We start from the raw sequence: 57,671 nt of genomic DNA, 5'->3' as shown, positions 1-57,671 counted from the left end.
AGAGCGCCGCTGACGGCCTGGTGATGGTTCGCGGCCTCAAAAGGCTGGTCGCGGACTACCGGACCCGCTCCGCGAGCAGGTACACCGGCGCCTCCTGGGCACCCTTCGCCAAGGCGTTGACCACCGCGACCGGTGTCGTCGCCGACGCCTCGGCGACCGCCTCGGAGGTCGCCGCCGCGAAGACGGCGCTGGTGACCGCCGCCGGTGATCTGGAGGCCGCCGACGAGGGGACGTTCCAGACCATCACCAACGACACCTTCTGGAACGACACCAGCGGCAACCCCATCTACTCCCAAGGCGGGGGCGTCTTCAAGTTCGGCGACACCTACTACTGGTACGGCGTGCACTACACGGGCGCCGAGCTCTACCGGGCCAATCCCACGAGGAAGTACGACGGCGACGTCTCGTTCGTGTCAATCCCGGTGTACTCGTCGAAGGACCTGGTGAACTGGAAGTTCGAGAACCGCGTCGCCACCCGCTCCACGGGTCTCGGCGGCGGGGCCAACCTCGGCCAGGCGGGCTGGGTGGGACGTCTTGGCGTCTCCTACAACGAGAACACCGGCAAGTACGTGCTCGTCGTGCAGGCGTACCTCCCGTCGATGGGCGGTAACGGGGTTCTGATCCTCCGGGGTGACTCGCCCACCGACACCTTCGACTACGCCCACTTCCAGACCCAGATCGTCAACTCTCCCACGACGGGCACCGGAGACCAGACCGTCTTCACCGACGACGACGGCAAGGACTACCTGATCTTCTCCAACCGGGAGGGACGCTCCCGCGCCTTCGTCTCCAAGCTGAGGGAGTCCGACTCGCTGCGGATCGAGCCCGGGGTGCAGATCGGCCAGAACTCCGCCGGGCGCGAGGGCAACGCCATGTTCAAGCTCGATGGCAAGTACTACCACGCCGCGTCGGACCTGCACGGCTGGAACACCTCGGTCACCCACGTCCTGGAGTCGACCACCGGCAACATCCAGGGCGCCTACACCGGCGAGTACACGCTCGCGGGCACCGAGATGGACTACAGCCACGTGACCCAGACCGGGTTCTTCGTCACCGTCAAGGGAACCAAGCAGAACACGGTGATCTTCGCCGGTGACCGCTGGGCCGACTTCGCCTGGAACGGCATCGGCTACAACCAGTGGATGCCGGTGACCAGGACCGGCGCCCGGCCGCAGTTCCACTCCGTGAGCCAGTGGCAGTTCAACGCCACGACCGGAGAGTGGCGTGTCGGGCCCGCGAACAACTACATTCTCAACCCCGCCTTCCAGGCCGACCGCATCATCGTCCCCCAGGTGCAGGGATGGACGAACTTCCGCGAGTCCGGGCCGAGCTCGATCGTGACCAACGCCAACGGCGGTGCCAACGGATCTCGCTTCGCGCTGCAGATCGGGGCCTCGCAGGCCTACGCCGGTGGCGTGCGGCAGCAGATCACCGTACCGGCGGGCACCTACGGGCTGTCGCTGTTCGCCAGGACCACCGGTTCGCTCAGCGCCGCGCAGGTGACGGTCACCGACGCCGGCGGTAACTCGCGCACGCTCAACGTCCCGGCCTCAAGCGGCTGGACCCGTCGTGAACTCGCCGGCATCCAGCTGGCGGCCGGTACCGCCACCGTCACCGTCCGAGCGGCGAGCGGCAACGGATACCTTTTCGTCGACGACCTCGCACTCGTCAGGACCTCCGGTGGCACGCCGCCGGGACAGCGGTACGAGGTGGAGACCGCGCCGGCGGTGTGCCAGGGCACGATCGACTCCAACCAGGCGGGCTTCTCCGGCAGCGGGTTCTGCAACGGCAACGCCGCCGTGGGCGCTTACGCCCAGTTCACGGTGAACGCCTCGGCGGCCGGTACGGCGACACTCGGGATCCGGTTCGCCAACGGCGCCAGTAGCGGCAGCGCACGGCCGGCGAACCTGATCGTCAACGGATCCACGGTGGGGACGGTCTCGTTCGGATCCACCGGGACGTGGACGGCCTGGTCCACCGAGGCTCTGACCGTCTCCCTGAACGCCGGCGGCAACACCGTCCGGCTGGACCCGACCACGGCGGCCGGACTACCCAACATCGACTACCTCGACGTCAACGCCGCGGCCGGTTAGCCACAGCCGGCCGCCGCGGGTCACGACGCTGGTGAGAGCCGGTGGGGTCTGGAGGAGGGGGCGGGTCTTTCCGCGGCAGGATGAGAAGTGCGACCACTTCTCCGCCGACCGGAAAAACCCGTCCGCGCTCCACCGTGACGTCCCGCCGGCCGTCGAAGGCCGTCACCGTCTCGCCGAGCGTCGGCGTGATGCCGGTGAGGTGCGGCAGGCGTGCGGAACCCGGCCGCGATCCCGGTAGGTCGCCCGGCGCCAGACGGGATCCGGCCTGGCCGTGGCGGTGGTAGGTCACGGTGGTTCGCCCGGCGACGCGCCGGTGGCGCATCAGCAGGCCGGTGGGCACATCCGCCGTGTCCGTTCCTCCGGTGGGTATGAGCGGGATATCCGGCAGTGGTGCCCGTACCGTCCGCAGGAAGGCCCGCCCGCCTCACGCGCGGGCGAGAATGCTCATCATGCCTGCGCCGCGGTGAGGACGGTGCGTGTCACCGGGACCAGCGTGGCCGAGCGTAGTTCCACCAGCCCGCCGGGGCCGACATTCCGGCGGACCTCGGGGGAGAGGTAGACGGGTGCGTCCGGCCCCAGCGGCAACAGCCGCAGTTCCAGTCCGTGCTGGACGACCTCGTCGCGGAAGCGGCGCAGGCCGATCTCCCACACGGGGCCGTACCAGAACTGGTCGGCCACGAGCCGTCCGTCGACATAGGCGCGGCCGACGTCGCCGGTCCAGTCCAGGCGCAGGAGCAGTTCCTCGTCGCCGTCGAACGCCTCCTCGGGGACGGTGAGGTGATGCACGGCGGCGTTGTCGAAGTCCGCGTCCACCGGCGCGGACGCGCGCCCGGTCGCCTCGTCGATCACCGGTGCCCGCGGCGGGCCGGCCTTGGCGAGGTGGGTGACCTCGGCCGGGGCCGGCGGGCGGGTCCTGCCCGTTCCCAGGGGAACGGGCAGGGGCGGGAAGACCCGGAGGGGGGCGTCACCGTACACGACCAGATGGTCTCCGTCGGGCACCACGGGACTGTCGCACACCACCAGCCGGTCCTGGCCCGCGACGTGCGCGCGGACCGCCGCCAGCGCCGTTTCCTCGTCGAGGATCAGGACGCGTGTGGTCGTCCCGTCCGGCGCGGCGACCCGCAGCAGGCAGTCGAGGCCGGGGACGAGAGCCGACAGGACGACGTCGTCACCGAGGCGGGCCGCCGTCGCGGGGCCGTCGACGGAGGTGACCGTCGCCGCGTCCAGTGCCAGCTCGACCGGCAGGCCCGCCGTCTGCGTCAGCACGAGCACCGGCTCCGGACCGTCCAGGACGCAGACCACCTGTGCGCTGGCCCAGCGCAGCAGCGTGCCGCCGAGGGGCCGGTTCAGCGGCCACGCGAAGTAGCCGCCGGAGGGAATCGACACCGGCCGCGACGGCACGAGCAGTTCCCGTCCGCCGATCGTGATCGCGAACCGGACGTCATCGTGTGCGGGCAACGTCTCGACCGGCTGGTGGTTGTTGACGAACAGGAAACCGGATTCCCCGTCGGAGCGCACCGCCCAGCGCAGTGACGCGCGGTCAGCGGTGTCGGACGGCGCGTCATCCGGCATGACCAGGCTCATCGTCGCCAGAGCGGCCCCGTCGGTAGCCAGCCACAGGTGCTGCAGGCGCAGGTGCCGGTAGGAGTCGCGAAACTGGCCGTACTCGCCGAGGGGAGCCTGGAAGTCGTAGTTCACCACCGGGCAGTCGTTGGGATAGCCCGTGGCGTGCGACTCCTGCAGCGTCGACAGCTCACCGATCTTCTGCGAGGCGCCGTGGTAGAGGTAGTAGCCCTGCCACGAGGAACCGCTGCCCAGCTTCACCATGGCGAGCGCCGCCAGATCACGGGCCGCGACGATCGCGCGCCGGTGGTAGGAGGTGTACATGCCGCCGCCCAGCTCACAGGTGGCGAACGGGTAGTCGGCCAGGTGTTCCTCCCCGCCGGACGCCGAAGCGGGCCGGCCCGTGGCTTCTCCGGGAGCGGTGCCCGTCTCACGCAGGTCGGCCCCGATGGAGTCGTCGTCCCGGCCGGGCCCGAAGAAGTAGTGCGCCCGGCTCTGGGCGGGCCATCCGTCGTGCGCGGTGTCCCACGCCGCCTCCGAGTAGCCGCCGAAGACGGGCAGCACCTCACCGGGCGGCAGCTGGGCGTGCCCCCATCCGGTCGCCGTCCACAAGGGAGCGTCGATGCCGCACTCCCGGGCGAGCCGCTTGATCGTCAGGAGATGACCGGGCTGGTCGTACAGCTCGTTCTCCACCTGGACCGCGACGATCGGCCCGCCGCCGGCGCGGGTGAGCCCCCGAAGCTGAGCACCGATCTGCTCGAACCAAGGACGGACCAAGGCGAGATAACGGGGGTCGTCGGTACGCGGCTCGCAGTCGGCCGCCATCAACCAGTCGGGAAAGCCGCCGTAACGGGACTCACCGTGCCCCCAAGGCCCGATGCGCACCACCACGTCGAGCCCCACCTCCGAGCACAGCTGGAGGAACCGGCGCAGATCGTGGTCGCCGCTCCAGAGATAACGGCCACGCACCTCCTCGTGGATGTTCCAGAAGACGTACGCGGCGACGACGCCCACCCCGCCGGCCCGCATCTTCAGCAACTCCTCCCGCCACTCGGCGGCGGGGTAGCGGCTGAAGTGGTACTCGCCCATGATGGGGAACCAGGGCGCCCCGCCCCTGCTCAGGTGACGAGAGTTCACCGTGATGGCATCCGGCCGGCCAGGCTCGTCGCCCATCGCCAGATGTCCCGTACGAGGTGGCCCGAAGTGTTCCGGAACGCTGAGTCGCAGCACCGCCTCTATCCTCTTCCTGTCCGAGAGCGTGGAAACAGTACTACCCCTTCGTTCACACGACCATGACCAGCGAGTCGGCCGGCAAGCACGCCGAGGTTCTGCCGGCTGTACGGCGAAAAAGGCAAAGCCGCAGAACTGGCAAGGCGCGACCTCGACCGGTGATCACACGGGTGGGCCGCCGGCCGCTCGGCGTGTCGAGCGGCCGGCGGCTCCACCACAGGGCGGCTCAGCCCCAGTGCTGCAGCAGCCGGTCGTACTCGGCCTGGGTGATCGGCAGGACGGTACCGTGGCGCGGCCGGCCGGGCATGGTGTAGCCGGAGACGGGCGACCACTGCCGGGTGTTCAGGTCGGTGGTCGTGAACGGTACGTAACCCCTGCCTCCGTACTCGTCGATGAACATGTACCAGCGCTCTTCGGTGTTCGACTTGAAGACCAGCGGACCCTCGCCCTGGTTGATCGCGTTGTTCCCGATGCAGTCCGCGACGAACGAGTAGTCGCGGTTGAGCACGGTCGTCGACTTCTCCGCGAGGATGAACTTGCCGCACGCGGTCTGCGACGCGCTCCGCTCGTCCTTCGTGAAGCGGTGGTAGGTGCCGTTGTGCTTGACGAGCGTCGAGTCGATCGTCGAGTAGCCCTTGTCGACCCAGACCTGCGGGGCGCTGAAGGTCCGGAAGTCGGATGTCGTGGCGTACATCATCCGGTTGTAGGTGGTGCCGGTGTGGTTCGGGTCGCCGGCGGAGTACAGCTTCGACGCCCAGAACACGACGTACTGGCCGAGTGTCTCGTCGTAGTACGCCTCCGGGGCCCACGTGTTGCCGGCCGTGTCCGGCGAGACGCGGACCAGGCGCGGCGCGCTCCAGTTCACCAGGTCGGTCGACTCCCAGACCACGATGGACTTGCTGCCCGTCCGCTGGGCCTGGTCCCAGTTGCCGTTACCGTAGATCCGCAGGTCGGTGGCGATCTGGTAGAACCTGTCGCCCTGCGGTGAACGGATGATGAACGGGTCGCGCACGCCGCGGGTCCCCACGGCCGAGGTCAGCACGGGCTGTCCGCCGTTGAGCTGGCGCCACCGGGTCGGATCGTTGCCCTGGCTGAGCGCGAAGTAGACCTGCTCGCCGGCGGAGGTGCCCTCGCCGGTGAAGTGGCTGAACAGGTAGCCGGCGTACTTCGGGGCCGGTGCCGTGCCGACCCGGACCAGTTGCCACTGCTGGTTGGCGGCGCCCGTGTCGGTGTACTGGGAGATCCGCGCACCGTCGGCGGTGGACTGCTCCCAGACGTCGAGGGCCTTGCTGCTGTTGCGGTTGACGAGCTTGACGTATCCGCTGTCGGTGTCCACGACCCGGAACTGCTGGTTGGTGCCGCCGTTGTCGGCCCACTGGACGACGTTCGCGCCGTTCGCCGTGGACGCCGAGGAGATGTCCACCACCTTGCCGCTGTGCCGGGCACGGAGCTTGTAGTAGCCGCCGCCGGCGTCGGCGAACTGGAACTGCTGGCCCGCCTGGTCGGCGCGAGTCCGTTGCTGGACGGCGGCGCCGTCGGCGGTCGACTGGCCGGCGATCTCGACCGCCTTGCCGCTGTGCCGCGAGACGATCTGGTAGTACGCCAACGGGTCGATCACGGCCGCGTTCGCCGACGGTCCCGTGACCAGTGCGGCGGCGCTCGCGATCAGCGCGCCGACGAGGACGAATATGGTGCGACGTCTGTGCGGGCGTCGCGGTGAGGTCCGATTGTGGAAGGGCTGTGTCATCGAAGCCGTCCAGGGTGGTTGTGAAGGGGTGTTCGCGTCATGCCGGGGCACCGCCCGCCCTGTTGCCCGAGCGGTGCCCCGGCAGGTCTCGTGTCAGGCGCGGCGCCGGGTGAAGCGCTGGTTGGGGCTGCCGTTGTAGGTCCACTGGGAGATGCGGGCGCCGTCGGAGGTGGATTGTTCCCAGACGTCCATGGCCAGGCCGGACTCCCGGTTGACGAGGCTGATCACCTCACCGCCGTGGTCGACCACGCGCCACTGCTGGCCGATGGCGCCGGTGTCGGCCCGTTGGACGACGTCCGCGCCGGTCGCGGTGCCCGTGGGTTGGAGGAACAGGCCGCTGTGCCGGGCCTTGAGGCGGACGTGACCGTCGCCGGAGTCCACGAACTCGAACTGCTGGTTGGGACGATTGCCGGTGGCCCACTGGATGAGCCGTGCGCCGGCGACGGTGGAGGCCCCGTCGACGTCGGCGGCCTTGCCGCTGTGCTGGGCCACCAGGGTGTAGGCGGCCGGGCCGCCGGGCGAGTCGCCCAGTTGGGCCTCCCACCTGGTGTTGGACCCGGCCGCGTCGGCCGGGAGGCGGTCGCGTGCGGCGGTGTCGCCGTACATGGTCCAGCGGGCCCAGTCGACGACGGTGTTCGGGAAACGGTTGTCGCTCCAGAAGCTGGTGTGGCTGCCGCCGACGAAGGTGAGGAACGCCTTGGGCCAGGTCATCTCCGTGTACGCCTGCCGGGCCGAGGCGTACTGCGTGGTCGAGTCCCGGTCGCCGTGGACGAACAGGACCTTGGCGGAGACCGAGGCGGCGGGGTTGCCCATGTCCTCGCAGGACTGCGGGTTGGCGGAGACGATCCGGCTGTCGGGCCAGGAGGTCAGCAGGCCATGGGTGATCATGCCGCCCAGGGAGTGGCCCGAGACTCCGACGCCGATGCCGATGTCGATGTGCCCGGCCAGCGGTCCGCTCGCGTTGAGGGCGAGGGTCTGGGTGAGGACCTGCGAGACGTCCTTGGAGGTCTCGCCGTTCCTGACGTCGGTGAAGTTGTGGTTGAAGTGCGGGGCGGGGACGATGAAGCCCGCCGCGGCCAGGGCCCGGATGATGAACAGGGAGTTCTGCGGGCTGCTCTGGAAGCCGTGGGTGAAGTTGTAGACGGGGAAGACACCGTTGGCGACCGAGGCGTTCGTCACCGGGTTGCCGCCGGGGGTGCCGGTGGCGGGGTAGTAGACGTAGGTGGTGCACGGGCGGCTGCCACGGGTCCAGTCATACCGGCGCACGCCGACCGCGAACGGCGTGGTCGGTGCCGGGTCCAGCGACCCGACGCCGGCGAGCGCCTGCCCCGCGCCGAGCAGGGACAGGCCGAGGCCCGCCGCTCCGGCCGCGCTCGCGCTGAGAAATGTCCGTCGTTGCATGGTCATGGATGACTCCTTGGATGCGGGGATGGCTGTGGTGATCGTGGTCCGCGTCGGCGCTCTTGGAGATGTCCAGTGGATCGCCTTGGGCGACCGTGACAACTGAGATCTCCGACGAATTTCATCGGGACTCCCGGGGCGGGCCGAGTGTCACCTCAGGTACGCCGAGAGGGCGAGTTGCTGGTCGCGTACCGCCGTGGTGACCAGGCCCGCGATCTGGCGGGCGCCCGCCGCCTCGAAGTGGGTGTGGTCGTCGGCGAAGAACGCGCCGACGGGGCCGGAGGAGTAGTCGCCGTTGAACGGGCAGAAGCGCAGGCTGTTGTAGAGGGTGTAGCTCAGTTTGTGGAGGTCGATGACCGGGGCGCCGGTGGCCCGGCCCACGTCGAAGGTCTCGGTCAGGAACCCGCGGGTGGGGTCGAACGCGCTGCCGGTGTGCGCGACCGTGCCGTTGACCAGCACGTCGGCGGGACGGTTGGAGGTCCCGCCGTTGGCGTAGCGGATGTTGATGGTGGCCGTGCCGGCGGCGGGCGCGGTCACGGTGAACTGTGCCGCCGCGCCCGCCGCGTTGCCGGCGTTGCAGAATCCGCTGCCGGAGAACCCGGCGTGGTTGGACTCGATGACACCGTCGCACGTGGCCGGCGCGCTCTCCGCCTCGTAGCGGGTCGCCGCGGAGGCTTCCGCGGCGATGGCGACACCCGCGGCGGTCACCGTCAGCGCGACGGCGACGGACAGCCTTCTTCGTAAGGACATCGGGAACTCCAGCAGGTGGGTGGGGCCGGGTCATCGCGGGTACGGCAGCGGCGGCAGGCGGGTCAGCCGGGTGCGCATCCGGCGCCGTTTTCCGCGCCGGAGAAGTCCACGGGCGCAGAGGCATCCGGGGCAGGAGCCGGGTTGCAGGTGTAGGACGCGCCGCCCGACGTGGACGTGGACGCGCCGCTCGGTGCGAGGTGGGCGGCCACGATCGGTGCCAGCCTCGCCGCGATCGCGCGGTGCCCGATGTCGTTGGGGTGGACGGCGTCGGTCAGGCCGTTCGCGGGCACCCAGCCGCCGGTGTCGACGAAGAAGACGTTGTGGTCCCCGGCGTCGTTGACGGTCTGCACCGCGGCCTGGGTCTGCGGCACGAACCGTCCGCGGAAGGTCTCCAGGGCCAGGATCGCGGCCTCCGGGTACCTGGCGCGGATCGTGCGCAGCAGCTCGGTGTAGGAGGTCTGGAACTGGGTGGTGGACACTCCGTGACCGGTGTCGTTGGTGCCCAGGTTGATCACGACCACGTCCGCCTGGTAACGCGTGAAGTCATGGTCGACCGCCCCGTCGGCGGCGCTCACCTTCACGAACCGCCGGTCCAGGCCGACACAGCCGTCGGTGGCGCTCACCAGGCAGGCGCCGCCCTGGGCGACCTGCATGTGATCCAGGCCGAGCTGCTCGCCGACCAGCCATCCGTAGGCGGTGAGCGCGTTCTTCGAGGTGGTGGTGCCGACCGTGATGGAGTCCCCGACGAACTCCACCATGCCGCGGGACGGCTCGGCGGGCAGTGTCCGCGCGCCCGGGTCGAGCACCAGCCCCTGGAACACCGCGTCGCCGTGGTAGGAGCCGGCCACCACCCGGTAGGACACGCGCAGGCTGTGGGTGCCCGCCGCCAGCGGTGCCGGGGTGAGGTTGACGGTGCCTCGCACGTTCTGCAGGTAGACGTCGGGGCCGCCGTCGATGCTGTAGTAGAGGTCGATGGCGTTGCGCTGCCTCAGTTTGACGGTGGTGCCGGTGAACTTCGTGGTGAGATAGGCGCCGGCCCAGCCGGGGACGTAGGCGCCGCTGTCGCGGGTGTCCCAGCGGTCGACGAAACGGATGTTCGAGTCGGTGGGCGAGCCGTCCCCGCCGCCCGTCGTGACCTCGACGTAGTCGATGTTCCCGAGTCCGCCGGCGGTGGTCGCGGCGAGCCGTACGGTGGTGGTTCCCGCGTTCAGTTGCACGGGCAGGCTCCTGGTCGCCCAGGTGGTCCACGCGCCGGTGCCCTCGAAGGCGAGCCCGGACCGCACCGTCGTCCCGTTGACGCCGATGTCCGCCGGACGGTTCGCCGTGGTGCCGTTGGCGTAGCGGATGACCAGGGTGGCGGTGCCCGCGGCCGGTGCGCTCACGGTGAGCTGCGCGGAGCTGCCGACCGCGTTGGTGGTGTCGCAGAAACCGCCACCGGAGTAGCCGGAGTGGTCGGAGGCTATGACACCGTCGCACACGGCGGGTGCCGACTCTGCCTCATACCGGGTCGTCGCGGCGTGCGCGCCTGTCGCGAACGCCATGGGAGCACCGGCCAGTGCCATCGTCATCGCCGCGAGTAACGAGATCTTCGGTAGCCATTTCATCGAGGCTCCTGGGGAGCGAGGGGAGGCTGGAGGGCGACTCGCCATCGGCTCGGGTCACGGCCCGGCGGCCCGGCGGCCCGGCGGCCCGGCGGCCCGGTGGGTGCCGGGCCGCCGGAGCGCCGGATGTTTCAGCGGAGGTAGATGTTGGGCTGCGGCGGGGTGCTCATGCCGTCACCGAGGAAGAAGCTGGGGTGCGGCGGCTGGTTGTAGGCGGTGTTCTGCCAGGCGACGGCGACGCGGTACTGGGCGTCGTGCATCAGCGTGTAGATCCGCCGGTCGGTCTGGACGGGTGTGGCGTAGATGCGCAGCGCGGCGTTGTCGTCACGGGGCAGGATGATCTCTTCACGCCAGTCGCCGAACAGGTCGCCGGACAGGGACGGGGTGGATTTGGTGCCGTTGACCGAGTGCGCTCCGGAGGCGGTGAGCAGGCGGGTGTCGCCGCCGGTGCCGTACTTGTCGACATGGTTGCCGTCCAGCAGCTCCCGCACCGGGTCGCCGTCCCACCAGGCCAGGAAGTTGTAGCTGCTGGGGTTACGCCCGACATTGCCACCGGAGGCGTTGAAGAGATTGCCCAGGCCGGTGCCGGTTCCCCAGAACTCTCCGCCGGCGTTACCGGCGTGAATGTCGGCGGCCACACCGCGGGCCGGGCCCTCGCAGTTGCAGGTGTTGTTCTTCTGCATGATGACCGAGCCGTTGCCGGCGTCGCGCAGCGTGGCGGCGGCGCCGGAGCTCTGCTCGTGGATCATCCAGATCTCCTTGCCGGCACGGCCGGGCACGAAGTCTCCGACGTGCAGGGCGTCGCCGTGGGCGTAGAAGCCGGTGGTGTAGCGGCCGGTGCCGTTGGCGTTGATGGTCATGCCGCCGTAGATGATCTCGTCGGTGCCGTTGCCGTCGACGTCGGCGATGGACAGCGAGTGCGCGCCGCGGCCCGTCCACTGGCTGCCGGCGCTGCCGGAGTCGAACTTCCAGCGCCGGGTCAGCTGGCCGTCGCGGAAGTCCCAGGCCGCGATCGTGCTCTTGGCGTAGTAGCCGCGGCCCATGATGATGCTCGGCCGCTGGCCGTCCAGGTAGGCCGTGCCGGCCAGGAACCGGTCGCCGCGGTTGCCGTAGTTGTCCCCCCAGTCGTTGATGTTGCCGCGGGCCGGATCGAAGTTCACCGTGGACATGGTCGCGCCGGTCAGCCCGTTGAACACGGTCAGGTACTCGGGGCCGGTGATGATGTAGCCGTCGGAGTTGCGGTGCAGGGCGCCGGCGTTGCCGATCACCTGCCCGGTGCCGGACACGGTGCCGTCGCCGGTCTTGACCGCCAGCTCGGCCCGGCCGTCTCCGTCGTAGTCGTAGACCTGGAACTGCGTGTAGTGCGCGCCCGCCCGGATGTTACGGCCCAGGTCGACGCGCCACAGCCGCTGGCCGTTGAGCCGGTAGGCGTCGATGTAGACGTTGCTGGTGACCCCGGACTGGGAGTTGTCCTTCTGGTCGCTCGGATCCCACTTGAGGAAGATCTCGTACTGTCCGTCGCCGTCCACGTCACCGACGCTCGCGTCCCCGGCGGTGTAGTTGCTTCCCGGCCTGGAGATCGGCACGTCCAGGTAGTTGCCGCCGGCGAAGCGCAGCGAGGGCTCGGACGCCGCCTGCTCCACCCCGTTCACCACCGCGCGGATGGTGTAGGAGGCGTCGGCCGGGGCGCCGCTGTCCAAATGGTTGGTGGCGCCGGTGAGAGGTGAGGAGTTCAGCTTGGTCGAGCCGCGGTAGAGGTTGAACCCGGTGCTCATGCTCTCGGTGCCGAGCAGCCGCCACGAGACCAGGTTGCCGCTTCCCGAGCGCACGCTGATCAGGCCGCGGTTGAGGTCCTCCATCTGGCGGCCGGTCGGGTTCGGGTTCGGACCGCCCTGGTCGGTCTCCAGGTAGTCGATGTTGGCCAGGCCGCCGGCGGTGGTGGGGTTCAGCCGGATGGTGTTGTCGCCGGCGTTCAGCGACACGGTCAGTGTCTTGGTGATCCAGGTGGTCCAGGCGCCGGTGGGGTCGAACGCGCTGCCGGTGTGCGCGACCGTGCCGTTGACCAGCACGTCGGCGGGACGGTTGGAGGTCCCGCCGTTGGCGTAGCGGATGTTGATGGTGGCCGTGCCGGCGGCGGGCGCGGTCACGGTGAACTGTGCCGCCGCGCCCGCCGCGTTGCCGGCGTTGCAGAATCCGCTGCCGGAGAACCCGGCGTGGTTGGACTCGATGACACCGTCGCACGTGGCCGGCGCGCTCTCCGCCTCGTAGCGGGTCGCCGCGGAGGCTTCCGCGGCGATGGCGACACCGGTGGTGGCCACCGTCAGCGCGACGCCGGCGGACAGCAGTGCGGTGCGTGGTCTGCGTAAGGACATGAAAACTCCAACGGGTGGGTGGGGGGTGGGTTATCGCAGGTAAGGAAACGACGACAGGTTCAGCTCGCGCATGCGCTGCACGACGAGCTTGGCCATCTCGTTCGCTCCGTTCGAGGAGAAGTGCGTGTTGTCGTTCAGCTCCGGCAGGTAGAGCGCGGCCGAGCCGTTTGGGCCGAGCCCTTCCACCAGCGCCTCGCTCGCGGCGGTCAGGTCGATCAGCGGCGCGTTCTGCGTCGCCGCCACCTGCCGCATCGTGGCCGGGAGGTTCACGCCCACGCCGTTGACGTGCAGCGCCGTCGAGTTAAGCGTGCCGTCGGCCGAGAACAGCCGCCGCACCGGTGGCGTGACCAGCACCGGCGTTCCGCCTCGCGACCGCACCTGGGTTATCAGGCTGGTGAGGTTCGAGGCGAACGCCGAGGCGGTCGTCGACTTGTCGTTGTGCCCGAACTGGATCAGCACCGTGTCGCCGCTCCGGATCAGCGGCCTCATCGCGGGGAACAGCGCCGAGTTGGACAGGAAGCTGCCCGAGCTCTCGCCCGAGTCGCCGTAGTTGGCCACCGACAGGCCCAGCTTGAAGTACTGCGGGAGCTGCTGCCCCCACCCGGTGTACGGCGCGACCGGTTGGTCGCAGACGGTCGAGTCGCCCGCCAGATACAGCACGGGCCCGCTCGAAGGGGCCAGCCCGATCCCGTTCAACTTCGGGGCCGTCCCGGAGAAGACCAGGTCAAGACCAGACCTCCCGGTGCCGCCCTGTCCTGTCGGCTGGCCCTCGGGCTGGCGCACGTTCAGCGTGAACGAATACCGCGCGTACGAACCCGCCGCCGTCGGCACGGAGGGCAACACCGTACGCCGAGCCTCCGCCTGCACGCTTGTCACGCCCGGGGTGGCCGCATCGCCCAGGATCACGGTCACGTCGTAGTTGCCCGGCTGGACGTCGAAGTGGCAGATGATCGGCGAGGCGCCGGTGCACCTGGAGCGCAGTGCCGGATCCGGCTCCGGCCCCGGCGGGGGACCGGTGTCGGTGCCGAAGACCTTGAAGTCGGCGATGCTCGCCCACGTTGACGCGGCGAGGCCGGTCACCGTGATCCGCACATACCGGGCGGTCGCGGAGAAGGTGTCGCCCTGCACCTGGGCGGTGGACGTGCTCGCCGTCCGATCGGCCACCCGCGTCCAGGTCGAGCCGTCGGTGGAGACCGAGACGTGGTATCTGTAGGCGCGGGCGAACTCCCAGCGCACCTGCGTGCCGGTCAGTGTCGCCGCGCTTCCGAGGTCGACCTGCCACCAATGGCCGGTCCCGCCGTCGGCGGCGCACCAGCGGGTCGTGGTGTCACCGTCGTTGGCCAGAGACGCGCCACGCCCGGACTGGCTGGAGTCGGTGCTGGCGGCCTTGCCCAGCGCCAGATCCGTCACCGCCCCGGCCGGAGCCGCGAGTGGTACGGACAGCATGGTCGCCAGGAAGGCGAGGACGGTGAGAACGACGACTCTCGAAGAGCCCGGCGGGCCGAGCACGCGGCCATCCGACCGAGGAGAACCCATGTGATTCCGCGCTTTCTCGTGAGGCTTGCACTGGTACGGCGTCGTCTGCACGACGGACCATCGGCTTCTTACGGGCCGGCGTCCCGGGTGGCACGGGCCCTGGCCCTGCCGGGAGCAGGGTGCTCGGCGGGTACGGTGGCTCAGGCTTACGGTGTCCACTGAACATGAGGATCGATGTGGCCGGTCCTGTCGAAGGCGGCCATGTTGTCCGCTCGTCACCGCTGCTCGCGATAGACGTCGATCTGCGGTTGCCTGGGCCAGGCGGTCGGCTTGTACTACTTGCTGGGGTCGGCTCAGGCGCCGCAGTAGTGGAAGTCCACCATCTGCTTCAGCCCTTTGGCCTTGACCGTTCCGGCATGCTGCAGCACCTTGTCCTTATCCGCAGGCGGGCGTGGTCGATGCCGACCTCCTTGAGGATGTCCGGCGAATCTCACTGCACGTCACCGGCGTCGGAGTACTTCGCGCCCAGATCCAGCGCGCGCCGCAAGGAGCAGATGTCTGCGCCGAGAGTACGCTGAGCGATGCGGCGGCGTGGGCCGGTTGCCCGGCGGAGACGGTCACGGCGGCGCATGCCACCAAGATCCTTTTCATGGAGTCCTCCGATGGTCAGGGCGGAGATCAGAAACGGGGATCACAGCAGTTGCCGAAGCAGGCGGCGCGGCCGGTCGTGCATGGGGCCGGTGCCGCCGGCCAAGGCCGTCTGTGGACAGGCGTGACAGAAAGACCCGCTGGCGCTCGCGTCTTGGGGCTCGAGTGGGCGGTCAGTCCGCTTGAGCCGTCCTGGTGTCGTTGCGCCGGACGGCGGTGCCGACGGTCGCGATCAGGCGGAGGGTGTGTCGCCGCAGGTTCTGCGGCAGGGGTGACGGGGGATCGGGTGCGAAGCCGCAGGTCAGGGTAGGGGGTAAGGCCACGCGTTCTTCTCACAGGCTTGATGGGGCTCTGTGAACGTGCACAGTAACGCACAACTTGACGCCCGGAAAGTGCCCATTTGAAGTCCGAGCTGAAAGCCCAGCCGACGAGGATGTGATCGCCCCTGGTGGCGACAAGGCCTTTTTTTGCCCTGTGAGCGCTCCCAGAGCCCTTGGCACTCCCCGGCGGCGGCGTGAAGGTTTCATGCTTTCCCTTCATCACTGCCTGTGAAGGGTCGGGATCAACGGCGGCGCGGACGTCGAATGCTGCGGATGGTCTCGTTGTGAAGCCGTCCAGGTCGGGTGCGGTATGAGCCGCGGATGGAGCTCGACCGTGTCGCGAAGTACGGGGGCGACGAGGCGGAGAGGCCGGGGAGCGAACTCCGAATACCGGAGAGAGCGAAGTCTTGACTGCCGATGTTAACGCTCATAATCTCCAGCAGGTATATCGTTTTAACCGCTCCGACCCCCCAGGAGCTCCGTCATGCGCGCCGCCCGCTCAGCCTTCACGATCCTGGCCGCACTCGTGTGCGTCCTCACGGTCACCCCCGCCGCCGCTGATCCGCGCATCCGGATGGAGCGCCTCGACCGCGGTCTCGTCGCCACGACCACCCCGAACGGTATCTTCCTGAGCTGGCGTTTATTGGGTACTGAGGTGACCGGGACGGGCCGGAGCGGCATGCTCGGCGCCGACTTCCGCCTTTACCGGGACGGCCGCCCGATCGCCACGGTCACCGACAGCACCAACTACCGGGACGTCGCGGGCACGCCCGCCTCCAGGTACGCGGTCGCCCCGATCACAAGGGGCAGGGAGGGCAGAAAGAGTGCTGTCGTCCGGCCCTGGAGTGAATCGTTTTACGATGTGCCGCTTCGCAAGCCCGCCGACGGCGTGACCCCGGTGGGGGAGACGTACACCTACGCGGCCAACGACATGAGCGTCGGCGACGTGGACGGCGACGGCCGCTACGAGCTGGTGGTCAAGTGGGAGCCCTCCAACGCCAAGGACGTCTCCCAGCGTGGCTACACCGGCCCGACCTACCTCGACACCTACACGCTCGACGGCAGGCTGCTGTGGCGGCTGGACCTGGGCGTCAACATCAGGTCCGGCGCGCACTACACCCAGTTCCTGGTCTACGACTTCGACGGCGACGGCCGCTCGGAGGTGATGCTGAAGACCGCGCCGGGCACCAAGGTCATCCGCTACGACACCGCCGGGAATCCCCAGAAGGAGCGGTTCGTCACCATGCCGCGGCCCGGCTACTCGCACACCGACGACTACCGCCTGAGCGCCGCGGGCTACTTCGACCACCTCGTGGACATGTTCATGACGTGGCACGAGCACCCCGAGGTGGTCACCGGGCGCTGGCCCGCGACGCTGGAGCAGGCCTTCGGCATCACGCCGACGCATACCTACCCGCTCTCCCGCCAGGCGGCGACCGAGCTGGCCACCCACTTCGTCGACGTCTACGCGCCCTCGCGCAGCGGCAACAACCGCCTGCGGGAGTTCGCCGGCTTCGTCGTCAAGGGCCCCGAATACCTGTCGGTCTTCGACGGCGCCACCGGCAGGGAACTGCAGACCGTCGACTACAAGCCCGGCCGGGGAGACGACGGCCTGCTGTGGGGTGACTACGCGATGGCCCGCATCGAGCCGGGCAACCGCGTCGACCGTTTCCTGTCCTCGGTGGCCTACCTCGACGGCAAGCGCCCTTCAGCGGTCTTCGCCCGCGGCTACTACACCCGCACCACCCTGGTCGCCTACGACTGGAACGGCCGCACGCTCAAGGAGCGCTGGTTCGTCGACAGCGGCCACGCCCCGATGGCCAACCCCTTCAACGCCTCCCCACACGGCGTCGACGGCAGCAATCCCGCCTTCGCCACCCTGACCACCCAGGGGTTCCACTCGATGAGCGTCGCCGACGTCGACGCCGACGGCAGGCAGGAGATCGTGTACGGCGCGGCCACCATCGACGACGACGGCAGCCTGCTGTACTCCTCCTTCGACGTGGCCCCGCCGAACAGCAGCGTGCCCGGCCAGAACGTCCGGCTCGGCCACGGCGACGCCATGCACGTCGGCGACCTCGACCCCGACCGGCCCGGTCTGGAGATCTGGACCGTGCACGAGGGCGGGACGTGGGCGCCGTACGGCTGGGCCATGCGCGACGCCGCCACCGGCCGGGTCCTGTTCGGCGGCTACAGCGGCCGCGACACCGGCCGGGGCATGGTCGGCGACATCGACCCGGCCGTCCGCGGCATGGAAGCCTGGTCGGCGATGCCGCCCAACCAGGAGATCCAGGCCGGCCTGTGGTCCGCGCGCGGCGAGCACCTGGGCGTGATCACGCCCGGCACCAACCAGAGCATCCGCTGGGCAGCCGACATGACCACCCAGCTGGTCAACGGCACCGCCACCACGGTGCCGCAGACACCCACCGTCGACGACTTCAAGCGCGGCACGCTGCTGACAGCCACCGGCACCCTCGCCAACAACGGGACCAAGGGCAATCCGGGCCTGGTCGCCGACATCCTCGGCGACTGGCGCGAGGAACTGGTGATGCGCACCACCGACAGCACCGCCGCCCGCGTCCACCTCAGCACCGAGGTGACCGACCGCAAGCTCTACACCCTCATGCACGACCCGCAGTACCGGGTCGAGGTGGCCAGGCAGCAGACGGGCTACAACCAGCCCGCCTACCCCGGCTTCTACCTGGCCGCCGACCTCGACTGGGCCAAGGTCCCCGTACCCAGGATCCGATGATCCGCCGCTGAGACGCCGGGGACGTCCGAAAGCGGGACGCCCCGGCTTCGATGCCGTGCGGAGACCGCATCCGCCACACGCGGCCGCCCAGGACGCCGTGTTCACCGGTCACAAGCTCGGGCAGAGACGGGAAACAGGAAATGACGCGCAGGCATCCCCTTCGCACGATATTAGGCATCACCACCACAATCTCGCTGATCTGTGGCGCGGCGACATTGGGGCCGGCCCTCCCGGCCTCCGCGCTCCACGGCGATGCGCAGATCAAGCCGATCGAGAGCAATATCAGCGCCAAAGCATGGGCGAGCGTCAAGGCCGGCAGCGGGGCGTCCACCGTCGACCTGGCGATCGACCAGGACGAGCAGACCGCGTGGATCGCCGGGGGCACGCCTTCGCGCCAATGGCTGACTCTTGATCTCGGCGGGGCCTACGACAACGTGAGGAAGGTCAGGGTCGTCTTCCCGGACGCGGGAGCGGTCTACCAGTACGTGATCGAGTCGTCGGCGAACGGCGCCGACTGGCGCGTCATCGCCGACCATTCGGCCAACCACCGGCCAGGCCGCGGATCGGTCGACCTCTTCACCCAGTCGGCGACGAGATACGTACGGGTGAGGATCACGGGAGCGTCACCCGGCGCGACCGTGGGAATCAGTGAACTCGGCGTTTACAACTACCTGCGCGAGGAGCTGGTGCTCGGCTCCGACGCCTCCTGGGTCGACAACGACGTCGCCGAAGGGCGCAACTACTGGGTGAACCCCTTGGAGGCGGACCGGGGCGCGGGACCCCACCTGCTCGACGTGCTCAAGGATCGTGGCTTCGAATACACCCGGCTGCGCATCTTCAACGAACCTCGCAGCGAGGACACGGGCGGTCTGCTGGCCACGCCGTACCAGGGCCCGGAACGATCGGCGGGGGTGGCCAAGTGGGTCGCGGCACGGAACATGGGCTTGGGCGTCGACTTCCACTACGCGGACTCGTGGGCCGATCCGTCGAAGCAACCCAAGCCGCGGGCCTGGGCCCAGCTCGAGTTCGGCGATCTGACCAAAGCGGTGTACGACTACACCTACGCCTATATCGAGCGGCTGATCGAGCAGGGCACGACACCCGACAAGGTGGCCGTCGGCAACGAGATCGCAAACGGCTTCATGTTCGGCAGTGAGGCCGCGCTGGCCGGTGTGACCAGCCCGGCGTATTTCCGGGACCAGCCGGAGATCTACCAGTCGAAACCCGGTGGCGGCCTGCTCTGGAACTACTGGCGCTCCACCGACCCGGACCAGCGTCGGCTGTACGACGAGGCGTGGGACCGCTTCGCCACGCTCTCCGCGGCCGGCATCCGCGCGGTCCGGGATGTGTCGGCCGCCCACGGCAAGGACATCAAGGTCGAGACGCACGTCATCACCAGCGGCATCGAAGGCAAAACGCTCGAGTTCTGGAACCAGTACCTGACCCGGATCAAGGCCAAGGGCGCCGACACGGACGTCATCGCCCACTCGTACTACCCGCAGTGGCACGGGTCGCCGGAGTACTACGAGTCCATCGTCAACGCCGTGGCGGCAGCGCACCCCAAGTACAAGATCGAAGTTGCCGAGACGTCGTACCCCGCCTCGGGCGGGAACGGGACCCCGCTTCCCAACTCACCGTATCCGCGGACCATCCAGGGGCAGGCGGACGCCCTGCAGCGCGTGTTCCAGATCGTCAACGACATCCCGAACAACCGGGGACTGGGCGTGCTGGCGTGGGAACCGGCGAGATGGGAATCCCTGTTCCGCGCCGTTCCCGGAATGACGCGCACGTACGAGCCGAACGCGTCGATCGACGTCTTCAGTAAGAGTCACGCGTCGCACGTGGTGGAGGACACCGTGTACTCGGCCGTACGGGTCGGCGGCGAAATCGCCTTACCGGATTCGGTGCGGGTGCTGACCACGGCGGATGGTTCGACCACGCCGGCCCCGGTGGTGTGGGACGCGGTACCGGACGGCGGAACCGGCGCGGCCGGCCGGTTCGCGATCCGCGGTTCCACCACGTTCGGATCGGTGACGGCGGTGGTCGACGTGGTCGACGCGTACGTCGCCCTTAACTGCGACCGGACGATCACCGGCTGGCACTCCGGGCAGCTGACAGTGACCGGCGGCGTGACATGCCTGGACCGAGCGACGATCTCGGGCCCGGTGTCGGTGCGCGCCGGAGCCTCACTGCAGGTGAACGACGCGGTGATCAGAGGCCCGGTGAACGCGGAAGGCGCCGGTACCGTCGTGGTCTGCGACACCGAGGTCTTCGGCCCGGTGAGCGTGTCCGGGACATCGTCGGTGACGTTCGGCAACCCACGACTGGGTTGTGCCCGCAACACGATCATCGGCCGGCTGGCGGTGACCGGGACACAACGGTGGAACGTGATCGCCGGGAACGAGATCAACGGCCCGTTGTCGTGCAGCGACAACGCCGCACCGCCGGTGAACAACGGATTCACCAACGCCGTGACGGGCCCGAAGTCAGGACAGTGCAGCACGCTGTAGCGATCAAGGGCCACCGCGCCCTCATCGCCCACCGCCGAGCCCGCGCCCCGGCGAGGAATACCGGGCACCACCGACGAGGGACGGGAGGAGTTCCTCGGCCTCCCTGTTGACCGCACCTCATCTGGGTCGGCGACGGGGCATGCGCCTTGGTCTGTCGAGAGGGTGAGGCGTGGATCGAAGGCATGCGGCGCGGGACTGTGGAAAAACGGCTCCGGCTCACTTCCGGTGGTGACCAAGCCAGGCCCGGGTACGCAGGGTGTAGTCGGCGATCAGGGTCACCGCCAGCTCCTGGGCCGAGCCGCCCGACCGCCGCCGTGGTCCAGCGGCGACCTCGGGGAAGATCTCCTCGATATCGAACGGGCGTACCACGGTGCGCCCCCCGACGCGAATGGATGCAGGACGACACCGGCTGTACCGGGCAACGCGGCGGCACACCGGTCCGAGCAGTGTCGGGCCCCTCGCCTCCACGTCGCGAAGGCGGCGTCGATCGGGCGAGGGACCGCCACCGACGTTGTCCGTCGTCGACGGATCTCGTTGGCGAGCCAGGATCGGGGACTGTGGAAAAACGGTTCTGTTTCACTTTCGGCGGTGACTGAGCGTGGTCACAGGTGATGAGGACGCGCCTGAGACGAATCCGCCGGTCAGGCGAGCGCGGGCATCCGCCGCGATCGCGTCGGACCGGGCTGATCCGTCGGGGTCACTCGCCACGGGGCGGGCCGGCGTACCCGATGTTCGGCTGGGGCGGTGTGGTCATGCCCTGGCCCAGGAAGTAGTCGACGTTGCTGGACTGCAGGTAACCCTTGAGGGTCATGCCGTTGCGGTAGGCGGGGTTGTGCGCCAGCGTGTAGAGGCGCGTGTCGGTCGGCCGGTCGGTGGTGAAGATGACGAGCTCGTCGAACTCGGGGCTGGTCAGCACCACCTCCTCGCGCCAGTCTCCGAAGATGTCGCCGACCAGGTGCGGGTAGACCGCGCTGCCCGAAGCGGTGACGGCGCCGTACCGCGAGGTGGTCACCAGCCTGGGCAGCGCGGGGGGCGGGGCCGGGTTGGACGGGTCCCACTTCTCGATCCTGGCGTCACGCCGCTCGGGGAAGGGGTCGGAGTTGAACAGCTCCCTCAGCGGGTCACCGTCCCACCACACGCCCATGTGCGGCCAGGGCTGCTTGGTGGTGTCGGGTTCGACGAGCCGGTTGGTCGCGGTGTTGTAGAGGCCGGTGGGCTTGCCCTGTTCGTAGTTCACCTCGCCGTTGATGGACCAGACCTCCATGCCGGGGAAGCGGGGGTCGATGTCGGCGACCATGCCGCGGCCCGCGTCGGCGCCCGGGCTTCCGGCGGTGTGCTTCCAGATCATGGCGCCGGTGGCGGCGTCGTAGTAGTAATCGAGCAGCCCGCCGGGATGGTCCTGCTGGATGCCGTACCCCTCCAGCCCCGGCCTGGCGGGGTCGATGTCCGCGATGAACCATCGGTCACCGTGGATGATCCCCTGCGGGGCGAGGCTGTAGCGCAGGGTGCCGTCGCCGTTGAGCAGGAACCCGATCTCGCCGACCTCGTCGCGGCCGTCGCCGTCGACGTCCACGATGCGGGTGTTGTGCCCGTCGGGGAGATCCTGCCCGCCGCGCAGGAACTTCCACTGCCGGTTCAGCGAGCGGCCGTCGAATCTCCAGGCGCTGTACATGAGATTGAAGCCGCCGTTGCCGACGCGGTTCTTCATGTACGCCACGAGGCTGGGGGTACGGCCGTCCAGGTGGCCGACGCCGAAGCGGGCGTACATGGGGCCGTCGGCGAGGTAGTCGTCCGGAACGGGGGCGGTCGCCCTGGGGGCGCCGGTGCGGCCGTCGAGGACGGCGATGGACTGACGGACGTCGTCGGTCTCGGTGTGCTCGGTGCCGTCGCCGAAGGTGACGCCGTCGGCGACCCTGACGGCCACCTCGGCCCGGCCGTCACCGTCGAGGTCGTAGACCGTGACACCGTCGTTGTGGCCGACGTCGATGGTGGACGAGCCGCCCTCGATGTTGTTCTGGTCGGTGCTGTTGGGGCCCAGGTCCACCTCCCACAGCAGCGTGCCGTCGCCGCGGTAGGCCTCGAGCTTCTGCGGAGTGGTCTGGCGGTCCAGAACGTAGTCGTAGACGCCGTCACCGTCGAGATCGCCGGCCCAGACGAACTTGATCGGCCCGCCCTCGCGCAGCGGGACGCGCACCACCGGCTCGATCGCGTGGCCCGCCGACAAGGAGAACGGCCGGCTCGGCGGCTGCGGCCGGCGGTCGGCCACCGGCCGCACCCGGTAGCGGTTGGACCTGCTCAGGTCGGCGGTGGCGTCGACGTAGTTGGTGCCCTTGGTGAGGACCCCGCGGTTGAGCTTGCGGTAGGGCCCGCCGTCGGTGGACCGCTCGACGTCGAAGCCGACGCCCTTGGGGTCGAGTCCGAGCAGGCGCCAGCTGACCAGCACCTCCTTCTCGCCCGACCGTACGGCCACCACGCCGCGATCGAGCCGTTCCATGAGCCGCGGACCCACGCCGTGACCGGCGGTCTGGGCCTGTGCCGGTACCGGGGCGGACGCCGCCGGCACCGTCGCCGCGCCGACCGTCAGGCCGGTCAGGGCGCAGAGCGCCAGTGCCCTCAGGCGGCGCGTGCCGCCGCGTCGATTTCCTGTCATCATCGATTTCCTTCTCTGGTGATGGGAACGCGGGCGCGCCGCCCTTCGGTCACTTCGGCGGGGCTCCGTCCACGAGCGGGCCACACACCATCGCAACGGCCTCGTACGTGGCCTCGGCCGCGCGGGTCCGGCGTTCATGCCGGGCTGTCCTGCGGCACCGCCGCCGCGCTTGAGAGCAGATCCCGGCGGGACATCGCGGCCGTGGGCACTCCGTTCAGGGAGGCGTGACCCGTCGAAACGACTTATTGTTAAAGCGTTTACCAAGGACCGATGGCATCACGCCCCCAGATCCTCTGTCAAGAGGCGCCGCATCGGGGAAAGGGCGTCCGGCATTTATCGGAAGCCATGTCCAGCAGGTGATTCAGGCAGTGTGCCGAGATGGTCGAACCGGGTCGCACCCTGCGGCCGGTGGGCGTCCCCGCCCGACTCCCCTTGCGGGAAGGGGAGCATCGGCATACGGTTTTAGCTCACGATATAGTAAACGTTTTCATCATTCCTACGAGACTGGAATCGCCCCACAGGGCCGGGCCGCAGGGGGCGCCACCCCAGAATGGATCATCGTGACCGAAACTCATCCCGAGGCCGACGCAACGTCGGCTCGTCGCCACTTCGGCTACTCACCCTGGTCCTTCTGGTCCGAGGCCGGTGCGGATGAGCATGCTCGGCAGCTCGACCTGCAGGGCCGGCTCATCGAGAACCATCCTGGCTCCGAGTTCGCCGAGTCGTGCTTCGTCTCCGAGCTCGCGGCGGTGCAGAACGACGTCCTGCGGCTCGGCTCGCGCAGCTACATCGCCGCGGGCGCGTACCTGACGGGATCGCTGCTGACCGGCCGGGACTGCACGATCAACCCTTACACCGTCGTCCGCGGTGACATCGAGCTCGGTGACGCGGTCCGGATCGGCGCGCACACCTCGCTGCTGGCGTTCAACCACACCGTGTCCGATCCCGATACCGAGGTGTTCCGGCAGCCGATCGGCTCCCGCGGCATCCGTGTCGGGAACGACGTCTGGATCGGGTCTCACGTGGTGGTCCTGGACGGGGCGACCGTGGGCGACCGCGCGGTGATCGGCGCCGGGGCCGTGGTCACCAAGGACGTGCCGGCCGGGGCGATCGTCGGGGGCAACCCGGCGAAGGTCCTGCGCTGGCGGGTGCCCGGCCTGCGGCCGTCCGCCGATGCCGCGGCCGTCGGCGACCTGGCCGCCGCGGTGGCCGCGTTCGCCGAGACCGCGCGCCGGCAGGCCGAGGAGGTCCTGACCCGCTGTTTCTCCGGTGGGATGTTCGCCGACAGGCCCGGTGCGCCCCACACGGTGCGAGCCCAATGCGACGCGGCCGAGATCGTCACCGGCCTGCAACGCCAGCCCTGGGCGGAGCACGCCTGGCACGCGGGACACTGGACGGACGTGCTGGGCACCGCGTTCCTGTTCAACCGCCGACTGGACGAGCCGGGACGGCCCGGCGCCCTGGAGGCCGTGTTCGGGTGGCTGCTCGCGCGCGCCGACCCCGGCACCGGGATGTGGGGATCACCTCGCCAGGCCGACGGGCTGCTGCAGATCGTGAACGGGTTCTACCGACTACCGCGCCGAAGAGGTGACGGCCCTGACCCGGAACCTGCTGCCCGACGCGCTCGGGCACTGGACCGACCACCAGGGCTTCGGCTTCCAGGCGCCGCACCCGTCCACGGCCGGCACCGCGGCGACCGCACCGGGACTGCAGGGCACCGAGATGTGGCTGGCGATCGTGTGGCTGCTCGCCGAGCTGGCCGGCGTTGCCGACGCGCTCGGCTACCGGCCGCGCGGCATACACCGCCCCGAGCCCGCGGGTGCTCACCAAGGGCTTGCACCCCTTCGGTAGAAACGTTTTAATTCCGGTGACGAGCACGTGCCGCCCAGCGGCCCGGCGGCGTCGGCGTACGCGCCCGGACACGACCCACTGGCAGGAGAGCACCTCAGGTGTACTACGGCGGCGACTACAACCCGGAACAGTGGCCCGAATCAGTATGGGACGACGACATCCGGCTGATGCGGGCGGCGGGTGTGAATCTGGTCAGCCTGGGGGTGTTCGCGTGGGCGCGCATCCAGCGCGCCGAGGGCGAGTTCGACTTCGGCTGGCTCGACCGGATCCTCGACAAGCTGCACGCGGGTGGAATCGGGGTGAATCTCGCCACGGCCACCGCCTCCCCGCCACCGTGGGCGAGCCGGGCCTACCCCGAGATCCTGCCGAAGGACGCCTCGGGAGCCACCTACTGGCACGGTAGCCGGCAGGCGTACGCTCCCACGTCGCCGGTGTACCGGCGCCTGGCGGCCGAACTCGCCGGAGCGATCGCGGAACGCTACGCCTCCCATCCCGCGGTGGTGATGTGGCACGTCAACAACGAGTACGGCTGCCATGTGCACGCCGACTACTCCGACAACGCCGCGGTCGCGTTCCGCGCCTGGCTGCGCGGGCGGTACGGCGACATCGAGGCGTTGAACGACGCCTGGGGCACCGCCTTCTGGTCGCAGCGCTACGGCGATTTCGAGGAGGTCGTCCCGCCCCGGCTCGCGCCCTACAGCGTCAACCCCTCCGGCCTCCTGGACTTCAAACGCTTCACCTCCGACGCGCTGCTCGAGCTCTACCGCATGGAAAGGTCGATCATCCGCGCGGCGGGGGGCACCCAGCCCATCACCACGAACTTCATGGGCGCGTTCGAGCCGATCGACTACCGCTCGTGGGCGGCGGACCTGGACCTGGTCGCCGACGACAGCTACCCCGATCCGGCGGACCCGGAGTCGTTCCGGGAGGCCGCCTTCACCCGGGACCTGATGCGATCCCTCAAACCGGGGGTTCCGTGGGTCCTCATGGAGCAGGCCCCGGACGCGGTCAACTGGCGTGCGAGCAATTCGCCGAAGGCGCCGGGACAGATGGCGGCCCTCAGCGTGCAGGCCGTCGCGCGAGGTGCCGACGGGGTGATGTTCTTCCAGTGGCGCCAGTCCCGATCAGGTTCGGAGAAGTTCCACTCGGCGATGGTGCCGCACGCGGGAACCGGCACCCGCACCTGGAGGGAGATCGTCGAGCTCGGGCAGAACCTGGCCGGGCTCCCTCGGCTCTCGGCGGAGGTCGACGCGCCCGTGGCGCTGATCTACGACTGGCAGAACCGATGGGCGGTGGAGAACTCCGACCATCCGGTGCGCTTCGACTACCTCGCGGTCGTGCGGCAGTGGCACGCGGCGATCCATCGACAGCACGTCACCGCCGACATCCGCCACCCGGACGACGACCTGTCGAAGTACGCCGTCGTCATCGCACCACAGCTCTACCTGCTGACCGACGCGTCGGCGGCCAACATCGCGGCCTACGTCGCCGGCGGCGGGACGTTGCTGCTGTCGGCGTTCAGCGACGTGGTCGACGAGCACGACAGGTTCGCCACCGGGGGCTTCACCACACGGCTGGGAGCCACACTCGGCCTCAGGGTGAGGGATTTCGGTGCCCTTCCCATCGACGCGCACGATCGCACCACGGTGACCGTGTCCCTCGGAGACGCCTCGATGACCGGCCGCCTGTTCGCCGAGGAACTCGACCTGATCGACGCGACGGTCATCGGTGACTTCCGCGACGGCAGGCTCCAGGGGCACCCCGCCTTCACCTCGCGGACGAGCGGTTCGGGAACGGCCTACTACCTGGCCACCGTCCCCGACGAGGACGGCATGCGCGCGGTCACCGCGCGGATCTTCGCCGACGCCGGCGTCCGTCCGCCCGTGGACCGGCTGCCGCAGCACGTCGAGGCCGTTGTGCGCGATGGGCGTCTGTTCGTCATCAACCACTCCGGACAGCCCTTCACGCCGCCTTCGTCCTTCGGAGGCCGGCCGGAGGCGGCCAGCGAGGCCGGTGACACCATCGGCGCCTACGGGTGGCGTGTCTTCGGGCGAGCGACCTCGTGACCGCCCCGCCATGGCCGGACGCCCTCCGGGACGCCGTGGCCGCGGGCGTGAACGAGGTCCTCAGGGAGCCGGGGGGTGGTCGCCTCTGAAGGTCCGGACCGAGTCGCGGACGATGATGTGGGTGCCGAGCATGACCTGCCCGGCCGATCCCGAGGTGTTCTGCCGGTGTTCGAGGGCGAGGCGTACCGCGGTGCGGCCGAGCTCCTCGTGCGGCACGTGGACCGTGGTGAGGTCGATGTCGGCGGCCGGGGGCAGGTCGTCGAAGCCGACCATGGAGACGTCGTCGGGGACGCGCAGCCCGTGCTCGCGCAGGGCCTGGCGGGCGCCCGCCGCGATGAGGTCGTTGCAGGCGAAGACGGCGGTGAAGTCACGTGGCCCGGAGCCCAGCCGTTCGCGGATCATGCGGTAGCCCTCCTGCCGCTCCATCGTGCCCTCGACCTCAAGGCCGGGGTCGTGGGGCACGCGGTGGTCGGCAAGGGCGTCGCGGTAGCCGGCGAGGCGGCTGTCCTGGGTCGTGTAGCCGTCGCGCCGGCCGAGGAACAGCACGCGCCGGTGACCCGCCGAGAGCAGATGGCTGGTGATGGCGTACGCGCCGGCGGCGTTGTCGTACTCGACGACGAGGGCGGGCACATCGGGGCCCAGCGTCGGGCGTCCGCACAGGACGAGCTGCGAGCCGGCGAGCGCCAGCGCGCGGGCGTACTCGCCCATCCGCTCGCGGTAGGCCGCGTCGTCCACCACGTTGCCGACGAGGATCACGCATTCGGCCTGCTCCTGGCGCATCAACTGCACCGTGGCGAGCTCGCGTTCCGGGTCGCCGCCGGTGGTGCCGACGATGCAGAGCTTGCCCTCCAGCGCGGCCTGGGCCTGCACGCCCTGGGCGACGTGGGCGTAGTGCGGCGAGATCACGGAGGTGACGATGATGGCGACGCTCCGGCTGCTCGCCCCCGCCAGCCCCCGCGCGTTGGCGTTGGCCACGTAGTCCAGCTCGCGCACCGCCCGCATGACCTTGCTGCGGGTGGCGGGTGCGCTGGGGTACGTGCCGGACAGGATCCGTGACACCGTGGCGACGGACACGCCCGCGTGCGCGGCCACGTCCCGGATCGTCGTCGGCCGCCGCCCTTCCTCGTGGGACGCCGCACGCCGGACCATCCAACCTCCACCTGAAGCGAAAACCGTTGGTAAACCGCTTACGCGTGATGCTTCCTCCTGTCTCGCTCGCTGTCAAATCGCCGCCCGCCCGCGCCTGCCCCTCCGTCGCGGAAGAAGAAATCAAACGGCTGTCGCCGCCGACACGCTGGGAGATTCTCCGCTGCGGTGTGGCGGACCCCTTGACAGCTCCCGACGTCCATGTTGCCATCTGCGAATGTAAACGGTTAAACACGTGACCGTTTCATCGGTATGAACGCCAACCCCAGTGGAGCCCCCCTCATGGCGATGATGTCCCGACGCAAACTGCTCCTCAGCGCCGCGGCGGCGGCCGCAGCCGGTCAGATCGGTCTGCCTCCGGGATCGGCGCGCGCCGCGGCCGCCCGGCCGGTGGCGGCGCGCGACGTGCTCGACGACGGCGTTCGACTCCACTGGCTGGAGGGCGGCGCTCCCGGCCGGCTGGCCGCGGGGTCCACGTGGGGCGTGCCGTGGCCGAAGGGTGCCGTTCCCAAGGGCCAGGACTTCGCGTTGCGCACCGCCGCCGGGCAGCAGGTGCCCGTCCAGACGTGGGCCACCGCCTACTGGCCCGACGGGTCGCTGAAGTGGACCGCGCACGCCATCGGCGCCGACGTCGCCCCGGCCGAGCACTACCTCCTCACCGCGGGCCGGCCCGCCGCACCGGCGGCGGCCGTGACGGTCAAGGACGGCCGGGACCAGGTCGAGGTGAGCACCGGTGTCATCCGGTGTCTGATCCCGAAGAAGGGCGACCGGCTGGTGCGCTCCATCACGCGGGGCGATCTGGAGATCGCCCGCGACGGCAGGCTGATCTGCCTGCGGCAGGACGAGCCAGGAGACGACGAGGGCGGCACGGTCAAGCGGGAGAGGTTCGAGGGCCGCACCGAGAAGGTGACGGTCGAGCAGTCGGGCCCGGTCCGCGCAGTGATCAGAATCGAGGGGGAACACCGGCGCGGCGGGAGATCCTGGCTGCCGTTCACCGTACGCCTGTACTTCTACACCGGCAGCGACGGCATCCGCGCGGTGCACAGCTTCGTGTTCGACGGCGACGAGAAGAAGGACTTCATCAGCGGCCTCGGCATCCGTTTCGAGGTGCCGATGCGCGGTGAGCTCCACGACCGGCACGTGCGCTTCGCCGGGCAGGGCGACGGCGTGCTGTCCGAGGCGGTGCGCGGCATCACCGGCCTGCGCCGCGACCCGGGCGCGGCGGTCCGCCAGGCACAGGTCACCGGGCAGGCCACCCCGCCGGTGGCGACCTGGGACACCCGGGTCTCCTCCCGGCTGCACCTCATCCCGGCCTTCGGCGACTACTCGCTGCGCCAGATCAGCGCCGACGGCTTCCAGATCCGCAAGCGCACCAAGGCCGGCCACGGCTGGATCCCCGTCGACTCCGGCGGCCGGGCCGGCGGGCTCGGCTACGTCGGCGGCCCCGGCGGAGGATTCGCCTTCGGCATGCGCAACTTCTGGCAGCTGCACCCCACCCAGCTCGACGTACGGCGCGCCGCCGGCGACAGGGCCGAGGTCACCGTGTGGCTGTGGTCGCCCGAGGCCGGGCCGATGGACCTGCGTTTCTACCACGACGGGCTCGGCCAGGACACCTACCCCGAGCAGCTCGAAGGGTTGGAGATCACCTACGAGGACTACGAGCCGGGCTTCGGCACCCCGTACGGAATCGCGCGCACCACGGAGCTGATGTTCTGGGCGCTGGAGTCCACCCCGGCCGCGGAGCGGGTGGCGGAGCTGACCCAGGCCGTGCGGACGCCGCCGCTGATCGTCGCGCCACCGGCGCACCTGCACGCGGCCGGGGTGTTCGGCGACTGGTCGCCGGTCGACCGCTCGACCCCGGCCAGGAAGCGGATCGAGGACCGGTTGGACTTCCTGTTCGACTACCACCGCGAACAGGTCGACCAGCGCTCCTGGTACGGCTTCTGGGACTACGGCGACATCATGCACAGCTACGACGCCGACCGGCACGTGTGGCGCTATGACGTCGGCGGCTACGCCTGGGACAACTCCGAGCTGTCGACCGACCTGTGGCTCTGGTACCACTACCTGCGCACCGGCAAGGCCGAGGCGTTCAGGTTCGCCGAGGCGATGACCCGGCACACCGGAGAGGTCGATGTCTACCATCTGGGCAAATGGCGGGATCTGGGGACGCGGCACGGCGTCCAGCACTGGGCCGACAGTGCCAAGCAAGCCCGCATCAGCAACGCCGGTTACCGGCGTTTCCTCTACTTCCTCACCGCCGACGAGCGTATCGGCGACCTGCTGCGCGACCTCGTGGACGTCGACAGGACGTTCCTCGTCCTGGACCCCATCCGCAAGATCCGCACAGGGCCGTACGAGCCGGACCCGCACGCGCTCGGTGTCAGCACCGGGACCGACTGGAGCGGCCTCGCGCTCGCCTGGCTGACCGAATGGGAGCGCGGCGGCGCGCCGATCGCCCGCGAGAAACTGCTGAACGGCATGCGCACCATCGCCGCGATGCCCAACGGGTTCATCCGCGGCAGCGGCCTGTACGACCTCGACGACGGCACCTTCAAGCCCACTGCCACCGCGGTCAGCGTCGGCTCGCTCGGCGCGGTGTTCGGCCTGGTCGAGCTGTGCAGCGAACTCATCTCCCTCACCGGCGACGAGGCGTTCACCGGGGCGTGGCTGCAGTACTGCCGCCTGTACAACGGCACCGCCGCCGAGCAGCAGGCCGAGGCCGGCCAGTCGTTCGGCAACCAGAACCTGCGTCAGGCCCACTCCCGCCTCACCGCCTACGCCGCCGTCAAGCTCGGCGACGCGGGCCTCGCCACCCGGGCGTGGCAGGAATTCGACACCGGCCACGCCGGGTACCCGCGGACCCTGGAGTTCACGTCGGCGCGGCTGGAGGGCTCGAAGGTGCTCAAACCGGTCGACGAGGCCGCCTTCGCCTCGGTCAACGCCTCCGCGCAGTACGGTCTGGCCGCCATCCAGTGCCTCGCCCTGATCGGAGATCGGCTTCCCGCGTAATCCCACCCCCCACAGTGAAGGAGATCTTCATGCGTGTCATGCGTCGATGGCGAGCCGCTCGCCGGCCGGCCGTCATCGCCTCGGCGATCGTGATGGCCACGACGGCGCTGGTCGCCGGTCCCACCTCCGCGACCACCGCCTCGACCGGCGCCTCGGCGCTCGCTCCCGTCCGTCCGATGGAGAATCTGGGTCGTGGCGTGGTGGCCGTGCGCTCCAGCAGCAGAGACGTCCTAGTCAGCTGGCGGTTGCTGGGACTGGACCCGGACGGCATCGGTTTCAACGTCTACCGTTCCACCGCCGGCGGCTCGTACGTCAAGCTCAACTCCGGCGTGTTGACCGGCGGCACCAACTACGTCGACTCCACGGCCGACCTGACGCGGTCCAACAGCTACCAGGTGCGGCCGGTGACCGGCGGTACGGAGCAGGCGCCCAGCGCGGCGTTCACATTGACCGCCAACCACGCCACCGAGCCGGTGGTCCGCGTGCCGCTGCGCGCCGGCGGTGCGGTGAAGTTCGTCTGGGCCGGTGATCTCGACGGCGACGGCGAGTACGACTACGTGCTCGACCGACAGACCTCCCCCCAGAAGATCGAGGCCTACCGCAGCGACGGGCGCTTCCTGTGGCAGGTCGACATGGGGCCCAACAGCACCAACCAGAACAACATCGAGGGCGGGTCGTCCACGATCGACGTCGGCCACAACGACGGGGTCACCGTCCAGGATCTCGACAGTGACGGCCGGGCCGAGGTCGCCGTGCGCATCGCCAACGGCGTGACCTTCGGCAACGGGACGAGGTTCACCAACAGCGACGACAACCGCCAGTTCATCGCCATTCTCGACGGCCAGACCGGAGCGGCCCGGGCCACGGCCCCGGTGCCGACCGACTATCTGTCCGACGGCCCGATGTACGCGCGCTTCGGGGTGGGCTACCTCGACGGCACCACGCCGAGCCTGGTGGCCTTCATGAAGAACCGGATCGGCAGCGGGGCCTTCAACCTCATGATGGCCGCCTGGAGGTTCGACGGCAGCACCCTGACCCAGCAGTGGAAATGGCTGCGTGGCAACCAGAACGCCCCTGACGGGCACAACACCCGCATCATCGACGTCGACGGTGACGGCAGGGACGAGGTCGCCGAGATCGGGTTCGTGCTCAACGGCGACGGCACCCTGCGCTACTCGCTGGGGCCCGCGGGCGTCGTGCACGGCGACCGCTTCCACATCGCGAAGATGGACCCCTCCCGTCCGGGCCTGCAGGGTTACGGCGTGCAGCAGGTCAACCCCAGCGGCCTGCGCGAGTACTACTACGACGCCCGAAACGGCAGCATCATCTGGCGGCACGTGGAGTCCGGCACCGCCGACGTCGGGCGCGGCATGGCCGGTGACATCGACCCCCGCCATCCCGGCATGGAGGTCTGGTCCTTCTCCGGCCTGTACAACGCGCCCGCCAACCGGCTCGCCGAACCGAACACCTCGCTGCGGCCCTGGCCGCAGATGGGCCTGTGGTGGGACGGCGACCTCACCATGGAACTGCTCAACGACGGCAAGTTCGAAAAGTGGGACCCGAACAACCCCACCGCCACCAACCGGGTCCCCCGGCTGCTGAACATCTCACAGTACGGTGCGGTCAGCGCGGCCCAGGGCGTGAACCCCACCCTGGTCGGCGACCTTCTCGGCGACTGGCGGGAAGAGGTCGTCTACACCAACGCGAGCCACAACGAGCTCATCATCTTCACTACCAACCGGCCCACCGGCACCCGGCTGTACACGCTGGCGCACAACCCCGCCTACCGCAACGCGATGACCCTCAAGGGCTACATGCAGTCCCACCACCTCGACTACTTCCTCGGCAACGGCATGACCACGCCGCCCAGGCCGAGCATCAGCTACGCGGGCGGCTAGACACCAAAGTTAAAACGCTTACTGTGATAGCCGGAATACCTCTGATAAAACGCATGTAAAAACAGTAGTATCCGTTTTATGTCAATACGCGGCCTCTCATCGTCCGACGAAGAACTGTCCGGCCACACCGGCTGGACCCGGGCGCACTGGGAGGCCGCTGCCGATCGCCTGCTGGCCTCCGTGGTGCCGTACGCGACGGAGGGCTTCGCCCAGTTCCGCCTGCCCGGCAGGGCGAGCCGGTCGGGGCCGGTGAGCGACGGGCTGGAGGGCTTCGCCCGCACGTTCCTGCTCGCCGCCTTCAGGATCGCCGGAGCGGGCGGCGCGGTGCCGCCCGCGCTGCTGGAGCGCTACGCCGGTGGCCTGACGGCCGGGACCGACCCGGCCCACCCGTACGCCTGGCCCGCACTGACCGACATGTCCCAGCAGCTCGTCGAGGCGGCCTCGGTGGCGCTGGCGCTGCACGAGACCCGGCCGTGGCTGTTCGACCGGCTGTCGCCGGCCGAGCAGGAGCGGGTGGTGGCCTGGCTGGCCGGATTCGCCGGGCGGCGTACACCGGACAACAACTGGGTGCTGTTCCAGGTGGTCGTCGAGCAGTTCCTGGCCGAAGTGGGCGGGCCGCACGAACCGGCGGAGATCACCGGCGGGCTGGAACGGATCGAGGAGTGGTACGCCGGCGACGGCTGGTACTCCGACGGCAGGGGCAAGAACTTCGACTACTACTGCGGCTGGGCGATGCACCTGTACCCGTCGCTGTGGGCGAGGATGGCCGGCGACACCGCCCGCCAGGAACTCTACGCGGCGCGGCTTCACCGCTTCCTGGGCCAGTACCAGCACTTCTTCGCCGCCGACGGCGGGCCGGTGAACCAGGGGCGCTCGCTGACCTACCGGTTCGCGACGGTCGCGCCGCTGTGGCTGGGAGCGCTGACCGGCGCCTCGCCCCTTCCGCCCGGCCGCACCCGGCGCATCGCCAGCGGCGTCCTGAGCCACTTCGCCGAGCGCGGCGCGCCCGACGAGCGCGGCCTGCTCACCCTGGGCTGGTACGACCCGTTCCCGCCCATCGCGCAGGACTACTCGGGGCCGGCGTCACCCTACTGGGCCAGTAAGGCCTTCCTCGGCCTGCTGCTGCCGCCCGAGCACCCGGTCTGGACGGACGCCGAGGAGGCCGCGCCCGTCGACCTGGCCGACCAGACGGTGGCCATGCCCGCGCCCGGCTGGCTGCTGCACGCCACCCGGGCGGACGGCGTCGTGCGGCTCGTCAACCACGGCAGCGACCGTGACCGCGTCCAGGACCCGGACGGGCCGCCCGACCCGCACTACCTGAAGTTCGCCTACACCAGTCACACCGGCCCCGAGCTGGGGGAGAAGGCGCAGGGGGTGGACAACCACCTGGCCGTCATCGCGCCCGACGGGACGCCTTCCCTCAGGCGGCGCATCCAGCCCCTGGCCGTCTCCGACCGGTTCGCCGCCTCCGCCTACCAGGACGGCCCGGTCCACGTGGTGACGGCCTCGGTCGTCGACGGCCCGGCGGAGATCAGGATTCACCGGGTCACGGCCCCCGCCGGATACCGGGTCCGAGACGGCGGCCACGCCCTGGCCGCGGTGGTTCCCCCGGAGCCGAGCGTGGGGGAAGGGGTGGCACTGGCCCGGCGCCCGGACGGGTTGAGCAGCGCCGTGTACGCCCTGCACGGCTACACGGGAACAGGCATGGTGACGGGGCAGGGTACCAACGCCTTCGGCGAGTACTCGATCACGCCGTACGCCGTCGCCGACGCCCACCCCGGCGGCACCGCGGTCTACGTCAGCCTCGTGCACCTGGCGGTGACGCGACAGCGGCCGCCCGCACCGGACGTGCGGGTGCGGGGCGACCTGGTCGTCCTGACGTTGCCCGGCGCAGAGACGGTGACCGTGCGTCTGGACGGCGTTCCCACCTGCGAACGGCCGGGGCCCCGCGCCTGAGGTGGTGTCCGGGACCTTCGCGGCCACGCGGGTGCGGACGGCGACGTGCCGGGGAACCGGCAGGGGAGAGGATTGCCCCGAACGCCCCGGGAGGGGTCGGCCAGCCGATTCGCGGTGCGCTCCCGGTCTACTGGTTGGCCGCGTGCTCCTTGGCCAGCTCCGCGGCGACCTGGTCGCCGCCCGCCTGCCGCCACTGGGTGACGACGTCCTTCCACGCCGACAGCGGCTTGCGCCCGAACGTGACAGCGGTGATCCCGTCCCCGAGGATCTGGCCGAGCTGGGCGCCCTTGCTCGCCTCGACGGCCGAGCGCAGGCCGACGGCGGGGTTGCGGACGCTGTCGGGCAGGGTCGCCTTCTGCCACTCGTACACGGACTTGGCCACGTCGGAATAGCCCGGCAGGTAGAGGACGGAGGGGGGTGCGCCGAGGAACTTGACGGGCAGGAGGGTGTTGTTCTCCTGGGTGTACAGCTCGGTGGTCTTGATGCCGTCGGCGTCCTTGGTGAAGTGCCTGCCCTCGACGCCGTAGTTGGCCAGCTCGTACTCGCTGGTTCCGAACGGCGCGCTGAGGTAGTCGCAGATGCGCAGCAGCAGCTTGATCCGCTCGGGGGAGGCCTTCTTGAAGGCGACGTAGCCGAACATGCCGGGGCTCTGCCAGGGTGTGGGGCTCTCCCCGTACGGCCGCCCGAGGTCGAGGTCGAACCGGTCGTTGATCTTCGTTATGAAGCCCAGGTTCACCGATCCGAAGCCGTCGTTGATCGAGGCGACCGTGCCGTTGTGGAAGTAGCTCTGCATGTCGGTGGAGCTGACGGTGAGGCTGTCGGGGTAGTGCGTCTTGGCCTCGGCCAGCTTGCGCATGATCTCCAAGGCCTGCTCGAACTGCGGTGTGGTGACGGTGTGCGAGAACGTGCCGCCCGACGCCGACCAGGTGTTGGGCGCGCCCAGCGAGCCGGCGTGGTAGGTGATCCCGCCCAGGCCGCCGAACAGCGTCTTGAACCAGCCCACGCCCCACTTGCGGTCGCCGGTCAGCTCCTTCATGGCGTCCAGGTACTGCTCGGTCGTCCAGTCCTTGGGAACGCCGGCCGCGTCCATGGCCGAGCGGTTGACGAACAGGCTGTTGGCCGGCTTCGGCCGCTCCAGCGGGACCCCGTAGATTCTGCCGCCGATCCTGCCCATGCCCTGCCAGGCGTAGGTCGGGAGGTTGGCGAGGTTCGGGAACTGCTTGACCGCGTCCCCGCCGACGAACTCCGACAGGTCGGCGCAGCGGGCCTGGATGAACTCGGCCGCGTGCGGAAGCGCCAGGTTGTTGAACATGATGATGTCCGGCAGGTCGTCGCCGGCGGCCATCAGCGTGGCCATCTTCTGCGCGTACTCCGGGTCGGGCACGACGGTGACGTTCAGATTGACGTTGAGCGCCTTGTTGAGCGCCTGCCAGTACTCGTTCCGGCCGACCGGCTTCGGCGGGGCGCCGAACGACACGACCATGGCCCTGACCTCGGAGCCGTCGCCGACGGTGTCGTTCACCGACCGTACGAGCTTTTCCGGGTACTTCAAGTAGAGCGGCTGCACGCCGGAGGCGTCGCCGGGAAGGTCCGGCGCGGGTCCGGTGAACGGCACGTAGGCCGGCCAGGGGGCCAGGCTCTTGCCCGCGTTGGAGACGCCTCCGCCTCCTGACGGGCTCTGGCCAGCGCACGCGGACAGCAGGGGCGTGGCGGCCAGTCCGAGCGCGCCGGTGCCGGCCAGGCGCAGCAGGGAACGGCGGTCGATGCGGTGATCCATGGCAAGGGTTCCTCTCTCGGCATCGCGCCGAAAGGAGTGTTTCTCATGGGGGTTCGAGCCTTCGGGGCACCGGCCAGAATGCCGGTCAGGCTTTCAGCGCGCCGGTCAGGACGCCCTTGGCGAAGTAGCGCTGCAGGAACGGGTACACGCACACGATGGGCAGCGTCGCGAGCATGACGACGGCCATCTGGACCGACTGCGGTGAGGTGGCCGCCAGCTCGCCCGCGCTCTCGGACAGGGAGGCTCCTCCGGTGACGTACTGCCGCAGGACGGTGCCGATCGGCCACTTGGTCTGGTCGTTGAAGTAGATGATGGCCTCGAAGAAGCGGTTCCAGTACGCGACCGCGTAGAACAGGCCGATCACCGCGATGACCGCCTTGGACAGCGGAAGGACGACCTTGCGCAGGATCGCCAGCTCACCGGCGCCGTCCATCCGCGCGGCGTCGAGCAGTTCCTGCGGGATGGCCTGGAAGAAGCCGCGCATCACGACCAGGTTGAACACGTTGATCAGGAAGGGCAGGACCAGCGCGGCGTACTGGTCGAACAGCCCGGCGCCCTGCACCACCAGGAACAGCGGCACCATTCCCGGCGGGAACAGGAACGTGAACAGCACCAGCAGCAGCATCGGCTTGCCGCCGTAGACCCGCGGCCTGCTCAGCGTGTAGGCAAGGCCGATGGTGCACGCCAGGCTCAGCGCCGTGCCCACCAGGGTGACGCCCGTGCTGACCAGCAGCGCGCGGGTGATGATCCCGCCTTCCAGGATGTCGGCGTAGGCGTCCAGGGAGAACTCAGTCGGCCAGATCACCCAGCCGCCGTTCTCGATGACGTTCTGCGGACTGGCCAGGCTGGTGGCCAGGACCGTCCACAGCGGAAAGACCACCAACGAGACCACCACGGTCAGCGCCACGGCCTTGGCGGCGCGCACGGCCGGGCCGGGGCGGCCCTTCCAGGCGGGTGCGGCTGTCACGCTCATGCCTTGTAAACCCCCTGCTCGCCCAGCCGGTGTGCCACCTTGTTAGCGGTGTAGATGAGCACCACGCCGATCAGGCCCTTGAACAGCCCGACCGCGGCGGCGTAACCGAAGTCGCCGCCCGCGAAGCCGGTGAAGTAGACGAACGTCTCCAGCACCTCGCCGGTCTCCGGTCCCACCGACTGGCGCTGCAGGAAGAACTGCTCGAACCCGATCGACAGGAACTCGCCCAGCCGCAGCACCAGCAGCAGCACGATGACGGGCCTGATCGCGGGCAGCGTGACGTGCCACAGCCGCCGTCCCCAGCCGGCGCCGTCCAGCGCCGCCGCCTCGTACTGCTGCTCGTCGACCTGAGACAGCGCCGCCAGGAAGATGATCGTGGCCCAGCCGCACTCCTTCCAGATGAGCTGCGCGATCACCAGCGGCCCGTAGGCGTCGGGGTTGCCGATGATCGAGATGCCCGCGCCCAGGTTCGACAGCCAGCCGTTGACCACGCCCGCGCCGCCCAGCATCTGCTGGAAGAGCGCGATGACGATCACCCACGACAGGAAGTGCGGCAGGTAGATCACGCTCTGCACGAACCGCCGGACGGTGTCGCCCACCAGGCTGTTCAGCAGCAGCGCCAGGGCCAGCGGGGCGGGGAAGAAGAACACCAGCTGCAGCGCGGCGATGATCAGCGTGTTCTCCACCGCGTTCCAGAACGCCGGATCGCCGAACATGCGCTCGAAGTGCGCCAGGCCCACCCACTCGCTGCCCGAGGCACCGAGGAACGGGATGTAGTTCTTGAAGGCCAGGACGTTGCCGAACAGTGCGCCGTAGTGGAAGAACAGGAAGTACACCAGGCCCGGTACCGCGATGACCAGCAGCACGCGGTCGGCCCGGACGCGCCGCAGGCGACCGGCGGGGGAGCCGTCGGCGGGGGACGAGGCCGGTGCCTTCTCAATGGGTGGGCTGGTGCCACCAGCGTCGCCGCGGACCCGCGTCATGCTCACGTCCAACGCCCTTCGTGCGGTACCGAGTCGAAACAGAATGTTCATCAACATAAAACGTTTACATAATCGCGTCAATAGCTCGGCGACTCCCCGGAGCATGGCAAATCTCCACGTTTCTGCAGTGGTTATCCTCGTAGCGAACCGTTGTGGGCAGTGCATCCGGAGCGTAAGGTTGCTCTGTTTGTGGAACCGTTTACATTCGTTCTCCCCGCCGATCTACCGATAGGAGTCCACTCCGTGCCACGGCGACCCGTCGCGGCTTTCGCCATCGCCCCCTGGGCGTTCGGCGGAGTCTTCCCGGCCGACCTCGTCACTCGACTGCGACACCTGGTCGACATCGATCCGGCGATGACGTTCACCTCGTTCGAAGGGCCGTCCGCCGCCGCGGTCCTGGCGCGCGCGGACATCCTGCTCACCGGATGGGGGTGCCCGCGCATCGACGCCACCGTGCTGGAGGCCGCGCCGCGGCTGCGTGCCCTCGTGCACGCCGCCGGCACCGTCAAGACCTCCGTCGACCCCGTCGTGTTCGAGCGCGGGCTCCTCGTGTCCACCGCCGCGGAGGCCAATGCCGTCCCCGTCGCCGACTACACCATGGCCATGCTCGTCCTGGGCGCCAAGCAGGTGTTCGGCCGCGCCAGGCGCTACGCCACCGCCGTCGAGGGCGGGCCCGTGGACTGGCTCTCCGGCGACGGCACCGGCCTGCACGGCTGCACCGTGGGCGTGATCGGAGCCTCCCGGGTGGGCCGTCTCGTGCTGCGGCGGCTGCGGCGGCTGCGGGAGTTCGACGTCGAGGTCCTGCTCTACGACCCGTACCTGACCGCCACCGAAGCCTCCCGCCTCGGTGCCGAGGCGGTCGACGTGGACGACCTCTGCCGCCGCAGCAACCTCGTCACCGTGCACGCCCCCGCTCTCCCGGAAACCCGCCACATGCTCGACGGCCGCAGGCTGGACCTCCTGCCCGACGGAGCGACCGTCATCAACACCGCTCGCGGAGCCCTGATCGACACCGAGGCACTGACCCGGCTCTGCGCCACCGGCCGGATCTCCGCCGTCCTCGATGTCACCGACCCCGAGCCGCTGCCGCCCGGGCACCCCCTCTTCGGCCTGCCCAACGTCCTGATCACCCCGCACCTGGCGGGGGCGCAGGGCCGTGAGATGCGGCGTCTCGGCGAGTTCGCCGTGGCCGAGGTGAGCCGGTTCCTCAATGGCACACCGCTGCTGGGACGGGTGCAGCCGGAGCAGCTTCCATACATCGCGTGACGATCCCGCCGAGTGCCTGTACGGTGCTGAGCTCATGGCCGAGGGCGAGCCGACCCGGAGCGGCGGCGAAAGCGCCGAGTGGGCGGAAGGTGACGCCGTACCGGGCGGCCGCGTCGTTCGCCAAGGAACCGCAGGCCGAGATCGACGGTGCCTGACCCCCTAGTGAAGGAACTCATGTCCGAACGCAACCACCGGGCCGCGATCGTCGGTACCGGTGCGATCGCCGACGCCCATGCCCGTGCCGTCACCGGTGCGGACGGCCGGGCCTCGCTCGTAGCCGTGGCCGACGTGGACCTCGGCCGGGCCAGGGATTTCGCCGGCGCCTGGAACGTCCCGGCGGCCCACGGCGGTCTGACCGAACTGCTGCGCGAGCACGAGGTGGACCTGGTGCACCTGTGCACCCCGCCGGCACTGCACGCGCCGCTGGCACTGGAGTGCCTGGAGGCGGGCGTGACGGCTCTGGTGGAGAAGCCGGCCACGCTCTCGCTGGCCGAGTTCGACGCCCTGGCCGAGGCCGAGCGCCGCTCGACGGCACACGTGGCGACCGTCCTGCAGCACCGCTTCGGCGCGGGCGCGCTGCGGCTGCGCCGCCTGGCCGAGGACGGCGCGCTGGGACGGGCGCTGCTGGCGACCTGCGAGACCCGGTGGTACCGCGACGAGGCCTACTACGCGGTGCCCTGGCGCGGGGCCTGGGAGTCGGAGGGCGGCGGGCCGACCATGGGGCACGGCATCCACCAGTTCGACCTGCTGCTGTCGGTGCTCGGCCCGTGGGCCGAGGTCACCGCCGTCGCCGCCCGCCGGGCCCGCTCCGTCGACACCGAGGACGTGTCGATGGCGATCGTCACGTTCGAGGACGGCGCGCTCGCCACCGTGGTCAACTCGGTGCTCTCGCCGCGCCAGACCAGCGCGCTGCGGTTCGACTACGAGCGCGCCACCGTCGAGGTGGAACACCTCTACGGCTACACCGACGACGACTGGACCCTCACCCCCGCCCCCGGCCACGAGGACGTGACCCCCCTGTGGGACGGCGGAGGCGGCGGTGCGCGAAGCGGTCACCGGGACTGGTTCGCCGCCGTGCTCGACGCCCTGGACCAGGGCCAGGCACCCCCGGTGACCAGCCAGGACGCCAGGCGGACCATGGAGTTCATCGCCGCCCTGTACGCCTCCGCCTTCACCGGCGAGCGCGTACGCGCCGGACAGGTCACCCCCGACAGCCCGTTCGCGCTGCGCATGGACGGGACCGGCGCTCCCTGGAAGGGGAGGACCACGTGACCCTCCAGGCCTGCCGCGCGCTCGACCGGTCGGTCACCGTCGGCGCCGGTGACGTCGAGCCGTTCACCTGCGTCCACCGGCCCCGCACCCCCGTGCCGGAGTCGCCCAAGCCCTGCGTCCATCCGATCCGCACCCTCGGCGGCGTGACGACGTAGCTGTTCCGGCCGCCCGACCACGTCTGGCACAAGGGCACCGCCTGGCCGCTTCCGCATGGGGGCGAGCACAACTTCCGGGACGGTCCGAAGCAGGCCCGTCAGGTGTTCGCGCGCGCTGACCGCGTGCCGGGGAACCGTGGCCCGTGGCGGGCCGGCGACGGGTTCGGCGGCGCGGGCTTCGACGGGAAGGGGAATGTGCAGTAATACGCGCTCGCTGTGCGTATTGCTGCCTCCTGGTCGCGGGCGTCGTAGAACAAACTTCTGTGGACATGAGGGTGCTGTCCTGACGGCAGGCCCTCCTCTTCTTGTCCAAGGAGTTCCACGTGTTACGAAGACGGGCCGGGGGTCCGGTCGCGGTGGTCGCCGCGGTGGCCGTACTGGCGGGCGGGCTGGTGACGAGCGCGCCCGCGCGCGCGGACGCGCGGCGGCCGGGAAACGCGGCCGCCCTGATGGCGGGGGCGAACAAGGCGCCGGAGGCGACGGCGCAGGCGGGGGGATCCGGGCAGACCGCCCCGGACGGTGACTTCACGTACTCGTACCCGATCGAGGTCCCGCCGGGACGGCGGGGGCAGAGCCCGGCGGTGGCGTTGCGGTACGCGTCGTCGGCGCCGGTGCACGGCGGGGTGGCCGCGGGGTGGAGCCTGCCGGTGCGGGCGGTCACGGTGGACCCGGAGGCCGGGACGTTCCGCCCGGAGCGGCCGGACGGCGGCGGCACGGCCGATCCGCGCAACTTCGCCGGACCGGACGGCAGCCCGATGGTGCCGGACCAGAGCCTGCCGGTCTCGCCCGGCGGGGTGGGGTACAGGGCGCTCAACGACACCGGCTACACCCGGTTCGAATATCTCGGCGAGGTCGCCTCCGAGCCGTACTGGTGGAAGGCGTTCCGCGGCGACGGCACGGTGCAGCGGTTCGGGGTGAAGAGCCAGCACCCGTACGGGTACGCGCCGCTGGTCAGCGAGACCGACCACACCGGCCATCAGCTCAGGTACAACTACACCGTGGTGGGGCGCACCACGGCCGCGCCCGCGGCCGGGCACCCGCGGGAGTTCCTGCTGTCGAGCATCGACTACTGGTCGCCCGGCTCGTCCCAGGCCGGCGGCGACCAGCCGTACGCCCGGGTGGTGTTCGACCACCTGGACCCGGTCTTCTGCGGCAATCCGGACACCTCGGACCTGCTGCCGGTCGGCAGCAGGCTCGACTACCGGTACGGGACGGGACTGCTGTCCGGCACCCGCAAGCTGGACCGGATCATCACGCAGCGCAAGAACCTGAACGGCACCGGGTTCTTCCACGTGCGCCAGTACCAGCTCGGCTACTCGGGCACCGACGACTGCGCGGCGGGGACGGCCGCGCCGTTCCGCGAGCTGGCGAGCGTCCAGCAGACCGCGTACTCGCCGAACATCGGCTCGGGGACGGGCGGCACGACGGTGCTGCCCGCCACCCGGTTCACGTACGGCAAGGCGGCCGCGTACACCAGGGAGGAGCACTACCAGCCCGCGGTGACGGTGGCGAACCTGAGGATGCCGGAGTCGGTCGACACCAACACGGTCGACCAGTTCGGCGACACGGCCGGGCTGTTCGCGCCCACGTCGGGCTTCCGGTCCTGCGACGCGAGGTTCTGCGCGGTGCCGGGCGACGGCACGGCGAACCTGCCGAGTTCCTACCACCTGTCCTGGCAGGCGTCGGCGGCGCAGGCGTCCGGGGAGAGCGTCACCCGGATGTGGCTGGACATCAACGGTGACGGCCGGGTGGACCTGCTGAGGCGTTCGGGCGAGTCCGGCGACATGAACCTGTCGCGGGCAAGCACGGACGGCCCGTTCACCGGCGGCTGCCACGTCGAGGTGTACGTGAACCGGGGCGACGCGGGCTTCGCCAGGAACGACGCCCTCTTCGCGTCGTTCAGCCTGGCCAAGGCCATGGCGGACGTGCCGGTGAGCGCGGGCGCGGGCGACAGCGGGGTGGGCGAGCTGCTGTGCTCGCTGAACCGCTCGTTCAGCTCCACCTCGGCGGGCTGGCAGGGCGACGCGTCCAAACCGTGTCACACGGTGGCGAACTGGGGGGCGCGCGCCGGCTGGGGCTCCATGCAGCAGGTGCGGCACGGCTTCTACGACGTGGACGGCGACCGCCGCCCCGATCTGGTCTCCCAGCCGATCGCCTCGGTGCACTGCCCGTACGCGAGCACGCACGGCGTGCCCGCGCCGCTCTGGGACGACCCGGAGCGGGACGGCGTGCCCGCGGACCCGCACTGGCGGACCGAGTTCAAATTCCGCATCCCGAACTCGTCGATCGACCCCGTCCAGGTGACGGCGCGCCAGGCGTACTGGTACGTGTACCGCAACACCGGCACCGGCTTCGAGGCGACCCCGGCGAAGGTCCCGGCGGGCCGGACCACCGACACCCGGCTGAACGAGCGGATCGTCACGGTGCCCGAACCGGGGTTCGTGGGCGCCTTCCACGCGCCGTACGCCTCCCTCGAAGGCCCGAAGCAGGTCCTCGGCACGCTGACCGACATCACCGGCGACGGCTACGGCGACTTCGCGGTGGACAGCGGCTACGTGCTGCCCGGCACGAAGGGCGGTGGTTTCGGCGACCCGATCAAGTTGCCGGACGGGGCGCAGAACGCCGACTTCGCGCCGGGCAGGGACCGGGCCGAGGGCTCCGGCTGCCCCGGCTGCCTGGAGACCTACACCGGCTACATGCGGGGCGGCGTCGAGCCGGACGTCAACGCCGACGGGCTGCCCGACCGGATCGAGGTGCGAGACGGCGGCACCCGGGTGACCTACAACACCGGGTTCGGCTTCGGCACCGCGGCCGGCGGCGGCCAGGCGATGTTCAGCGAGGGCGCGGCCGACACCAGGCGGCTGGAGTCGTTCCGGCTGGTGGAGGACTCCCACGACTGGCAGGGTTACCCGACCGCGAGCACCCGGTACGTGAGGACCCGGCTGGTGGACCTGGACTACGACGGCGTGCCGGACGCGCTGTTCCACAACGCCGGCACCGCGGCCAAGCTGTACCTGGGCGGCGGCGCCGCCTGGGTGAGGGCCACCGGCGTGGACGCCGCCCTCGCCGACCGGCTCGGCGGCCGGGTCACCGGCGGGGCCATGCGGAACCAGTTCGTGGACCGCGCCGACTACCTGCACACCTACGCGCACAAGGCGGCCGACGTGAACGCCGACGGCCTGCTGGACCTGGTCGAGGACGGCGACGGCGACGGCTCGGTGACGGTACGGTACGCCAAGGCGATCCTGGACACCGGCGAGAACCACAACGCCCCGGCGCGGCTGCTGCGCACGGTGAGCAACGGCTACGGTGCCACGTCCCTGGTGTCGTACGGCTACGACCCGGTCGCCGGCAAGTGGACGGCCACGCGGGTCACCGTGCGTCCCGGGCAGGGCGAGCCGGAGATGACCACCCGGCACCACTTCCGGCTGCCCGCCTTCACGCCCGGCCCGTACGGGCAGTCCCGGTTCCGCGGGTTCGCCGAGGTGCGGACGCTGCGGGCCGGCGACCCGGGTGACGCCGGCGACGACCTGACCACGGTCCGGCTGTACGCCTTCGACCAGGACCACCGCGGGCTGCCCCGGCGCACCGCGACGGTCCGCGGCGACACGGCGTTCACCGCGGCCCCGGCGTTCGACCCGGCCGGCCAGACGGGCGTGATGCGGGTGGTGGACGAGACCTACCACGTGCGGGAACTCTGGCTGCGCGCGCCCGGCATGGTGGCGGGCTTCTCGCCGCGGGTGGTGCTGCCGAGGGCGACGACCACCCGTACCTGCACCGGGGCCCTCGGGCAAACCGCGGACGCGTGCGTCGCGTCGGCGCCGTCGCTGGTCGTCGAGACCGGCTGGGCGGGGAACAGCGTCGGCGGGACGTTCGTCGCGGACCTGCCGAGCAAGGTCGAGACCCGCTTCGTCGACGGGCAGGGCAGGCAGGAGATCCGGCGCGCCTCGCCGTCCCACAAGGTGGCCTGGACGAGCGCGGTGTACCGGGTGGCGCCGGACACCACCGTCGAGGAGCGCGTGCTCGACGGTGTGACCACCCCGCTCGGGGTGACCCGCACCTCCTACCACGACGGCGACTTCCACTACCCGAAGAACGTCACGGTGGACGACGCCATGGCGGGCGTGCCCGACCGGACCACCCGGTACCAGTACCACGGCGGCGACGGCGCCCACCGCGGCCTGCCGTACCGGACGTGGCAGCCGGCGCAGGTCGCCAGGTACGGCAACACCAACGACGCGGCCGGGTTCACCGAGTACGCCTACGACGCCCACGGCGTGCACGTGGTCCGTACGACCAACCCGGCCGGCCACGTGACGACGTCCGTCGTGGACCTCGGCACCGGGGTCGCGCTCGACGTGGCGGGCCCGGACTACGTCTGCCCGGACGGGCCGGACGCCGGCGGCGAGCCGGACCCGGCGACCGCGTGCGCGTTCGGCGACGCCGAGTTCCGGGAGCGCACCGTCGTCAGGATCGACGGGTTCGGCCGGCCGCTGCAGACCCTGCGGCACGCCGCCGGCGCGGGCGGGGCGACCGGCGTCGAGGTGGCCCGCGCCACCTACGACGACGCGCCCGCCGGTGGCGCGCCGGTGTCGCGCGTGACGCGGGAACTGGTCGGGGACGGCCTGTTCAGCAGCACGACGACGGAGCTCGACGGCCTGGGCCGCACCCTCCGCAGCGTCGTGCGGCAGCGGACCCAGCAGGACTTCACGACGAGCTACGACTACGACGCCGCGGGCCGGGCGTACCAGGTGTTCGTGCCGCGCGGCGACGGCGAGTCCGGCTCGGTGGGCGTGCGCACGACCTACGACGCGCTGGACCGGCCGGTCAGGGTCCAGGAGACCGGGTCGGGGTCGCAGGTCTTCGAACTGCACACCTACGACGGGCTCGCGCACACCGTGTCGCAGCAGACCGCCGACGGCTCGCCGCCGTCCCAGACGATCACCCGGCGGGACGCGGCCGGGCAGGTCTCCACGATCGACGAGCGGCGTGGCACCCGCGACTCCGACGGCGAGAACCTCCCGCTCTGGGCCACCACCTTCCACGCCTACGACGGCGCGGGCCGCACGGCCTCGGTGTCGGACTCCGACGGCGTGACCACCACGCTGGTGCACGACCACTCCGGCAACCGCCGGTCGATCACCAGCGCGGGCCGCACCTGGTCGTACGGCTACGACGCCAACGGCAACATGACGTCGATCACCGAGCCGCTGCCGGCCGGCGCGCAGGCCGCGGCCTACACCCACACCACCGAGTACGACGACCTGAACCGGGTCGTCAAGGAGATCCCGGCGGTGCGCGACCTGACCGCCGCGGAGCGGGAGGAGTTCAAGCTCGGCCCGAAGGAGTACGGCTACGACCGGGCGCACTCCTCGCTCCCCGCCGTCCAGGCCGCGAACCAGGTCGGCCGGTTGTCGTACACCGGCTCGCCGTCGGTCACCGTGGTCAACCGCTACACCCCGTACGGCCACCTGGCCGGCGCCCGGCAGATCGTGCCGGCGCTGTCCGGACTGGTCACGGCGGACGACCTGGCGGTCGACCACCAGCGGGACGCGGCCGGCAACGAGGAGCGCGGCACGTACTCCGCGGTGCTGGCGCACGGAACGGTCACCTACGAGGGGCCGTCGGTGCACACCGGCTACGACCACGACGGCGTGCCCTCCGAGGCGCGGTTCACCGTCGGCGGCAGGAGCATGACGATCCAGTCCTTCCGCAACCGGCTCGGCCTGGTCACCGTCAGGTCCACCAACCAGGACGCCACCGCCGGGTTCGCCCGCCCGGTCGTGTTCCACGGCCACGACAGATTCGGCCGCGCCACCTCGCTGCAGGTCATGGGCAAGGCCGGCGGCACCCAGCGGTACCGGCAGACGCTGGGCTACCACGACAACGGCGAGGTCGAGGAGATCGCCGAGCAGCTCGGCGGCACCGGCGAGCCGGTCCGCACCACCACCTACAGCTACGATCACCGCCACCAGCTCACCGGCGCCGCGCAGTCCGGCGGCACCGGCTACCGGGGCACCTTCCGGTACACCCCGGGCGGCCGGATGGCGGCGGCCGACGTCTCCGCGACCGGTGCGGCCCGGCCGGTGGCCCGTGACGTCACCCACGTCTACCAGGACCCGCGGGCGGGCGGCGACCCGCAGCGGCTGGTCGCGCTGCGCAGGGCCGACGGGACCGACCTGGCCGTTTACGCCTACGACGAGGCGGGCAACACGCTCACCCGCGCGCTGCCCGACGGCACCGTGGTCGGCCAGCGCTGGGACGGCTACCGGCTGCGCAGGGTGACCCGGCCGGACGGGGAGAAGGAGACCTTCTTCTACGACGGCAACACCCGGATCGCCGCGGTCCGGCACGACGCCGACGGCACCCTCGCCGAGGTCCGCCGCTGGTTCGGCGACCTGGAGGCCCGCTACCGGCCCGGCGCGGCCGCCGAGTACCGCCACCTCGTGCGGATCGGCGGCGACGCCGTGGCCCGCGTCGACGGCGACCACGCCACCGGCACCGTCGAGCACCACGTCGGCTCGGTGCAGGGCCACCAGGTCCTCACCCTCGGCGCGGCGCCCGACGCCACCGGCCAGGCCCCGGTGCTGCGGACCGCCTCCTACGGTGCCTTCGGCGAGCTGCTCACCGAGACGCTCGCCGCGGGCACCCCGGCGGGGAAGTACTCCCGGGAGTTCAACGGAAAGGACCGCGACGCCACCGCGGGGCTGCACTACTACGGATACCGCTACTACGACCCGCTGGCCCTGCAGTGGACCTCCACCGACCCGAAGTACCGCTTCACACCGGACACCGCGGACCCGCGGCGGGCGAACCTCTACACCTACACCCGCAACAACCCGGTCGGCCTGGTCGACCCGGACGGCCTGGAGGACCGGCCGGTGAACGGTTCCACCTTCGCCAGACAGACCCACTACAACGGCGGTGGCGTCGGCACCCTCATGCACGTCGAGGTCAACGCCACCAACGCCGAGATCTCCGCGGGCCGCCGGACCTGGGGCACCTCCGCGCAACTGGACGTCGGCCACCTGGAGACCTCCGTCGCCGACGGGAACTCCGCCGAGGCCATGCTGGTGACCGTGTACGGACCCGCCATCCCGGACGCGGAGAGCGGCGGCACCTGGCAGGTCAAGGCCGAGGTCGGCATCTTCGGCACCGGGGGGTTGCTGACCGGCGCCGACGTCACCACCTACACCAGCGCGGACGGCCTCACCTACGAGGCCCCCGGGATGGTGGCGGCCAACGCGATGGACCACGACGACGACGGCGCGAAGGACGCGGCGAGAGGCCTGATCGCCTACGGGGTGATGTTGCGGGCCAGGGCGGAGGACGCCAGGCGCAAGGCCTGGGACGGGCCCCTGGACCAGATGGGCGCGTACGGCATGTGCACCCCGGAGCACGCCGAGTGCGCCGGCCCGTCCCATCCGGAGACCGGGAAGCGGGTGACCACCACTCCGGACGAGCTCATGTCGCGCAAGGACTTCGGCCGCCTGATCGACGCCGCGAACCGGGACGGCGGCTCGGGGAAGGGGGAGGCCACCGACATCCTCTCCGGGTGGAAGGACCCGAAGTGATCCTTGACGACCGGTGAGGGCGGTGGGGGAGGGCCCTCGGCATTTCCGTGGCCCTCGCGCACGGTCCCCGGCACCGGGGGGTGCCGGGGACCGTGCGCGAGGGATCAGGGCAGGTAGATCTTCGGCTGGGGCGGGGTGGCCATGCCGTCGCCGATGAAGAAGCTCGGGTGGGGCGGCTGGTTGTAGGCGGTGTTCTGCCAGGCCAGGGCCACCCGGTACTGCGGGTCGTGCAGCAGCGTGTGGATCTTCGTGGTGGTCGCGGTCGGCGTGGAGTAGATCCGCAGGGCCCGGTTGTCGGTGGTGGGCCAGATGACCTCCTCGCGCCAGTCGCCGAGGATGTCGCCCGACAGGGACGGGGTGGCCTTGGTGCCGTTGTTGGAGTGCACCCCGGAGGCGGTCAGCAGCCGGGTCTCCCCGCCGGTGCCGTACTTGTCGATCCGGGTCTGGTCCAGCAGCTCGCGCACCGGGTCGCCGTCCCACCAGGCCAGGAAGTTGGCCGAGGAGGGGTTGCGGCCGACCGAGGCCCCGGAGGAGTTGTACAGGTTGCCCATGTTGGTCCCCGCGCCCCAGAACTCCGCTCCCGGGCTGCCGGCGTAGATGTCGGCGGCCACGCCGCGGCCGGGTCCCTCCGCGCCGCCGTTGTTCGGCCGCTGCCAGACGACCTGCCCGGTGCGGGCGTCGTGCACGTCGGCCGCGGGCTGGTTGCCCGCCTCGTGGATGGTGAACACCTCCAGGCCAGACCGGCCCGGGATCAGGTCGCCGACGTGCAGCGCGTCGCCGTGCCCGAAGCCGGTGCGGTACATGCCGGCGCCGTTGTCGTCGATCGTGGCCGCGCCGTAGACGATCTCCTGCCTGCCGTCGGCGTCCACGTCGGCGATGGACAGCTGGTGGTTGCCCTGGCCGGCGTAGCCGCTGTTGCCCGAGGAGTTGGAGTCGAACGTCCAGCGGCGGGTCAGCGAGCCGTTGCGGAAGTCCCAGGCGACGATGACCGCCCGCGTGTAGTAGCCGCGTGCCATGATCAGGCTCGGCCGCTGGCCGTCCAGGTAGGCGGTGCCCGCCAGGAACCGGTCCACCCGGTTGCCGTAGTTGTCACCCCAGGAGGAGACGGTGCCGCGCGGCGGCTCGTAGCCGACGGTCGACATCGCGGCGCCGGTCTGGCCGTTGAACATCGTCAGGTACTCCGGCCCGGCCAGGATGTAGCCGGAGGAGTTGACGTGGTTGGCGCTCGCGTTGCCGATGGTGGTGCCGCGGCCGTCGACCGTGCCGTCGGCGGTCTTCATCGCCACCTCGGCCCGGCCGTCGCCGTCGTAGTCGTACACCTGGAACTGGGTGTAGTGGGCGCCGGCGCGGATGTTGCGGCCCAGGTTGATCCGCCACAGCCGGGTGCCGTCGAGCCTGATCCCGTCGACGTAGACCGGGCTGGTGACCCCGGACTGGGAGTTGTCCTTGGCGTCGTTGGGCTCCCACTTGAGCACCAGGTCCAGCCTGCCGTCCCCGTCCAGGTCGCCCGTGCTCGCGTCGCTGGCGGTGTGGTTGCCGCTGGGCGGGCTGATCGGCACGTCCAGGTAGCCGTTGCCGAAGCGCAACGCGGTCCCCGAGTCGGCCTGCTCGCTGCCGCCGGCCACGGCGCGCACCGTGTACGAGGCGTCGGCCGCGGCGCCGGAGTCCAGGTAGTTGGTGGAGTTCGTGACACCGGCGACCAGGGTGCCGCCCCGGTAGACGTTGAACGTGGTGTCGCGGGACTCGGTGCCCAGCAGGCGCCAGGACACCAGGTTGCCGCTGCCGGAGCGCACGCTGATCAGGCCGCGGTCCAGGTCCTCCATCTGCTTGGCGTCGCCGGGGACCGGGTCGGTGCCGCCGAGCTTCACGAGCTGCCACTGCTGGTTGGCGCCGTTGAGGTCGGTGTACTGCGACACGCGGGCGCCGTCGGCGGTGGACCGCTCCCACACCTCCAGGGCCTTGCCGCTGGTGCGGTTGATCAGCTTGATGTGGCCGCCGTCGGTGTCGACGACGCGGAACTGCTGGTTGCCGCCGTTGAGGTCGGTGTACTGGACGACCTGGGCGCCGTCGGCGGTGGAGTGGTTGTAGATGTCGAGGACCTTGCCGCTGTGACGTGAGCGCAGCCGGTAGTAACCGCCGCCGGAGTCGACGAACTGCCACTGCTGCCAGGCGCCGTCGTTGCGGGACCACTGGGCGATGGGGGCGCCGTCGCCGGTGGCGAGATCGAGGACGTCGACGGCCTTGCCGCTGTGCCGGTTCACCAGGACGTACCAGGCGTTGGTGTCGATCGTCGCGGCGGCGGCCGGTCCGGCGGCCACGAGCGACTGGCACACCGCGAGCAGGACCAGGACGGCTGCCGCGAGAACGGCTCCGGCATGGCGGCGGACGCCTCGCGGGGGAGGGCTTGCGAGTCTGTTCACAGGGGGGTGCCTCTCGTTGCGGACGATGCTCCACGAACGCGCGACGGCTGCTGTTAGCGTTAACATTTCCGCTGGATGTCGGGCTCTTCACAGGCATGAAGGCAAATGTGTGCCAAGTGTCGGCAGCGGTCTCGGGGCGGTCAAGCGCGGGCGGGATCCCCGGCGGGCCCGGCGCGCGGGGCCGGCGTCCCGCGCGGCTTTCCCGGTCTGCTCCCACCGGAGGCCGGCCGCGCGCGACCTGCGTCTTCCCGGCGTCCCGGCGCCGCCCGCGGCGCCGGCCCCGCGGCCCGTCCGCGGACCTCGGGGTTCTGAAAGTTTCAGCGCCGCGACCGTGGCCGGCGCGCCGGGTGGTCTTCCTCCGGTCCTCTCCTGGTCCTCCCCGCCGTCGCGGTGGTGCCGGCGCGGTCAGGCACCACCGCGAGAGAGATCTCCACGGTCAGTCGGTGCCGAACTCCATCGCGGCGCGGTCGAGCATCTCGTCGTCGCCGGAGACCTCGCCGCGGGAGGCGATGGCCTCGGCGCCGCCCCGCGGCATCGCGCCGATCAGCCCGGTCGAGGCCGCCTGGGCGGCGCCGATGAGCGCGGGGTGGGTGGTGCCGACCATGCCGAGGCCGGCGTACTGCTCGAGCTTGGCGCGCGAGTCGGCGATGTCGAGGTTGCGCATGGTGAGCTGGCCGATCCGGTCCACCGGGCCGAACGCCGAGTCCTCGGTGCGCTCCATCGACAGCTTGTCCGGGTGGTAGCTGAAGGCAGGGCCCGAGGTGTCCAGGATCGAGTAGTCCTCACCGCGCCGCAGCCGCAGCGTCACCTCGCCGGTGATCGCCGTGCCCACCCAGCGCTGCAGCGACTCGCGCAGCATCAGCGCCTGCGGGTCGAGCCAGCGGCCCTCGTACATCAGCCGGCCGAGGCGCCGTCCCTCGTTGTGGTAGCTCGCCAGGGTGTCCTCGTTGTGGATCGCGTTGACCAGCCGCTCGTACGCCGCGTGCAGCAACGCCATCCCGGGCGCCTCGTAGATGCCGCGGCTCTTGGCCTCGATCACCCGGTTCTCGATCTGGTCCGACATGCCCATGCCGTGCCGTCCGCCGATCGTGTTCGCCTCCATCACCAGGTCGACCGGGGTGGCGAACTCCTTGCCGTTGATCGTCACCGGGCGGCCCTGCTCGAAGCCGATGGTCACGATCTCGGCGGCGATCTCGACCTCGGGATCCCAGAACCGCACGCCCATGATCGGGTCCACGGTCTCGATGCCGGTGTCGAGGTGCTCCAGGGTCTTGGCCTCGTGGGTGGCGCCCCAGATGTTGGCGTCGGTCGAGTAGGCCTTCTCGGTGCTGTCGCGGTAGGGCAGGCCGTGGGCGAGCAGCCACTCCGACATCTCCTTGCGGCCGCCGAGCTCGGACACGAAGTCCGCGTCCAGCCAGGGCTTGTAGATGCGCAGGTGGGGATTGGCGAGCAGGCCGTACCGGTAGAACCGTTCGATGTCGTTGCCCTTGAACGTCGAGCCGTCGCCCCAGATCTGCACGTCGTCCTCGATCATCGTCCGGACCAGCAGGGTCCCCGTGACGGCACGGCCGAGCGGCGTGGTGTTGAAGTAGGGGCGCCCTGCCGAGCGGATGTGGAACGCGCCGCAGGTGAGCGCGGCCAGGCCCTCCTCGACCAGCGCCGCGCGGCAGTCGACCAGTCGCGCGATCTCGGCACCGTACGTCAGCGCGCGGCCGGGCACCGAGGCGATGTCGGGCTCGTCGTACTGGCCGATGTCGGCGGTGTAGGTGCACGGAACGGCACCCTTGTCGCGCATCCACGCGACGGCGACCGAGGTGTCGAGGCCGCCTGAGAAGGCGATGCCGACCCGCTCGCCGATGGGCAGGGAGGTGAGAACCTTGGACATGAAACAAGATTATGCATTACGGCGCATGGTCATGCAAAGCGGGGGTGGCTCATGCCGCGACCGGTCCCGTTGGCGGTCGTCGTCGCCGGGCTCACGGGCGTGTCGGGATCACACGGAGTGGCGCCTGTTCGACGGAAAGTGGCCGGGTGGTGCCGGGGCGGCGGGGGCCGCGGCGGTTCAGTGGGCCGGCCGGGTGTGGTGCGGAGGCGTCGGCCGGGTGTCGGTCATCCGCGCGGTGATGGCCCATCGTTCGTGGTCCCGCCAGGCGCCGTCGATGAACAGGAGTTCGGGCGAGTAGCCCTCCTTCCTGAAGCCGTGTCGTTCGAGGAGCTTGAGGGATGCCTTGTTGCCGGGCTGGACCTGGGCTTCCAGGCGGTGGAGCCGCAGGTCTTCGAAGGCGTGTCTCAGCACCAGTTCGAGACCTTCGGACATGTAGCCCTGGCCGGCGGTGGGGGCGAAGGCCGCGTAGGCGAGGGCTCCGCACTGGAAGCGTCCGCGGATGATGTTGTTGATGTTGATCACGCCGGCGATGGCCCCGGTGTCGCGCAGGCGGACCAGCAGGCATTCCTCGTCGGGCCGGGCATAGCGGGTGAGGAGAGCCTGGAACTCCTCGGCCGTGCCGGGCAGGGACATCCACGGATGGTGCAGGCCGGCGCTGGCGCGGACCAGGCCGAGGAACTCCTCCCGGTCGTCGCCGGTGATCGGACTCAAGGTCACGCGGAAGGAGTCTCCCGGCCGTCCGGGAGACTCCTCGATCGCCGCCCGTTCGGTTCCTTCGGCTTCGTCGTTCTGAATCACGCGGGGAACGCTATCGCGGCTCCCGGCCTGGCCAGCCCACACCCCCGGTCCCCGGGAAGGTCGCCGCGCGGCCTCGGGCGGGGGAGGCGAACCGCCGGACGCCCCACACCCCGAACGGGCCGGTCACCCGGCCTCGGGCGGCGCGCCGACCGCGCGCGAGGCGTTGGCCACGATCGCCTCCCGCAGCCACTCCGCCGCGCCCGGCCGGGTGTTCGTCTCGATGCCCGCCCGGAAACGCGGGTCCTCCACGTACAGGTGGCTCTTTCGCACGTGGAACTCGTGCGTCATGTCGTAGAACCAGCGGGCGATGTGCCGCCGCTGCGCCTCGGCCACGTCCATCGCCGCCTCGCTCGACGGGGCCGCGCCGGCGTCCATCAGCTCGCGGATCCGCGCCTCGATCGCCGCGTTGTCGCGGTTGATCCGCTCCCACTGGTCCTTTCCGTAGGCCGCGACGCGCTTCGCGGACTGCGCGTACGCGCCGGAGTCCCCCCATCGCCGCTCCACCTCGGCGAGGTACTCGTCCTCCCGGTCGGCGAACTCGCCCCAGACCTCGCGCTTCTCCTCGTCGCTGAGCGGGGACCTGATCTTCCTGTCACTCATGACGCCGACCGTACGGACTGACGTCGCGTGAGGGTCAAACCGGTGGCACACCGGCGACCCCGGGTCGTCGCACGGGCGAGGTCCGGGTGTGTCGGCCGAGCCCCTGACCACGGGGGACACTGCGAACGGCTGCGCCGCCCCATCATCCCGCCGGTCATCGCCCGACAGGGTGGGCGGCGCGCCCGGTGGGGTGGTTCGCGGCCCGAGGCCGGTGGCTGTACGGCGGGCGGCGTCAGATCGATGCGTCGGCGTACGGGACGGTCTATACTCGTTTTCTTAGCGCTCTCACATGAAAAAGAAAACACGTCCCCAACTAAGAGGAGCGTACCAAGGAAATGTCGAGCCGTCAAGTGTCAAGCCCCCAGATCGAGGCCGAGCAGTCCTACGTCACCATGCTGTACTGCCACCTCGACGAGGCGCGTGAGCGGGCCGAGACCTCTCTGAAGGAGGCGCACCGGAGTCCCGGGGCCGGCACCGCCCGGGGCATGGTCGAGCGGGAGGTGTTCTCCGGCGAGTACGCCAGGCGCCTCGCCAGGCTCAACGGGGTGGAGCACGGCCTGTGCTTCGGCAGGATCGACGACTCCGGCGGTGAGACCCTCTACGTCGGCAGGATCGGGTTGCGCGACGGCGACGGCGAGCCGGTCCTGATCGACTGGCGGGCGCCCGCCGCCCGCCCGTTCTACACCGCCACGCCCGGCAACCCGGGTTCACTGGTACGGCGCCGCCACCTGCACACTCGCGACCGGACCGTGATCGGCGTCGACGACGAGGTGTTCGACCTCGATCGGATGAGCGACGCCGACCGCCGGTCGCTGGTCGGGGAGGCGGCGCTCCTGGCGACGCTGCGCCGGGCGAGGACCGGCAGGATGAGCGAGGTGGTGGCCACCATCCAGACCGAGCAGGACCGCGTGATCCGCTCGGGCCTGCACGGGATCCTCGTGGTCCAGGGCGGTCCCGGCACCGGTAAGACGGTTGCCGCGCTGCACCGGGCCGCCTACCTGCTCTATACGCACAGGGACGTCCTGGAGCGCAGGGGTGTCCTGATCATCGGGCCCAACGACCTGTTCTCCCGCTACATCGAGCAGGTGCTGCCCTCCCTCGGCGAGAGCGACATGGTGATGACCACGCTCGGACGGCTCTATCCGGGCATCGTGGCGACGGCGGAGGACGGCCCGTCCCAGGCTCTGATCAAGGGTGACCTGCGGATGGCCGAGGTGATGGCGAGAGCCGTACGGGATCGGCAGCGAGTTCCCGAAGGGGACCTCGAGGTCAGGATCCCCGCTCGGACCTCGGTGCGCGGCGGCGAGGAGGTCGTGGTCGACTGGACGACGCTCCGCGTGGACCACGGCACCTGTGTCGTCGCCCGCGACCGCGCCCGTGCGCTGCGCAGCCCGCACAACGAGGCCCGGCACGTGTTCGTCCTCGACATGCTGCGGGCGCTGGCCACCGCTGAGGCCGAGCAGTACGAGTGGCTGACGGATGAGGAGGAGCTGGGGGTGGTACTGCCCGACGACGGCGACTCGTGGCTGGAGCTGCCGCCGGACGAGGAGGAGATGCGGGTCGAGGAGGAGGAGACGCTGCGGGAGGCGTGCCGGGTGCTGTGGGAGCAGCCGGCGGTACGGCGGGCGGTGGACGAGCTGTGGCCGGTCCTCACCCCGGAGCGACTGGTCGGCGAGTTGCTGGCCGACTGGGAGGCGATGCTCTCGGCGGGTCTGGACGCCGGTGAGGCCGGGGAGCTGCTGCGTCCGTCGGACGCGCCGTGGACCGTGGGCGACGTGCCGCTGCTCGACGAGGCCGCCGAGCTGCTCGGCTCCGACCTGACCGGCGATCCGGAACGGGACCGGGCCGGCGCCGCCGAGCGGCGCGACGAGCGGGCCTACGCCCAGGACGTGCTGACCTACAACGACGACTTCGAGATCCTGGACGAGGCCGGGGCGCGGCTCGGTGACCTGCTGGACGTCGGCACCCTGGCCGAACGCCACCACGACCGCGGCCCGGCGCTGACCACCGCCCAGCGCGCGGCCGCCGACCGGACGTGGGTCTACGGTCACGTGATCCTCGACGAGGCCCAGGAGCTGTCGGCGATGGCCTGGCGTTCGGTCATGCGGCGCATCCCGACCCGCTCGCTGACCGTCGTCGGCGACATCGCCCAGACGGGATCGGCGGCGGGCGCCCGCACCTGGGAAGAGGTGCTGGCACCCTATGCCGAGGGCCGCTGGCGCGAGGAGCGACTGATGATCAATTATCGGACCCCGGCCGAGATCATGGACGTGGCCGCCGACGTCCTGAGCGTCGTGGCTCCTGACCAGATCCCCCCGCGGTCGGTCCGTACCGGCGGGACTCCGCCTCGCGCCGTCCGCCGGACGTCACTCGGGTTCGCGGACGTCGTGGAGTCCGAGCTCGCCGCGATCGGCGAAGGGCGGTTGGCCGTCATCGTTCCTGACGCGCGTCGTACCGGGTTCGCCGAGGTCGATCTCGAGACGCCGGTGGTGGTACTCACCGTGACCCAGTCCAAGGGGCTGGAGTTCGACGCCGTCGTGGTCGTGGCCCCTGACGAGATCCTCGCCCAGTCGCCCAAGGGGGGTCACGATCTCTACGTGGCGATCACCCGAGCCACCAGGCGCCTTGCCGTGGTGCACGAAGCGGAACTACCCGACATGCTCGCCAGACTCGCCCGGTGACGGTGACGAAGCCGCCTCGGAGAAGAGGAGAAGGCCCGGCCGGCGACCTGTCGTGCGGGCACTCTCCAAGCGCGGCTCCCGGGCCGGCCCGGTCCCGGAACCCGGCCCGGTCCCAGACCTAGTGTGATGCGCCACAAATATAGAGGGTAAATATTTCTTTGATGGCTGGCTGGGTGGGTTGATCTTGGCGAGGTAGTCGGCGAGGGACTTGAGGATCTCGTCGGCGGTCTTGGTCCAGGTGAACG

30 protein-coding genes and 1 pseudogene (1 of these 31 running past the window's edge) are annotated in these 57,671 nt (G+C 70.4%); 13 read left to right on the top strand and 18 right to left on the bottom strand.

The window, feature by feature from the left end; all coding sequences use genetic code 11:
• Nucleotides 1-2,093: the 3' portion of a family 43 glycosylhydrolase gene (locus tag ACTOQ3_RS39600; RefSeq protein ID WP_440088912.1), read on the top strand. It extends 244 nt beyond the left edge of the window; the window shows 2,093 of its 2,337 coding nt (coding positions 245-2,337); the start codon falls outside the window, past its left edge; it ends in the stop codon at nt 2,091-2,093.
• Between the two features lie 447 nt (nt 2,094-2,540).
• On the opposite strand, the gene ACTOQ3_RS39595 is transcribed toward ACTOQ3_RS39600, so the two are convergent.
• The 8 genes from ACTOQ3_RS39595 to ACTOQ3_RS39560 form a co-directional block, all read right to left on the bottom strand.
• Nucleotides 2,541-4,793, bottom strand: a complete 2,253-nt coding sequence (locus ACTOQ3_RS39595) for a beta-galactosidase (RefSeq protein WP_440088911.1) — start codon at nt 4,791-4,793, stop codon at nt 2,541-2,543.
• Nucleotides 4,794-5,112: 319 nt separating this feature from the next.
• Entirely contained in the window at nt 5,113-6,633 is a 1,521-nt protein-coding gene (locus tag ACTOQ3_RS39590; protein WP_440088910.1) for an RICIN domain-containing protein, read from the bottom strand.
• Between the two features lie 93 nt (nt 6,634-6,726).
• Nucleotides 6,727-8,040, bottom strand: a complete 1,314-nt coding sequence (locus tag ACTOQ3_RS39585) for an RICIN domain-containing protein (RefSeq protein WP_440088908.1) — start codon at nt 8,038-8,040, stop codon at nt 6,727-6,729.
• A gap of 144 nt (nt 8,041-8,184) precedes the next feature.
• Nucleotides 8,185-8,784: a CBM35 domain-containing protein gene (locus ACTOQ3_RS39580; RefSeq protein ID WP_440088906.1), complete on the bottom strand. Its 600-nt coding sequence runs from the start codon at nt 8,782-8,784 to the stop codon at nt 8,185-8,187.
• 62 nt (nt 8,785-8,846) lie between these two features.
• Nucleotides 8,847-10,388: a GDSL-type esterase/lipase family protein gene (locus ACTOQ3_RS39575; protein ID WP_440088904.1), complete on the bottom strand. Its 1,542-nt coding sequence runs from the start codon at nt 10,386-10,388 to the stop codon at nt 8,847-8,849.
• Nucleotides 10,389-10,516: 128 nt separating this feature from the next.
• Nucleotides 10,517-12,757 (bottom strand): CBM35 domain-containing protein, encoded by a 2,241-nt coding sequence (locus ACTOQ3_RS39570; RefSeq protein ID WP_440088903.1) that lies wholly within the window; start codon nt 12,755-12,757, stop codon nt 10,517-10,519.
• Nucleotides 12,758-12,787: 30 nt separating this feature from the next.
• Nucleotides 12,788-14,266, bottom strand: a complete 1,479-nt coding sequence (locus ACTOQ3_RS39565) for a discoidin domain-containing protein (RefSeq protein ID WP_440088901.1) — start codon at nt 14,264-14,266, stop codon at nt 12,788-12,790.
• A 788-nt stretch (nt 14,267-15,054) separates the two neighbouring features.
• A complete protein-coding gene (locus ACTOQ3_RS39560; protein ID WP_440088899.1) occupies nt 15,055-15,204 on the bottom strand; it encodes a hypothetical protein in 150 nt (49 codons plus the stop codon).
• 481 nt (nt 15,205-15,685) lie between these two features.
• On the opposite strand from ACTOQ3_RS39560, the gene ACTOQ3_RS39555 reads away from it, so the two are divergent.
• Both ACTOQ3_RS39555 and ACTOQ3_RS39550 read left to right on the top strand, forming a co-directional pair.
• A complete protein-coding gene (locus ACTOQ3_RS39555) occupies nt 15,686-17,953 on the top strand; it encodes a rhamnogalacturonan lyase (protein WP_440088897.1) in 2,268 nt (755 codons plus the stop codon).
• A gap of 140 nt (nt 17,954-18,093) precedes the next feature.
• Entirely contained in the window at nt 18,094-20,463 is a 2,370-nt protein-coding gene (locus tag ACTOQ3_RS39550) for a glycosyl hydrolase 53 family protein (RefSeq protein ID WP_440088895.1), read from the top strand.
• Between the two features lie 216 nt (nt 20,464-20,679).
• On the opposite strand, the gene ACTOQ3_RS39545 is transcribed toward ACTOQ3_RS39550, so the two are convergent.
• A complete protein-coding gene (locus ACTOQ3_RS39545) occupies nt 20,680-20,832 on the bottom strand; it encodes a hypothetical protein (protein ID WP_440088894.1) in 153 nt (50 codons plus the stop codon).
• Between the two features lie 328 nt (nt 20,833-21,160).
• The gene (locus ACTOQ3_RS39540) at nt 21,161-23,113 is read right to left on the bottom strand and encodes a hypothetical protein (protein WP_440088893.1); all 1,953 of its coding nucleotides are present in this window, start codon (nt 23,111-23,113) and stop codon (nt 21,161-21,163) included.
• Nucleotides 23,114-24,105: 992 nt separating this feature from the next.
• Here ACTOQ3_RS39540 and ACTOQ3_RS39535 point away from each other — a divergent pair.
• A pseudogene (locus tag ACTOQ3_RS39535) lies at nt 24,106-24,261 on the top strand (DapH/DapD/GlmU-related protein); the annotation flags it as partial.
• Nucleotides 24,262-25,062: 801 nt separating this feature from the next.
• Nucleotides 25,063-27,030 (top strand): beta-galactosidase, encoded by a 1,968-nt coding sequence (locus tag ACTOQ3_RS39530; protein WP_440088892.1) that lies wholly within the window; start codon nt 25,063-25,065, stop codon nt 27,028-27,030.
• Nucleotides 27,031-27,090: 60 nt separating this feature from the next.
• On the opposite strand, the gene ACTOQ3_RS39525 is transcribed toward ACTOQ3_RS39530, so the two are convergent.
• Nucleotides 27,091-28,179, bottom strand: a complete 1,089-nt coding sequence (locus ACTOQ3_RS39525; protein WP_440088890.1) for a LacI family DNA-binding transcriptional regulator — start codon at nt 28,177-28,179, stop codon at nt 27,091-27,093.
• Between the two features lie 279 nt (nt 28,180-28,458).
• Here ACTOQ3_RS39525 and ACTOQ3_RS39520 point away from each other — a divergent pair, with 279 nt between their 5' ends.
• The 3 genes from ACTOQ3_RS39520 (at nt 28,459) to ACTOQ3_RS39510 (ending at nt 35,042) form a co-directional block, all read left to right on the top strand.
• Complete coding sequence (locus ACTOQ3_RS39520; RefSeq protein WP_440088889.1) at nt 28,459-31,188, top strand: exo-rhamnogalacturonan lyase family protein; 2,730 nt, start codon at nt 28,459-28,461, stop codon at nt 31,186-31,188.
• 29 nt (nt 31,189-31,217) lie between these two features.
• Nucleotides 31,218-33,086 (top strand): hypothetical protein, encoded by a 1,869-nt coding sequence (locus ACTOQ3_RS39515; protein WP_440088887.1) that lies wholly within the window; start codon nt 31,218-31,220, stop codon nt 33,084-33,086.
• A 78-nt stretch (nt 33,087-33,164) separates the two neighbouring features.
• Entirely contained in the window at nt 33,165-35,042 is a 1,878-nt protein-coding gene (locus ACTOQ3_RS39510; protein WP_440088885.1) for a DUF2264 domain-containing protein, read from the top strand.
• A 127-nt stretch (nt 35,043-35,169) separates the two neighbouring features.
• On the opposite strand, the gene ACTOQ3_RS39505 is transcribed toward ACTOQ3_RS39510, so the two are convergent.
• From ACTOQ3_RS39505 to ACTOQ3_RS39495, 3 genes are all read right to left on the bottom strand, one after another.
• Nucleotides 35,170-36,819 carry an extracellular solute-binding protein gene (locus ACTOQ3_RS39505; RefSeq protein ID WP_440088884.1) on the bottom strand — a complete coding sequence of 550 codons (1,650 nt, stop codon included), beginning with the start codon at nt 36,817-36,819 and terminating at the stop codon, nt 35,170-35,172.
• An 85-nt stretch (nt 36,820-36,904) separates the two neighbouring features.
• A complete protein-coding gene (locus ACTOQ3_RS39500; protein WP_440088882.1) occupies nt 36,905-37,786 on the bottom strand; it encodes a carbohydrate ABC transporter permease in 882 nt (293 codons plus the stop codon).
• Between the two features lie 2 nt (nt 37,787-37,788).
• On the bottom strand, nt 37,789-38,775 hold the full coding sequence (locus ACTOQ3_RS39495) for an ABC transporter permease (RefSeq protein WP_440088917.1): 987 nt from the start codon (nt 38,773-38,775) through the stop codon (nt 37,789-37,791).
• 243 nt (nt 38,776-39,018) lie between these two features.
• Between ACTOQ3_RS39495 and ACTOQ3_RS39490 the strand changes: the two genes are divergently transcribed.
• From ACTOQ3_RS39490 to ACTOQ3_RS39475, 4 genes are all read left to right on the top strand, one after another.
• Nucleotides 39,019-40,041 carry a hydroxyacid dehydrogenase gene (locus ACTOQ3_RS39490; RefSeq protein ID WP_440088880.1) on the top strand — a complete coding sequence of 341 codons (1,023 nt, stop codon included), beginning with the start codon at nt 39,019-39,021 and terminating at the stop codon, nt 40,039-40,041.
• A gap of 174 nt (nt 40,042-40,215) precedes the next feature.
• On the top strand, nt 40,216-41,313 hold the full coding sequence (locus ACTOQ3_RS39485) for a Gfo/Idh/MocA family protein (RefSeq protein ID WP_440088879.1): 1,098 nt from the start codon (nt 40,216-40,218) through the stop codon (nt 41,311-41,313).
• Nucleotides 41,310-41,468: a hypothetical protein gene (locus ACTOQ3_RS39480; RefSeq protein WP_440088877.1), complete on the top strand. Its 159-nt coding sequence runs from the start codon at nt 41,310-41,312 to the stop codon at nt 41,466-41,468. The genes ACTOQ3_RS39485 and ACTOQ3_RS39480 overlap by 4 nt, the downstream gene beginning before the upstream one ends.
• A 323-nt stretch (nt 41,469-41,791) precedes the next feature.
• On the top strand, nt 41,792-49,042 hold the full coding sequence (locus tag ACTOQ3_RS39475; protein WP_440088875.1) for an RHS repeat-associated core domain-containing protein: 7,251 nt from the start codon (nt 41,792-41,794) through the stop codon (nt 49,040-49,042).
• Nucleotides 49,043-49,146: 104 nt separating this feature from the next.
• On the opposite strand, the gene ACTOQ3_RS39470 is transcribed toward ACTOQ3_RS39475, so the two are convergent.
• From ACTOQ3_RS39470 to ACTOQ3_RS39455, 4 genes are all read right to left on the bottom strand, one after another.
• The gene (locus ACTOQ3_RS39470) at nt 49,147-51,462 is read right to left on the bottom strand and encodes an RICIN domain-containing protein (protein ID WP_440088874.1); all 2,316 of its coding nucleotides are present in this window, start codon (nt 51,460-51,462) and stop codon (nt 49,147-49,149) included.
• Nucleotides 51,463-51,898: 436 nt separating this feature from the next.
• Nucleotides 51,899-53,347, bottom strand: coding sequence for an argininosuccinate synthase (gene argG, locus ACTOQ3_RS39465; RefSeq protein WP_440088872.1), 1,449 nt, complete (start codon nt 53,345-53,347; stop codon nt 51,899-51,901).
• A gap of 177 nt (nt 53,348-53,524) precedes the next feature.
• Nucleotides 53,525-54,145: a GNAT family N-acetyltransferase gene (locus ACTOQ3_RS39460; RefSeq protein WP_440088871.1), complete on the bottom strand. Its 621-nt coding sequence runs from the start codon at nt 54,143-54,145 to the stop codon at nt 53,525-53,527.
• Nucleotides 54,146-54,268: 123 nt separating this feature from the next.
• Complete coding sequence (locus ACTOQ3_RS39455; protein WP_440088869.1) at nt 54,269-54,745, bottom strand: TipAS antibiotic-recognition domain-containing protein; 477 nt, start codon at nt 54,743-54,745, stop codon at nt 54,269-54,271.
• A gap of 335 nt (nt 54,746-55,080) precedes the next feature.
• Between ACTOQ3_RS39455 and ACTOQ3_RS39450 the strand changes: the two genes are divergently transcribed.
• Nucleotides 55,081-57,426: a HelD family protein gene (locus tag ACTOQ3_RS39450; RefSeq protein ID WP_440088867.1), complete on the top strand. Its 2,346-nt coding sequence runs from the start codon at nt 55,081-55,083 to the stop codon at nt 57,424-57,426.
• Nucleotides 57,427-57,671 lie beyond the last annotated feature (245 nt).

The organism is Streptosporangium sp. LJ11 (assembly GCF_051918945.1).
In the GTDB taxonomy this organism is placed as follows: Bacteria; Actinomycetota; Actinomycetes; order Streptosporangiales; family Streptosporangiaceae; genus Streptosporangium.
The sequence above is the reverse complement of the archived record's forward strand: the minus strand, read 5'-3'. Positions and strand labels throughout refer to the sequence as shown.

What these genes read in the sequence shown, in the direction of transcription:
- ACTOQ3_RS39585 (WP_440088908.1), bottom strand. Translation starts at nt 8,040, where the DNA reads ATGACCATGCAACGACGGACATTTCTCAGCGCGAGCGCGGCCGGAGCG.
- ACTOQ3_RS39520 (WP_440088889.1), top strand. Translation starts at nt 28,459, where the DNA reads ATGGCGATGATGTCCCGACGCAAACTGCTCCTCAGCGCCGCGGCGGCG.
- ACTOQ3_RS39510 (WP_440088885.1), top strand. Translation starts at nt 33,165, where the DNA reads ATGTCAATACGCGGCCTCTCATCGTCCGACGAAGAACTGTCCGGCCAC.
- ACTOQ3_RS39515 (WP_440088887.1), top strand. Translation starts at nt 31,218, where the DNA reads ATGCGTGTCATGCGTCGATGGCGAGCCGCTCGCCGGCCGGCCGTCATC.
- ACTOQ3_RS39495 (WP_440088917.1), bottom strand. Translation starts at nt 38,775, where the DNA reads ATGACGCGGGTCCGCGGCGACGCTGGTGGCACCAGCCCACCCATTGAG.
- ACTOQ3_RS39575 (WP_440088904.1), bottom strand. Translation starts at nt 10,388, where the DNA reads ATGAAATGGCTACCGAAGATCTCGTTACTCGCGGCGATGACGATGGCA.
- ACTOQ3_RS39540 (WP_440088893.1), bottom strand. Translation starts at nt 23,113, where the DNA reads ATGACAGGAAATCGACGCGGCGGCACGCGCCGCCTGAGGGCACTGGCG.
- ACTOQ3_RS39580 (WP_440088906.1), bottom strand. Translation starts at nt 8,784, where the DNA reads ATGTCCTTACGAAGAAGGCTGTCCGTCGCCGTCGCGCTGACGGTGACC.
- ACTOQ3_RS39505 (WP_440088884.1), bottom strand. Translation starts at nt 36,819, where the DNA reads ATGGATCACCGCATCGACCGCCGTTCCCTGCTGCGCCTGGCCGGCACC.
- argG (WP_440088872.1), bottom strand. Translation starts at nt 53,347, where the DNA reads ATGTCCAAGGTTCTCACCTCCCTGCCCATCGGCGAGCGGGTCGGCATC.
- ACTOQ3_RS39555 (WP_440088897.1), top strand. Translation starts at nt 15,686, where the DNA reads ATGCGCGCCGCCCGCTCAGCCTTCACGATCCTGGCCGCACTCGTGTGC.
- ACTOQ3_RS39525 (WP_440088890.1), bottom strand. Translation starts at nt 28,179, where the DNA reads ATGGTCCGGCGTGCGGCGTCCCACGAGGAAGGGCGGCGGCCGACGACG.
- ACTOQ3_RS39485 (WP_440088879.1), top strand. Translation starts at nt 40,216, where the DNA reads ATGTCCGAACGCAACCACCGGGCCGCGATCGTCGGTACCGGTGCGATC.
- ACTOQ3_RS39570 (WP_440088903.1), bottom strand. Translation starts at nt 12,757, where the DNA reads ATGTCCTTACGCAGACCACGCACCGCACTGCTGTCCGCCGGCGTCGCG.
- ACTOQ3_RS39590 (WP_440088910.1), bottom strand. Translation starts at nt 6,633, where the DNA reads ATGACACAGCCCTTCCACAATCGGACCTCACCGCGACGCCCGCACAGA.
- ACTOQ3_RS39455 (WP_440088869.1), bottom strand. Translation starts at nt 54,745, where the DNA reads ATGAGTGACAGGAAGATCAGGTCCCCGCTCAGCGACGAGGAGAAGCGC.
- ACTOQ3_RS39550 (WP_440088895.1), top strand. Translation starts at nt 18,094, where the DNA reads ATGACGCGCAGGCATCCCCTTCGCACGATATTAGGCATCACCACCACA.
- ACTOQ3_RS39450 (WP_440088867.1), top strand. Translation starts at nt 55,081, where the DNA reads ATGTCGAGCCGTCAAGTGTCAAGCCCCCAGATCGAGGCCGAGCAGTCC.